The following is a 55,034-nucleotide window of genomic DNA, read 5'->3' on the forward strand; positions in this document are numbered from 1 at the left end:
CACGATCATCCCTACCGCACGCTCCAGCGAAATTCGCAGGGAGCCGACAACTCATGATCAAACCACTTGACGAAGGACATCAGAGCGATATCCGGGATCTAGATGCCGTTCGCTCCCGGATGTCGCGGAGCTTCTTCGGGGCTGCGATTCAACGTTTGGATCGTCATTGCGAGCGAAGCGAAGCAATCCATAGCCACGAAGCAAGACTGGATTGCTTCGTCGCTTCGCTTCTCGCAATGACGGGAATTCCTCTCAAGTCACCTGCTTGACCAGCGCCGGTGCCGTATCCTCGCCCTTGAGTTCTTCCAGGCTGCGATGCCGCGGCTCGATGCCGAAGGCCCAGACGGTGACGATCTGCACCAGCAACAATCCGACCATCAGTGCCATCACGCCGGCGACGCCGTGGGCTTCGAACAGCATCACGACCAGGAACGGCGTCACGATGGTGGCGCCGCGGCCGAGCGTGTTGACGATGCCGGAGGCGCGAAGCCGCACTTCGGTCGGGAACAGTTCGGGGATGTAAACGCCGAACAGCAACGCCACCAGCACGTAGATCGGAACCGTCAGCGCGAAGCCGACCGCGGGCAGCAGCACCGGATCCGAGATCATCGGGTAGATGATGCCGAGCACCACCGCGATCAGCGAGGCCCCGATGATGGTCGGCTTGCGGCCCCAATGATCGGCCGTCATTGCGCCGATCGCGGAGCCGACCGGCGCGCCCAGCGCCATCAGCAGCGAATAGCTGAACGAGGTCGCCACGCTGAGCCCCTGCTTGATGAAGAACACCGGCAGCCAGGTGACGAAACCATAGAGCAGCGTGTTGATGGTGATCAGGCAGATCGAGCCGACGATCATCCGCGACAGCAGCGGCGGTGCGAACAGCGTTCCGATGTCGCGGGATACGGTCACCGTGGAAGCAGCAGCAGGCGCCGGCAGCGGCTGGCCCTGCGCCGCCTCGCGCTCGATCGACTGCATCAGCGCCTCGGCTTCCTCGGTGCGGCCGACCGCTTCCAGCCAGCGCGGCGATTCGGGGAGCGACTTGCGCAGATACCAGACGATCAGAGCGCCGATGCCGCCGAGCACGAACATCGCGCGCCAGCCGAATTCCGGAACGATGAGGGAGGCGATCAAGAGCGCGATCGGCAGCCCGGTGACGACGCACACCGCCATCAGCCCGAGATATTTGCCGCGGATGCGCGCCGGCGCGAACTCGGTCATGGTGGAATAGCCGACGACGTTTTCGGCGCCGAGGCCGACGCCCATCACGAAGCGGCAGGCGATCAGCACCGTCATGGTCGGTGCGAAGGCCGCCGCCAGCGAGGCGAGGCCGAACAGAAGCAAATTGAATTGATAGGTAAAGCGCCGGCCGTAGCGGTCGCCGAGGAAACCGGTGCCGAACGAGCCCAGCATCATGCCGACGAAGGTTATCGAAACGAACACCGCGTTCTGCGACAACGTCGAGAAGCCGGTTTTCAACGTCACGCCGAGCACGGTACCGGCGAGATAAATGTCAAAACCGTCGAAGAACATTCCGATGCCGATCAGGATCAGGATGCGGCGGTGGAATGGGCCGATCGGAAGCCGGTCGAGCCGGCCGCCGGCGTTGACGGATGTTGCCATGTGCGTTTTCCCCTTGATCGTTTGTTCGTTGTAAAAGGCCGCGGGTCTTGTGCTCGCGCCCGCTTCAGCCGGTTGCCGCGGTCTTATTCAATCGGTTTCAATTCAGCCGCCGTTGGGTCGCGGTGTCGCGGTACCAATCGAACGGCTGATCGTGGGTCGCGACCATCACGCTCTTGGTGTTGAAATGATCGTCAAAACTTTCGGTGCCGCATTCGCGGCCGATGCCGGAATCGCCGACGCCGCCCCAGGGTGACGCCGGGTCGAGCCGGTGGTGGTCGTTGACCCAGACGATGCCGGCCTTGACCGATGCCGCGACGCGATGCGCGCGCGCGACGTTGTTGGTGCGGATCGCCGCCGCTAGCCCGAACGGCGAATCATTGGCGAGCCGCAACGCGTCGGCCTCGTCCTTGAACGGCGTCACCGAGGTAAACGGACCGAACACTTCCTCCTGGAAGATCCGCATGTCGGATTTCACATCGGCAAACACCGTCGGCTCGACGAAGAAACCGCCTTCGTGCCCCGGCACCTTGGCGGCTACGCCGCCGGCGATCAGCCGCGCGCCGTCCTCATGGCCGAACTTCGAATACGCCAGCACGCGGTCGCGCTGTCTGGCCGAGATCACCGGACCCAATTGGGTCGCGGGATCGAACGGATCGCCGATCCGGATCGACAGCGTCTTGGCTTGCAGCTTTTCGACGAACTCGTCGTAGATCGAGGCCTGCACGATATGGCGCGAGGCGCAGACGCAGGTCTGGCCGGCGCCGATGAAGGCGCCGAACGCCGCATAATTGACCGCGCGGTCGACATCGAAATCGTCGAACACCATCACCGGCGTCTTGCCGCCGAGCTCCATGGTCTGATGCGCGAACACTTTTGCGGCCGACGCGCCCGCAATGCGGCCGGCTTCGGTGCCGCCGGTCAAGACCAGCTTGTTGATATCAGGGTGCTCGGCCAGCATCTTGCCGGCGCTGGGCCCAAGACCAAGCACGATGTTGAATACACCGGGCGGCAGCCCCGCTTCGGTGAAGATCTGCGCCAGCTTCAACGTCGTCAGCGGCGTGTATTCCGACGGTTTGACCACGGTGACGCATCCGCTCGCGAGCACCGCGGCGAGCGATTTGCACAGGATCATCAAGGGATGATTGAACGGCGTGCAATTGGCGACGATGCCGATCGGGGTGCGCAAGGTGTAGTTCAGATAGGAGCCTTCGACCGGAATCACGGAGTCGCGGCGCGCCAGCGCCAGTCCCGCGAAGTAACGGAAAAAGTCCGGCAGCCGCGACAACTGCGCCCGGGTCTCGTTGAGCGGCCGGCCGTTGTTGAGCGTTTCCAGCCGATACAGCGTCTCCAGATTGGCCTCGAAGGCGTCCGCCAGCCGGTTGACCAGCCGCGCCCGGGCGCGAATGTCCATGCCGCCCCACGCTCTGCCTTCGAAGGCTGTGCGCGCGCTCTTCATCGCGCGGTCGATGTCTTCAGCGGTCGAATTCGGGATCCGTGCGATCACGTCGCCGGTCGCGGGATTGCGGACATCGAGCATCGGGCCCGAACCGGCCTCGATCTCACGGCCATCGACGAAATTGCCGTGGATATCGACCTCGGCCGTGGCGGGTTTGGTGGGGATGTTCATGGGTCTCTTCCTTCGACAATCACGGCGTTGCGTTTCAGCGCCGGCAGCACACGTTTTTCGGTTTGGGCGACATGCGCCTTGATCAGACGGGTCGCGGTGCGCGCGTCGCGCCGCTGCATCGCCTCGATCACGGCGACATGCTCGGCGACGAGTTGCGCCGGGTCGTGCCCCCTGAGATTGGTGATGCTGACGCGCACCAGCCGATCGGCCTGACCGATCAGGTCGCACAGCGAGGCTGCCATGCGGCGGTTGCCCGAGGCATGCGCCAGCGCGGAGTGAAAGCCGCGGTTGTAGGCGATGAAGTCTTCATGGTGGCCGGCAAACCGCCTGAATTGGTCCAGCGCCTTCAGGGTTGCGTCGCTGGCGTTCTCGATCGCCTCGGTGACGCAAGCCGGCTCCAGTGCCTGACGGAATCGCAGGAGGTCGCGGGCATCGGTGAGCGAGATCGGGTTGACGCGGTAACCCTGGCGCGGCTGCACCGTGACCAGATGCTCGCGCTCCAGCCGCAGCAGCGCCTCGCGCACCGGCTGGCGGCTGACCGCGTAGCGCTCGGCGAGCTCCTGCTCCCGCATATCATCACCGGGCATAAAGTGACAAGTCAGGATATCAGAACGCAGGCTTTCATAGACATTATCGCGCAAAAGCATCGAAATTTTTCCCTGGAAGTTGCCATAGCTTTGCAGTCGTGAAATATCACGTCAAGCCACGAAGGCTTGAAAAGATGGAATTTTGATCTATCACTTGGTCGCGGATCTGAGCCGATCCTCAACGCTTGCTTCCCCCTGAATAAAGAGAGACCGCATGGACCGGCAGTTCGCCAACGGCACCGTCAACGCAGCACAGGCAGGCCAAGGACGTCCGCTGCTGCTGTTTCACTCGCTGCTGTCGGACCGGGCGAGTTTCGACGCGATCGTGCCGGAATTGGCCAAATCATTCCGCGTGATCGTGCCGGAATTGCCGGGTTTTGGCCGTTCGCACGCCGTGATGGGCGGCTTTGCCGCGGTCGCCGACCGGATGGCGGAGGCGGTGACGGAGGCGGCCGGCGGCGAGCAGGCGATCGTGCTCGGCAACGGCTATGGCGGCTTCGTCGCGCTGCAAATGGCGATCCGTCATCCCGCGATCGCCGCAAAACTTGTTCTCGCCGATTGCGGCGCTGCGTTTTCGGAAGCGGGCCGCGAGGCTTTTCGCAACATGGCGGCGGCATCGAGCGCTAAGGGCCTCGCCGCGATCACCGACGTCGCGATGCGACGGCTGTTCGCCCCGGAATTCCAGGCTGAGCATCCCGACTTGATGAGCGATCGCCGCGCCGCCTTTTTGAAGACCGATCCGGACGTGTTCCGTGCGGCCTGCGCGGCCTTGGCCGAACTCGACCTGCGGCCCGAACTCAAGGCGGTCAACGTCCCCGCGCTGGTGCTGGTCGGCGAGTTCGACGAGGCGACGCCGCCGCCGATGTCGTACGAATTGGTCGCGGTCCTGCCGCAGGCGCGGCTTTTGATCATCCCGGGCTGCGCGCACGTTCCGCAACTGCAATCGCCAAAAGTCTTTCTTGACGCGATCAGCGATTTTTTGGCGGCTAGCACGATCGGCGCATGAGCCGACCACATCCTGCCATGCGGCAGGTGTCGAAAATCATCGATCGAAATCCACGGCGACGGTATTGCCGCCGCTGATGATGACGCCGACGTGCTCTCCGGGCCGGGGTCGATAGGCGCCGGACAATAGGGCCGAGAACGCCGCAGCGCCGCCGGGCTCCGCCACGATCCGCGCGGCTTGCCAGAGCCTATTTTGCGCCGCACGGATCGCTTCGTCGGCAACCAGGACGGTCTCGTGGACGTGGCGTTGCGCGATCGGCAGCACACGCTCGCCCACGCGCCGCGGCGCAAGCGAGTCCGCCGCCAGGCCTCCGGCTTCGGCATCGACCGGATGTCCGGCCTGCAACGCTTTCGTCAGGGTAGGGGAAGCCATCGGCTCGACGCCGACCACCTTGATCCGGCCAGCATACCAGGCGGCGAGTCCCGCCACCAGACCGCCGCCCCCAACCGAGACCATCAGCGTGTCGATGTCAGGCAATTGCTCTTCAAGCTCGATGCCGATGGTGCCCTGTCCAAGCATGGTCTCGTCCTGATCGAAAGCGTGTACGGGCATCGCGCCGGTTTGGTCTGCCCATGTTTCGCTGGCCGCGAGGGCATCGGCATAGCGATCGCCTTCGATCGCCAGGTCGGCGCCATATTCGCGGATGCGTCGCACTTTTGCCTGGGAGGAAACGCTGGGAACGAAGATCTTGGCCGGCACTTTCAGCACCATCGCGGCATACGCGACGGCGGCCCCATGATTGCCGCCCGATGCAGCAACGACGCCGGCGGGCGGCACCCTGCGGGTCAGTAGATTTGCAAAAGCGCCGCGCGCCTTGAAGGAACCGGAGTGCTGGAACAGCTCGAGCTTGAGCGATATCCGGCCCGGTTGCAGGCCGATGTCGGTGCCGTCGATCGCCATCACCGGCGTGCGCCGGAGATAAGGCCGAATGATCTTTTCGCAGGCGGCGATTTGTCCGGGGTTTACAGCGTCAGCAACGTCGAGCGCGGTCATGCCAAAGTTCCTTCACGCAAAGCCAGGTTGACATCAACCGGGTTGACATAAATTAGTCATTTAGCTAATTAGCAATATGACTTTGTTGGATGACGATGTCGAGTCCGTCCTGCGCGCGCTCGCGAGCGAGCGGCGTCTGCTGATTCTGAAATGGCTGAAGCAGCCCAGGAAGCATTTCAGGGCGCAGGTCGATGGTGATCTGGTCGATGACGGCGTATGCGGCGTGCTGATCGCGGAAAAACTCGGGGTCAGTCAGCCGACCGTCAGCGAACATCTGAAAGTGCTGTCGCAAGCGGGATTGCTGCGCTCCAAGCGGGTCAAGCAATGGACGTTTTACAAACGCGACGAAGCCCGCATTTCAGAGCTCAAACGCGCCATCGTTGCGAAAATCTAGCGTGCGTATCGTCCCCGGCTGCCCACGCCGCCGCTTACGCCCTTGCCATCGCGTGGGGAAACACGACCTCGATCAACGTGCCGGAGCGGCCGCCGGTCTTGATTTGGAATTGGGCGCGGTTGGCTTCGACCAGCGCCTTGGTCAGCGACAGGCTGACGCCGGGTGAGTCGGAGGCCTGGTCCGACGGCGCCGTGGTGCGGAACGGCTCCATCGCGGCGGCGACCTCATTGTCGTTGAGGCCGTGGCCGGTATCGCGCACCCGCAACACCACCTCGCCGAAATCCGACAGCGCGGTCGAGACGATGACCTGGCCGCCGGCATTGGCCAGATGGATCGAGTTGCCGATCAGATTGAGCGTGATCTGGCGCAGCGCGCGGGTGTCGGCGACCACCTGCGGCAGCATATGCGCCAGCGAGGTGCGGATGATGATGCGTTCGCGATTGGCTTGCGGCTGCATCACCGCGACGCATTGTTCGACCAGCTCGTTGAGGTTCTGGTTGGTGAAGGCAAGGTCGAGCTTACCGGTCTCGATCCGCGACAGATCGAGCAGGTCGTTGATGATGGCGATCACGCGCTCGCCGGAGGCGCGGATGTCCTTCATGTATTCGACGTAGCGCTCGTTGCCGAGCGCGCCGAATCTCTCGCCGATCATCACTTCGGCAAAGCCGATGATGGCGTTGAGCGGCGTACGCACCTCGTGGCTGATCCGCGCCAGCATGTCGCTCTTGGCGTTGGCCGCGCGCTCGGCCAGCCGCCGCGCCTCGCGCAGCTCGCTTTCGCCTTTCTTGGCTTGCGAGAGGTCGCGAAACACCGCGAAGAAATTCGGGCCATGGGCCTGGGTGCGGCCCATCGTGATCGAGACCGGGATCAGTCCGCCGCCATCGACGCGCGCCAGGAGATCGCGGCCCTGTTCGAGCAGGCTGGAAATATCGGCGCCCTTGACGCTCTCGAGATAGTCCCGCACCGCGGGTGCGCTTTCCGGCGCGAACAGATCGGCGAGATTGCGTTGCACGAGGTCGGCGCCGTCATGGCCGAACAGCGCTTCGGCGCTGCGGTTGCAGGAGTTGATGTTGCCCTCGGCATCGAACATCAGGATGCCTTCGGCGGTGGTGTCGAGGATTGCGGCGAGTTCCTCGGCATTGGCGTGGCCGACCGGCGAGGGCTCAGACGCAGCAGGTTCGGAAGCAGAAGGTTCGAAAGTCACGGCAGGTTCGGCCATCAAGGGCTCGGCGAGCGCGGCCGCGATATGGGCGCCCTGCGCAGGCTGGGCGGCAAAGATCAGCGCCAGCGCCTGCTCGTCGTCCCATGCGATGGTGTAGAGGTGCGCTTCCGAGGCCTGCGGCGGCAAATCTTGCCCTGACAAATCTTCCCCTGATCCGTCTTGCCCTGAGCTCTGGCTGCCGGAAATCGTCACCGGCGTGCCGGTGTCCGACGTGCTGCTGGCGGTGGAGACGCCGGGCTCGACATAGAGCGCGTCGAGGCCGCCGGCCTCTTCCAACGCATGAAGGCTGGGATAGCCCATCCGTTGCAGGAAGGCCGTATTGGCATAGAGCAGCCGGTCGAGCCGATAGATCAAGACGCCGACCGGCAACAGATCGAGCAGCGCCTTGTCGCGGCGGCTTTCGCCGCGCGCCGGCGGTTCGGGAGGCGCCAGCCAGCCGGGTTGTCGGCTGGCTGTCTCCAGGACGGGTTGTTCAGCGGGTTCTTGTGCGGTCTCTTCGACGGCTTGTTGAGTCTGCTCGGCCGCCGGCTCCGCGACAACGGCTTCCTGGACTTCGGAGGCTGGCTCTGATGACAGCGGCTCGCTCGAAGCGTTGCTTCGTTCGAGCCGTTCGGACAATTGGCGCGCCAGTTCGTTGAACGCGTTGTTTTCCACCGGCGTCAGCACCGGCGATTTGGTATCGCCGATGGGGCGAAATGGCAGAACGTTCTTGGGCGTTTCCATTTCGGATTCCACGTTCGGGTCCACGTTACGATCCACTTGGGTTTCCAATTCTTGGTTGTCCAAATCGTGTGTTGCCAAATCGGTTTGGTGTGAAGTCTCTGAAGCAACCGGCACTGACAATTCAGGCTCGGTGGAAGGCGCGGCACCTTCGTCCGCAAGGCCGGCTTCGCTGGCCGCATCGACCGGCAAGTTCGCGGGCAATTCGGCGGCAGGCTCAGCCGGGACGACAGCGGCTGAAAGCGCCTGCGGTGCCGGTGGCGGAACATTGAACATTTCATGACGGCGCAACGCAGCAAGCCGCGTCAGCCCATCGAGGTCGCGGCAGACGCCAAAGCCGCGATAGCCGGCAAAATTGTGCGCGCGATCGTACAGCGGCAGGCCGGACAGCTCGACCGGCAGCCGGCCGCCGCCATCGACCGGCCAGTTAAGGGTAATGCCGCTCCAGGTGTCGCGGGTGGCGGCCGCCTTGAGCACGCGGCCCTCGGGATCGAGACCAAAAGTCTCGGCGATCTCGCTCCACAACCGGCCAAAACCCGCCGCGGTGTGCGCGCCGATCAGATGAGTGAATTCGTCGGAGCCGAGCGAGAAGCGCCCGTCGGCATCCATCTGCCAGATGAAGCGCAGCGGCGCGCTGCGCGGAGGCGGCGCGGGCTCATCGTGCCACGCTGGTGTTTCGATGGGCGGCGGCGCGAGCAGCGCCGCTGCGGCCGCTTCATCGTGGTTCGGTGTGGCCGCCTCGGCATCGACGGCTGCCGCTTCAGGGGACGGCTCGTCAGCGACTGCTTCGACATAAGGCGAAGGCTCTTGAGCTAAAGGCTCTTGAGGCAAAGGCTCTTGGAGTAACGTTTCTTGGGGCGGAGCTTCATCGTGCTGCGCGGACTCATCGTGATGCGCAGGCTCATCCTGATGGACGGGCTCGTCGCGATCGGGCTCGCGCGCGGGCTCCGGCGCCTGCGGCGGGGTCTCGGCGATCGGCTGTTCCGGTTGCGAGTTGAATTGATCGACCAGCGCAAATTCGGCCGGTGCTTCGCCTGAGTTCGCCGGCGTTTCATAGGCCGGCGTTTCATAGTCTGGCGTCGGAGGCGACACCGGATCTGCCGGCGCGGCTGCAGCGGTCTCCGTCAGCGGCTCGGCGAATTCATCGACCAGCGTAAAGGCGGCCGATGCTTCGTTCGATGGCGCGGGCTTTGCCGGCTCCTGAATCGGCGGCTCCTGAAGGCGCGACGTGCCCGTAGCAATCAGCGCCACCAGCCCGACATCCGCGCCGCTGCCGACGCGCTGCAAGACCAGATGGCCGATGCCGACCGGCAGTTCGACGCGGCCTTGTTTGAGGGCGTCGCTGCGCGCTTCGCCGAGGCCGGCCTCGCTGAGATTGTGAAAACCGAGCAGCGATCGCGCGGCGTCGCTGGCGCCGATCAACATGCCGTCGCGGGCAAACGCCGCGATCGGGGAATCGACGCCTTCGACCAACCGCTGCAAGCGCTCCACCAGCGGCATCGCGCGGCCGACCGGTTCGGCCGCCGCGATAAGGATGCCGTGGCTGCCGTCGGCGAAATCGAGTCGCGCGCAGCCGCAGGTCACGAGCCGGCCGTAGGCCGCGCCGAAGCCGCGCAGCCGTTCCAGCCGGACCGCGCCGTTTGCCGGCAGCCGGTTGGCTAGCAGCGCTACCTGGCGCCGATGCGCGTCCGCCGGTCCGAATAGTTTTTCCGCAAGTGCCGCGCCATTGCCGGCGCCGAACAGTTGCGCGCCGACCGGGTTGGCCCACAGAATCCGTGTGCCGTCGGTCGACCACAGCCAGGCCGGCAGTGCGCTCGTGGCATGCACCGCCAGCCGCGGATCGCCGACGCCTCGCAACTGGAATTCCGAATGGTTCATCGCAATGACATGACCGGCAGGATGAGGCTGTGGTTCGAGGATGGCGGCAGAATTCGGCGGCCAAACAATGACAGCCTTAACGAGGCGTTAGTATCGCGCGCGCGGAGCGGCAGGTCCACGGCTTGACAGCGGCTGACAAGCTCTATGCCCCGATAACCTTAATGTGGCGCCGGCGATGCGCTTTGCCGGTAGCGTGAAGCGGGCCGTGGGGCCTTCGAGAAATTCGTCGCCAAGGATATCAGCGCCAAGGATATCAGCGCCAAGGATATCAACGCCAAGGCGATGTCCTATGCCGAGCAGAACGCGCAGGCCTCGCTCGACGATGCGCAGTCTGCTGCACGCCAAGGATTCGAGCGATGTGATGCGGCTGCACGGGGACGATGTGCCGGCGCTACTGCGCGCGCTGGCCGAGCAGGCCAGCGAATTCGGCCAGATCGTCAGTCGCGCCGCGATCGATGCGGCCAAGCCGAAAAACCAGGGCGTTTTCGAACTCGACAAGAAAAGGCGTTAAAAAAAATAGAAAAACTAAAGTCTGAAAACCGACCCAGAACCGGTCGGGAACCGACCGAATTCATCCCAAAACGGGGTGAATTACCGGCTTTTGGCCCGCAAAACGATGGCTTCTTGGCGGCCTATGTCGGGACGGCGTCATGTTGCCGGCAAAACCGCGTCGGTTCGGGGTCACCAATGCGGCGCTGCACATTAAATTACGTTGCGATGCACAAAATTGACATGATATGAGTGTTAAAGGTGGCAACCCGAAAGGGCCACACCCGCAACGTGATTCCATATCGACGCGCGGCTAGATGGGCTGCCGCGCGCGCGAGGGGGACTCACACACTGTCTCATCCGTGAAGGACGCTTGCCAATGGCCAATTCAGATCCCTTCTCCTCTACCGTCATCCCGTTTGAAGTACCCGAGCAGGTGCGTGCGTTCGCCGAAAAGGGCGTTTCGCAGGCCCGTGACAACTACGCCAAGTTCAAGGACGCCGCCGAATCCCACAACGGCACCATCGAAGCGGTGTTTTCGGCCTACTCCAGCGGCGCCAAGGAATATTCCGCCAAGGTGATGGACATGTTTAAGGCCGGCGCCAGCGCCAACCTCGACTTCGCGCAGGAACTGGTCGGCGTGAAATCGCCTTCCGAGGCGATGACGCTGTGGACCTCGCACGCGCGCAAGCAGTTCGAGACCTTCACCGCGCAGGCCAAGGAGCTCGCCGAGCTTGCCCAGAAGGTCGCGACCGAAACCGCCGAGCCGATCAAGGCCAGCGTCTCCAAGCTGACCGTCAAGCCGGCCGCCTGATCGCGGCAGGTTTTTTGGGTTTCCAGAAGGCCCGGGCCGCAAGCCCGGGCTTTTCGTTTGGTGCGGGCCTTTCGTTCGATGTGCCGGGAAGGTGCCAAAAACGCTCCTTCCGTCGTCCCCGCGCAGGCGGGGACCCATAACCCCGGGCGTTTGTGTTGATCGGGAGCCGTTCAAAGCCTTTTCTTAACGGCTAACGCCCTCCGCGGGGCCATCCACACGCCCCAAAACGTCACCCAATATCGACGCTTTCCCGCCTTGCCAAAGCCGGGCGTTGCACCTAGTTTCCGCCCCGTTCGGCCCCCCCTTTTCGGGGCCTGCCCAAGCGATGCAGTTGTAGCTCAGTTGGTTAGAGCGCCTGTCTGTGGAACAGGAGGTCGGTGGTTCGAGCCCACCCAACTGTACCAACAAAATCAATCACTCGGCGAAAGCGGCGGGGCGGCACGGTTTGGTCCGGGCGCAAATAAGCGCGCGGTCTCGCAAAGCGTGCGTCGGTGAGAAAGCGTGCGTCGGTGAGTGCGTGGATGCGGGCCGGAGCGGGGCAGTGGATTGCACTGGCCTGGTAAATCAAGCGCACCGGCGGTGCCCTATGCCTGATCTTTGCGGGCTTTCGGCTTCTTCTCGGGCTGCGTATTCTGCACTGCCTGCCTCAGCATCTCGCGTAGCTGCTCTTTGGTCTTGGGCGGCTCGCGAGTCTTCTGCCATGTTGCCATGCACGGTATATGGGGACGACGGGACGGGAATTAAACCCCGTGACGTCCCTCATCTTGCCTTCGCGTCAAAGTTGCTGAACACTCACCATGGCTACTCGATCTCGATTATTTTCGGAAGACCCACCAAGCTGCGTCATGATGACCATTGGCAGAGTTAGTGGGATGGCTAGCGCGTCGCTCTGAGGCCGCCGGATGAAGAAGATCATACCTGAATGGATCTGGGAGGAAGAGAACCGAAAAGTCGCGGCGTTTCTGGGGGGCTGCGGTCGCCACGGCCGTGTGGACCGTCGTTATTTATTACAATGGGCGGACGCCGGCCGACGTTCGTCCAGCGAGCCAGGTCAAAACCTCAGGGGCGCCAGGCGAGAGTTACCGAGTGTGCAAAGGGGAATACCATGGAGAAGTGCATGCCGGTCAGCGTTTTCGTCGGCTGCTCCGAAATCGAGAACTTCGCTAAACTCACCTGCGGTGAGCACTATCGCCTCGTACCCATCAATGCTTTTGCTGGCGGCAAATGTGGCTACGAGTGGACGCAGGTAACCTGCCAGGGTAGTTAGTCGGCAGCGGGCTCTGTTTCGGCGCGCCTGTCAGTAGACGGTATCTGAAAAGCCTACACCAAGTTCAAAGCCAGCGCCTGCGGCCGAACCCGCCGCTTACCAATCTCAGGATCAGCAGAAGCACGACGGCTCCGACGAAGGCGTTGATGATCAGGGCAACCATGCCCACGCCGAGGTGGATACCGAGTTGGGGCAACAGCCAGTCGCCGATGAACGCACCGACGAGACCGACGAGCAAATCACCGATCAGGCCGAAGCCACCGCCCTCCATGACCCTGCCTGCCAACCAGCCGGCAACGACTCCGACGACGATGATGACGAGCAGGCCCTGATTGGATAAGTGCATGGTGTTTGCTTTCCGCTGGGATTATCGCGGGGCTAATGCTGGCCTGTGGCAAAAGTTCCGTTGCGTGGCGTGGGGAGGAATGTCGAGCGGGTGAAACCCCGGTCATGAGCTGAGCAGCAGCGAGTTTGCCTACTTCATTAACTTTTCCAAAGTGAGCAAAACAGAACAGCGGCCGAACTTTGAAAGGCTGCATGCTGGGCCCATCACCGGACGACCACGGTATCTAACGGTGACTGAGAGTTAGGTAACGCTCCCGCCTCCATTATCGGAGAGCAACGTGCTGCAACGAAGCCAAGCCAAACCCACGCTACAGAGTCGCCTGTTGATTCAAGCCACGCGCCTCACGGTGGAAGCAAATGCACTACCGCAGGGCCCATTGCGAGATGCGGCAATCCGCAAAGCGCGCCAGGCTGAGACCGGCGCTCATATAAATGAGTGGCTGTCGTCACCCGGACTCCAGACACCGCGATAATGCCAGAGTACCGCGCTTACATCATCGGCTCAGACGGGCATTTCCGTGATGCCATTGCGATGAACTGCGATAGTGACGAAGCAGCCAGCCGGCGCGCAGACAATCTGGCGAAAGCAGAGGCGGTCGAAATCGAGCTTTGGCAGGAAGCCCGAAAGGTAGCTACATTCAAGCGTCAATGCGATACGGTCACTCACGAAATCCACGACGGACGGATGATTTCGAAGCCGGCCGCGTAATGCGGGACACCTCACTCTCATAACTTATACATCAGGCTAACTTGCATTTCGTCTGAACGATTTTGCCACTGCCACGTCATACATAAGGACGGGAGTGGCATGATGCCTGACAAAAATGAACGCGTTGAACTCGAAATCAAGATTATCAGATACCGCGCGCTCTCGCAGCAAGCTCCCGATGCGGTGACAACGCAACGCATCAACGGTCTGATTTCAGAGCTTGAAAAGAAGCTCCGCGAGATCGACGAGTAAGGCCGCCTCAGTTGGCTGCCCCTGCGGTCAAACCCGCCCATGTAATGAGAGCGCTACAAGCACTCCGAAAACGACAGAAAACACGATCGACCATCTCGCTAGAAACGCGTTGAACCGGGCCGCCGGTGGATTGCGCTTTCGACAATGTGACATGCCAGCCTCCATCGTTCGCAAGAAAGCAATGTCAGTCCTGGCTTCCGGTTCCTGATCGATTTGCACAAAGAAACGGCCCCAGCGCCGGGAGCGCTGAGGCCGCTTGAGGGTTTGTCTTTGGGGGAAAGACACCGGTCAACACCGCTGCCCTGAAATCGTTCCCATCAAGCGACTCCCACAGCCACCCGTTACTTACCAGTGGGACGTTTTGCCGAAGGCTTGGCATACACAGGGACGTGGCCAATCTCACGACCCTGGTCGTCGATGATGGCAATGCGGCGTTCAGGATCTTCTTCGGGTTTATCGAGTGAAACGCCTATCGCGATCACCGATCCCCTGATGAGGGCAGCGAAATCATCTTCGCAAACAAAGCCTACTGAATCAAACAGCCTGTGACCGTTCGCAACGTCGAAAAAGTACCTGGGCATTGGTGACCTTCCGTTGGCCAAGTTTCCTCGGATGACAATGTTCCGAACAGGCTTCGCGGGATCCGACGCAAGTGGTGGGCGCTGATGGTCGCATCGAGTGAGCTCGCACCGGTCAAGCTCAGATGTGTCACGAGATCGAGCCCTCTCGCTTTGCCGCGCCTTCATCCCACGAAATGATAGATGGCATTGAGGCCCACGAGGCCGGTGATGATGAGATAAAGCGCGATCACGTAATTCAAAAGGCTCGGTAACACCAGGATCAGAAAACCTGCGATGAGGGCAATCATCGGCGAGATGTGCTCGGTGGTGACGATCATCAGGAATTTTCCTCTCGCGATTTCCGCCATCTGTGAACGAAACCGCGGGCTGTCGGTTCCATGCCGCTCAAGCGTCGTCTGCTCCGTGCATCCGGCAAAGCCCTTGCTCGGGGTAAAGTGCGACGGCAAACACGAGTATCTCTCAAACAAAAACCGCCCCGATGAGGGGCGGCTTTGGTCGAATTCGAACGATGACATCCTATCGATATTTTAGTCCTTCGATGTATCGCCCTGGCTCACGCCGTCGCCGCGTTACTCCGCGGAAAGCGCCGTGCTGCCACCGAACTTGGACGCGTCGTTGTAGCTGGGCGTTTCGCTGTAGCTGCTGGGCGCATTGAAGCGGACCTGGGCCTGGGCCGGTTCATACGCATAAGAGTTGACGAAGCGCGAGGCCACATGATGATGGCGGGTCCGATAGTGATGCAGCGTTGCGGCGTCAGCCGAAGCGCCGAAAGCGAACAGCAGCCCTGCAACGGTGACTGCTCCGAGGATTTTGGATTTGGTCATGACTGTCTTCTCCGTGAATCGACTGAGGTGAGAACCGGGGTTTCTCACCTTCGAGGTCGTTGACTCCCGGCGCGTATGTCCGTGGGTCTTGTGACGGATAGACTCAGGATTTGACCCGCGATATTCCCGTCAGAAATCGCCTGCGGCGTTTTGACACGCGCCCGGATGCGTGAGCTTGCCGGGGCGCGACCGCGGCTTCATATCAAGGGGATACGGCGTCACGGCCGGGTTCCAGGCGGTGAACCCAAGCTGAAAACCATCTTCATGCGAGGTTCATTCGGTCGCGGTCATGATGATCGTGTTCAGGACAACGAGGACCAGCGAAGATGAGCAAGCTGCTATTTATTCGCCGTTCGCTTGCCTTGCGGCACGCTGCGATCGTGGCGATGCGCGAGGCGCGGGCGATGCCGGTCGGGCTCGAACGAAATGCTGCCCGCCGGCGTGCGCGCGGGTTGAAGGAATTGGCGCGAACGGAAGCGTGGCTGGAGGGGCAATCGCCTCTGGCGGATCAAGCATCCCGTCAAAACTCTCGCCAGCGCCAGCCGGCCGTGCATAGCGCCGGCGTCCGCGGCAGCTAGTGACAAGTCATTTGCGTCTGCCGCAGCAGTTCCAGCGGGCTCCAGGGTTTTGAAATGAATTGGGTGCCGTCGGGCAGGCGGCTGACGCGCGGGTTGGCCGAGATCACGACGATGCGCAACGCAGGATATCGTTCATGCGCGATCTGCGCGAGTTCGATGCCGTCCATGTTGCCGGCAAGGCTGACGTCGGTCAAAAGCGTGGTCAGGCAACCGCCGACATGCTCCAGCACCATCTCGGCGGCTTCGCCGCTTTCACACTGAATGACATCCATGTCGCTCCCTTCGAGCAGCGTGACGATGGTCTCGCGCTGAAGCGCATCGTCCTCCACCACCAGGGCAATGCGCTTATAGACTTGGGCTTGTTCCATCGGAACTCTCCTCGGTGAGCAGGTGAGCGAGTTTGCTGAGATGAAGCGAAATAATCGCGCGCAGGCGTGCGCGAGCAGGCCTCGCGCCGAGCGATCTCAGGCCTCGCGCCGAGCGATCTCAAGCCTCGCGCGGAGCTAACTGCAATTCCAACAGCGCCATCGTCTCAAGTGCGGCGATGTTGCGTTCGCCTTCCTTGGCGCTGCGCAGGATGGTCTGTGCGATCGCCTGAACATGCGCGGAACTGACGGGATGCGGCAGCTTGCCGACCGCGTTGGCAAGCGCGGTATCCATCAAGGCAACGATGTCAGGCTGAAAGGAAGCATTGGCGAAGTCGTCCATCCGGCACCTCTCGTCGGTATGTACCCTGCGCCAACGGAGATAAAACCTCGATGTTCCTGCCACGGGTGCTGGTTGTTTGGGCAGCCGCGGTTCCCTCGGGAACAAACCCGAGGCTGCGCGCCAATGTGACGCCGCGCACATCCACGGCGCTCGCCGGTTCGTATCCTTCATCCTGTCAGGCGGATATCGCGAAGTCATTCATTCAGCCATCAACCTCCGCCTCGTGGTGGCGACCAGATAAGGAACGACAGATGAAGAAGACAGCTTTGATGATTGCGGCGGTCACCGCGCTCGCGGCGACGGCGGCAACCGCTCCAGCGGAAGCGCGTGGCTTTGGCGTGGCGGCGGGTATCGCCGCCGCGGTCGCGGCCGGTGTGGCCGCCGACACCTATTACAATTCAGGCTACGGCTATTATGGCGGGCCGGTGTATTACCACACGCCCTATTACGGCTACCATCGCTACACGTATCGGCGCTACTACTACTGATCGCGCTTGCGACGGTGTGAGCCATCTATCGCGAAGCAATCCAGACCTCGTTGTGGCACTGGATTGCTTTGCTCGCGCTGCTGAGTCCGCTGCCGCGGTTTTGCCTTGTTTGAGGGCAGACGCACGCGCCGCCGGACTCGTTTTGTTCACGTCATCAGCGGCGGATATCGGCGGGCTGTGATGGAAAAAGCCCGCAACGCCGATACAAGGATAGGTTGAGCGAAGAAAAATTGAGTCGCGCTGTGCCTTAAATCGCGGGATCGCGGCCTCAAACAGCGCTCAGATTCGAATTTTTGAGTCTGCTGCGGCGCACCGTGTGACTCAAAAGCCCGCTCCCCCGATAAATTGCGGGCTTCGTCAAGATTTTCGGTAAATTTTTCTTTCACGAATCACCGTGCTGATTCATTTTCGGCTTCTGGGGTCAATCTGGAGGCCAACGTATGAACGTTATTGTTTTCGCGTCGCGTAAAGGAGGCTCGGGGAAAAGTACCTTGGCCGCTCATCTCGCCGCGCATGTCCATAAGTCAACCAAGCCATGTCTGCTCATCGACGCCGATCCGCAAGGGTCACTGACGCTGTGGCACAAGCTGCGCGGCACCAATGAGCCGGCCATCAAGACCGCGGTCAATTCCGTCAGCGGAATTGTCGCCGCCGCCAAGCGCGACGGCATCGAGTGGGTGTTCATCGACACGCCGCCGAATGTGTCGGCCGTCGTGGAAGACGCCATCAAGAATGCCACGATGGTGATTATTCCGGCGCGGCCGGGGGTGTTCGACGTCAACGCCGTGCAGGACACGATTCAGACCTGCCGCGGCGCGCGCAAGCCCTATGCGGTCGTGATCAACGGCGCACCCGCGCAACGGGACGGCGTCGAAAGCCGCATCGTCACCATCGCGCGCGAATCGCTCGCCAAATTCCGTGCTCCGGTGTGGGGCGGCCAGATCACCAACCGGGCCGATCTCCTGATGGCGCTCGGCAAGGGTGAGGGCGCCCGCGAATACTACGCGGAAGGACGTGCCGCAGCCGAGATCGGCAAGCTGTGGGCCGCGATCGAACGTTCGATCAAGGCAATCCGCGGCCAGGCTTCGGCGACCGGCGCGATGCACAAGCAGGCGGCCTGATCCAGGCCGTCGGCAAGGCGGGAAGTCAGAAGGCTCAACGGAATAAAGACTGACAAGAACGCGCGGGCTCCGCGCGTTTTTCGTTGTGCGGGACGCGAACAGCGAACTCGTAGGGTGGGCAAAGGCGCGCTTGCGCCGTGCCCACCATCTTGTTCGTCATCGCGAAACGTGGGCACGGCCAAGAGGCCTTTGCCCACCCTACCAGTCTACGTCTTCTTCTTAGTTCACCATCAATACATAAAACAGCACGACCGGCGACAGGGTCAGGATCACCGACCAGATGCCGAGCGCCCAGAGAATATCCTGGATGCTGAAACCCTGTCTGTCAGGGTGTGAATGATTGTTCTTGCCGTTCACGACGCCCCCGCGTTTTGTGTTGCGGGGATATCGATACCACTCGAATTTTAAAAACCCGGCCGCGATTTTGCTTGCATTTGAACACAGGTGCTACCGCAGGTTAACGACGATCGGGTTGGACGCCCGGGCCATAGCGTTTTCGAGCGAAGTGGCAGCAGGTTCGCGTGAAGAAAACGCGTCAAAACAAGAATCTCTTCACGCGCTCATCAGCAGATGAAAGGCCACTACCGGCGACAGCCCGAGCACCGCGGCCCACAGTGCGAACGACGACAGCATCAGGAAATCCTGCATGCGTTGCACGCGTTCGCAGGCCGGATATCTCGGATTGGATGTGGCTTGAGCAGTCATTGTTTCCCCCGTTTTTTTGTTATGGGAAGACAATAAGCCTCAAATTTTAAGGATCGCGCCGTCGCATCGCGCGGATTTTATGCACCGCGGTGACGGCGCATTAACCACGCGCGCATCAGCGGTCGGCGCGGCTGACCACGTCCATCAGCTCGGCGATCTTGCGGCGCTGGTCGGCCTTGTCGCCTGAGTTGATCGCATGCTCGACGCAATGGGCAACGTGATCGCGCAGGATTTCCTCCTCGACCCGGCGCAGCGCCGCTCTTGCCGCGGCGATCTGGGTCACCACGTCGATGCAATAGCGGTCGTCTTCGACCATCCCGGCGAGGCCGCGGATCTGGCCTTCAATTCGTTTCAGCCGTTTCAGGCAGGAGGTCTTGATATCGGTGCGCATCTGCCTCATATACCCCCCTAGGGTATCAAATTCAAGAGCCCGGGAGAACGACTTTGGCGCAGACGGAACATTCTCACGGCCACGGCGATCATCACGGCCACGACCATGGCGCTGAAGCGCATGCCTGCTGCGGCGGCCACGACAAGCCCGCCGAGATCGCGCCGGCGATCGATCCGGTCTGCGGCATGAAGGTCAATCCGGCCACCGCCAAGCATCGCTTCGCCTACCAAGGCCAGGAATATTTGTTCTGCGGCGGCCGCTGCCGCGAGCGCTTCGAGGCCGAGCCGGAAAAATACTTAAAGCCACGCGAGGCCGAGCCGCCGGCGCCGGCCGGCACCATCTACACCTGTCCGATGCATCCGGAGGTGCGCCAAGAAGGCCCCGGCAGCTGTCCGATTTGCGGCATGGCGCTGGAGCCGGAACAGGTTTCGCTCGACGATGCGCCCGACCCCGAACTGATCGACATGACGCGGCGGTTCTGGATCGCGCTGGCGCTGACCGTTCCGGTCTTCGTGATCGAGATGGGCCGTCATCTCGGCCTGATGCATCTGGTGCCGTCGGTGTGGGCGAACTGGATCTCGCTCGTGCTGGCGACGCCGGTGGTGCTGTGGGCCGGCGCGCCGTTCTTCGCGCGCGGCTGGCGCTCGCTAGTTACGCGCAATCTCAACATGTTCACGCTGATCGCGATGGGCACCGGTGTTGCCTGGCTCTACAGCCTGGTGGGCACGCTGGCGCCGCAGCTGTTTCCGCCGGCGTTCCGCGACATGCATGGCGCCGTCGAGGTGTATTTCGAGGCAGCCGCCGTCATCACGGTTCTGGTTCTGCTGGGCCAGGTGCTGGAATTGCGGGCGCGCGCGCAGACCTCGGGCGCGATCCGGGCGCTGCTCGGGCTTGCGCCAAAAACCGCCCGGCGCGTCACCGCGCAGGGCGACGAGGATGTCGCGATCGATGCGATCGCGGTCGGCGATGTCTTGCGGGTGCGTCCGGGTGAAAAGATTCCGGTCGATGGCGTGGTCACCGAAGGGCAGTCGTTCGTCGACGAATCCATGGTCACCGGCGAATCGATGCCGGTCGCGAAGGCGGTTGGCGCCAGACTGATCGGCGGCACCGTCAATCAAGCCGGCGGCCTGCTGCTGCGTGCGGAAAAAATCGGCCGCGACACCATGCTGGCGCGGATCGTCGACATGGTGGCGCGGGCGCAGCGCTCGCGGGCGCCGATCCAGCGTCTCGCCGACCGCGTGGCGGGCTGGTTCGTGCCGGCGGTGATCGCGGCCGCGATCGCTGCGTTCGCGGCCTGGATGGCGTTTGGGCCAGAGCCGCGTTTTACATTCGCGCTGGTCGCAGCGGTGACGGTTTTGATCATCGCCTGTCCCTGCGCGCTCGGCCTCGCCACGCCGATGTCGATCATGGTCGGGATCGGCCGCGGCGCGCATTCCGGCATCCTGATCCGCGATGCGCAGGCGCTGGAGCGGCTCGAGCGCATCGACACGCTGGTGATCGACAAGACGGGAACGCTGACCGAAGGCAAACCAAAGGTCGTCGGCATCGTTGCTGCCGAGGGCGTCGAGGAAAACCAGTTGTTGCGGCTCGCCGCCAGCGTCGAGCGCGGCAGCGAGCATCCACTGGCGCGGGCGATCCTCGACGCCGCCAACGCGCGCCAGCTCGATCTCGGTGCGGTCGGCGATTTCGTATCATCTCCCGGCAAGGGGGCGACCGGCACCGTCGATGGCAAGTCCATCGCGCTTGGCAACGCGGCGCTGATGGCTGAACGGAATGTCGCGACCAGCGCGCTCGACGATGCCGCGGAGGCGGCGCGGCAGCAGGGCTCGACCGCGATCGTGGTCGCGATCGACGGCCGCGCCGCTGGCGTGATCGCGATCGCCGATCCGATCAAGCCATCGGCACAGGCAGCGCTGGCGGCGCTACGTAGCTATGGCCTGCGTATCGTGATGCTGACCGGCGACACCATGACGACCGCGCGCGCGGTGGCCAGGATTTTGGGCATCGATGAGATCGAGGCGGGCGTGCTGCCGGAGCGCAAGAGCGAGGTGGTGCAGCGGCTGGGCCGCGAAGGCCGCCGCGTCGCCATGGTCGGCGACGGCGTCAACGACGCACCGGCGCTGGCCGCGGCCGATGTCGGCATCGCGATGGGCAGCGGCACCGATGTCGCCATCGAGAGCGCCGGCGTGACGCTGTTGACCGGCGACCTCGCGGGCCTGGTCCGGGCGCGGCGTCTGTCGGTCGCGACCATGCGCAATATCCGTCAGAACCTCGCCTTTGCGTTCCTGTACAATGCAGCCGGGGTGCCGATCGCCGCCGGCGTGCTGTATCCGGTGTTCGGCATCCTGCTGTCGCCGATGGTCGGCGCCGCCGCGATGGCGCTGTCCTCGGTCAGCGTGATCGGCAACGCGCTGCGGTTGGCGCGGACGAGATTGGATTAGATATTGACCTCACTTGAGAGCTGGGCTGTAGGGTGGGCAAAGCGCAGCGTACCCACCATCTTCATCGTTTGAGAATGGTGGGCACGGCGCAAGCGCGCCCTTGCCCACCCTACGAGGCTCGGACTTTCAACCGTCATTGCGAGGAGCGCAGCGACGAAGCAATCCAGTCTTGCTTGTTGCTCTGGATTGCTTCGCAGAGCCTGTCATCGGGCCGGCCAGAGGCCGGACCCGTTGGCTCGCAATGACGAACTTAGGCCCTTCGCAACAACGTCGGCGCCGCCGCCCGCCGCTCCATCTCCGCGTCCAGCCGCGCTGCTAGTTCCACACTCACGTCCACCATCGGCAGGCGCACTTCGGCGCTGTCGATCAGGCCGCTGCGCCACAGCCAGTATTTTGCCGGCGCAGGGCTTGGCTCGGCGAACAACAATCTCGTCAGATCGGAGACGGCCTCCCAGCGCGCCAGGGCCGCCGCGCGATCGCCTTCGCGCAACAGCCTGCGGATCGCTGCAAAACTCTCGGTCTCGATATGCGCCGCGAGCAGGATGGCGCCGTCGGCGCCGTCGGTCAGCGCGTCGTAATATTGCGCGTCCTCGCCGGTCAGCACGCGAAAATTCGGCGGGCGACGGCGCAACAGCTCGATCGATTGTTCGCGGTCGGCGCCGCAATCCTTCAGGCCCACGATGTTCGGATGTTCGGCGAGGCGCAGCAGCGTCTCGTTGGTGAGGTTGACCGAGGTCCGGTAGGGGATGTTGTAGAGCACGATCGGCCACGAGGCATGATCGGCCAGTTCGCTGAAATGCTGCACGAGGCCGCGCTGCGACGGCCGCACGTAGTACGGACTTGCGATCAGGTAGCCGTCGATCGGCCAGTCTGCCGTTTCATCCAGCATATCCGCCATCTTCGCGGTGCCGGCGCCCGATAGCCCGAGGCAGATCGGCATCGTGCGTCGGCACTCGGCGATCGCTGTCCGCGTCAACGTGACGATGCGCTCGAGCTCGGCCATTTCAAGCGTCATGCCTTCGCCGGATGTCGCAGCCAGGATAAATCCGTCGACCGGGCCGCGGGCGTAGTGTTCGACCAGCCGGCGCAGCGAGGCCTCATCAATCTGGCCATCGCGAAACGGTGTGACCAGCGGCAGCCAAAGGCCCTGCAACTTTTCGCGCAGGCCGGTACTGGCGCGATCGGTATCTGATCTATCGGTAGCTGATCTGTCGGTTTCTAATCTATTCATGGTCCATCTCCTTCGGGGTTGCCGGAGACGGGACACTAAAAAACCCCGTCCAGACGGCGGGGTTTTGGGATCGGCAGGGTGCGAGCAGCTGGTCGCGCGCGTCGATCTTACGTCCCCGGGAGGGGGACTTTTTTCGACAGCGCGATCGTGCACGGATTCGTGATCATTGTTGGATGATGCGTGAGCGGGCCACGCTTGTCAACGCGGGGGCGGGGTGCACCGACGATGCGTCGCTGCAACGCGTCAAGAAAGGACAATAAGACGAAGCAACCGGCGGGTGTAGGGCCGGGAACCCGCGTCGCCGCCGCAGCCGGCGCACATGAAGGAGCGCGTGATGCCCCTTGGCAATGAGGGACTTGGTAACGCGATGAAGGACTTAGCTAAGAAACTTAGCAGCGGAGCGTGCGGCGATGATTCCGGCTTTCGCTGCCAGACGCGCGGCTTGCGCACAAAAAAAAGCCGGGTCCAAAGGAGCCCGGCTTAAGGTTTTGGCCACGTGAGGCCGACACAATCACCTTCCAAGAGGGATTACTGAGCGTCCGCGCCACTGGAGGAGGGGGACAAATGCGCGACGCGAATGCTCAGCGTATCAACACTATGATCCCCGTTGGTGCCCTGCGTAAACCGTCCGGGTCGCATGTCAGTCATGCGGAGTCCGAGGGTTATCGAATGATCATCACGACGGCCAACGCTGCGCCTTGCTGACCACGAAATCGCGGAACACCTGCACGCGCGCAACCGTCTTCAACTCTTCGGGATAAACGAAATAGGTGTCGAGCTGGATCGAGTGGGACTCGCCGAACAGTTGCACCAGGCGGTTATTTTCCTCGACCAGATAATCCGGCAGCGCGGCGATGCCGAGACCCTGCTGGCAGGCCCGCACCAGCCCCAAGATGTTGTTGACCTTGAAAAAGGGTTCGCGTGGACCGGAGCCGTTGCGGCCGGCTTCAACCAGCCAGCTACGATTCTGCAAATGCGGCGGCACCTGCGAATCGGCGAGCATGATGATGCGATGCGAGTCGAGATCGTCGAGCGTGCGCGGCGTACCGAAGCGCTTGATGTATTCCGGCGAGCAATAGGCATGGAAGCCGATCGAGAACAGCTTGCGCTGGATCAGGTCCGGCTGGGTCGGCTTGCGGGTACGGATCGCGACGTCGGCCTCGCGCATCGACAGATCGAGATCCTCGTCGGTCACGATCAGCGAAATCCTGATGTCCGGATACAGCGCGGTGAATTCATCGAGCCGCGGGATCAGCCAGTTGATGCCGAGCGCCGGCGGCGTGGTGATCTTGAGGTCGCCGCTCGGCCGCTCGCGGCTGTCGGTCAATTTGGCGCGCGCCGCCTGCAACTGCATGAACACGTCATGCGCGGTGCGAAACAACAGGTCGCCCTGTTCGGTGAGGATGAGGCCGCGGGCATGGCGGTGGAACAGCGACACCGAGAGCTCCTGCTCCAGCGCGCTGACCTGCCTGGAGACCGCCGACTGCGACAGACCAAGCTGCTCGCCCGCATGCGTGAAGCTCCCCGCTTCCGCCGCCGCGTGGAATACTTTGAGCTTGTCCCAATCCATGTCGGTAAATCCGTCGCGTGTTCGAGCCATGAATTATTCTGCCGCGATCCGATCGCTCGCGCGAAGTGCGAGAAAGCGTTCGGCTTCGAGGGCTGCCATGCAGCCAAGGCCGGCGGCCGTGACCGCCTGCCGGTAGGTTTCGTCGGCGACGTCGCCGGCGGCGAACACGCCGGGCACCGAGGTCGCCGTCGAATTCGGCGCCACCTCGACATAGCCCGATGATTTCAGCTTGATCTGGTCGGCCACGAGGTCGGTCGCCGGTGCGTGGCCGATCGCGATGAAGACGCCGTCCGCCGGCAGTTCGGTCAGCGTGCCGGTTTTGACGCTCTTCAACCGGACATGGGTGACCTTGCCTGGATTCTCGGCACCGGTGATTTCGTCGAGCGCGCTATCCCAGACCACCTTGATCTTGGGATGCTTGAACAGGCGCTCTTGCAGGATGCGCTCGGCGCGGAAATGATCGCGGCGATGCACCACGGTCACCTGCGAGGCGAAGTTGGTGAGGAACAGCGCCTCCTCGACCGCGGTGTTGCCGCCGCCGACCACCACGACCTCCTTGCCGCGATAGAAAAATCCGTCGCAGGTGGCGCAGGCCGAGACGCCAAAGCCCTTGAATTTCTCCTCCGAGGGAATGCCGAGCCAGCGCGCCTGCGCGCCGGTGGCGAGGATCACCGTTTCCGCCAGATAGACGTCGCCGCTGTCACAGGTCAGGCGGAATGGCCGCTGCCCGAGCTCGAGCTTGACGACGAGATCGGTGACGATCTTGGTGCCGACATGCGCCGCCTGCTTCTCCATCTGCTCCATCAGCCAGGGGCCCTGGATGACGTCGGCGAAGCCCGGATAGTTCTCGACGTCGGTGGTGATGGTGAGTTGGCCGCCGGGCTGGATGCCCTGGATCAGGACGGGTTCGAGCATCGCCCGTGCCGCGTAGATCGCCGCGGTGTATCCGGCCGGCCCGGAACCGATAATGACGACCTTGGCATGGATGGAAGCAGGCATGGGCAGGTCCCTTTCTTAAGGGAGATTGGTCAGGACTTGATCGGAAAAGCACCGGGGATGGGCTCGCGGCGGCGCTAAAAGTGTCAAATCCAAGTCTAGGGTATCTGGGGAGCTATGCAAGAATTGCAATCCAAATCAGCGGATTTTCCACCTCGATGCGAGAAATATCGCACTGCACGCGCAATAAAATTGCGCAAGTGCGGTCGGCTGCGCTAAGAGAGTTGCCAATCATTGCCGCCAACACCGTTAGCCCAGGATCCGCAAAGCCCGTGTCGAAGAACCTAGATGAGATCGACCTCAAAATCCTCAACGAAATCCAGGCCGATGGCCGAATCACCAATGTGGAACTGGCCAAACGGGTCGGGATTTCCCCACCGCCCTGCCTGCGCCGGGTCCGGGCACTGGAGGAGGCCGGCTATATCCTGGGCTATCGCGGGCTATTGGACCCGCGCAAGCTTGGCTTCGACGTCACGGTGTTTGCCTCCGTGCATCTGTCGAGCCAGGCCGACGCCGATTTGCGCGCGTTCGAGGAATTCGTGCGCGCCGAGCCGCTGGTCCGCGAATGCTGGATGCTGTCGGGCGAGGTGGATTTCATCCTGAAATGCGTGGCGCCCGACATGGCGACGTTCCAGGAATTCGTCACCCATCTGACCGCGGCGCCGCACGTCCGCAATGTCAGGACATCGCTGGTGCTGCACAACTCGAAATATGAAGCCGCGGTGCCTCTGGATTTGAAGGTGGCGGGGTAGGCAGGAGTTCAGCGCGTAGGGTGGGCAAAGGCGCACTTGCGCCGTGCCCACCACACTATAATTCACCGCTTATTCTGTCGCAGCGTTTTGGTGGGCACGCGGAGCCTGTCATCGGGCGCGCATTCGCGCGACCGGTGGCTTTGCCCACCCTACGGTTTGTCGCCGTCAGCCCTTCTTCCCGCGCAACACCGCATCGAGGCTGTACGGGCCGCCGCCGGCGCAGGCCAGATAGAGGCAGGCGAAGCAGAACATGATCGCGTTCTCGCCGCCGTTCAACAGCGGGATGAAGTTGCGCGGCGCGTGTTCCATGAAATAGGCGATCGCCATTTCACCGCACAGCAGAAACGCCGCAACCCGGGAGAACAGGCCGAGGATGAGAAGTCCGCCGAGAATGAGTTCGATCGAGCCCGCGCACCAGAACAGTGAAAACGGCTCGACCTTGGCGAACATCGGCACCGGCGGAAACTTGAACAGCTTGGCGACGCCGAACTGAAACAGCAGCAGGCCGGTGATGACCCGGAACAGGCTGTGAACCTGCGGTTCGAAGCGGGCAAAAGTTGCGTTGATCTTTTCCATGGTGCTGCCCCTCAACCGCGCTTCATCGCGGCGTCGACACTCCAGGGACCTGCGCCTGCCGTCGACAGATAGAGACAAGTGAAGCAGAACATGATCGCCAGCGTGCCGCCGTTGATCAGCGGGTAGAAGGCTTTTGGCGCGTGCGCCATGAAATAGGCGAAGGCCATTTCACCGGAGATGATGAAAGCGACCAGGCGGGTCTGAAAACCGACAATCAGCAGCGCGCCCCCGATCAGCTCGATGATGCCGGCCGCGCCGATCAGGGAAAACGGACTAAGATTGGCGAAGCTCGCGACCACCGGAAAACCAAGCAGCTTGGCCGTGCCGTGCTGAATGATCATCAACCCCATAATAAGGCGCAGCACGCTCAAGGCACGCGGCGTCCATGCCGCCAGTGTTTCGTTCATGAGAAGTCCCCCAGAAGTTTTGACGCGCCTATAGGTATCTCGTCGCGGCGCTCAGGAAAAGCAATTCAAGCGCCGAGGCGGCGCCGGGATGATCGGATTCGGTAGTTAGTTATTTTTTATAATTATTATAATTTGTTACTTACCGACGGACTGGGCGGACGCCAACTCACAATGTCGTCAGCGCGGCGTGCCCCGCACCACGCCGCCGCCGGCCATGGCGCGCGACAAAGGCGCGCAATAAAAAAAGCCGCGCAAGGCGCGCGGCTTTTTCGAGCAGGTCACCCGCAAGTAACTAGCGAAATTCGACCTTGGTGATCTCGTAGGCCTTGGAGCCGCCGGGCGCCATGACTTCGACGGACGTGCCCTTGCTCTTGCCGATCAGGGCGCGCGCCAGCGGCGAGGTGATGGAGATGCGGCCTTTCTTCGCGTCGGCTTCGGGCTCGCCGACGATCTGCCACACCGCTTTCTTCTCGGTGTCTTCGTCGACCAGCGTGACGGTGGCGCCGAACATCACTGTTTCGCCCGAGAGCTTCGAGATGTCGATAATATCGGCGCGCGCCAGCTTGTCCTCGAGCTCGGCGATGCGGCCTTCGTTATGCGACTGCTCTTCCTTGGCTGCGTGATATTCCGCGTTCTCGGAAAGGTCGCCATGCGAGCGCGCTTCCGCGATATGCTCGATGATGCGCGGACGATCCTCCGATTGGCGCTTCTTCAATTCGACCCCAAGAGCAGCATAACCGCCCGCGGTCATCGGAACCTTTTCGACCATCTCTTTTGTCCTTTAACCTTATGCGGACCAATCCGCGGCACGCACAAACGCCGAAACGCAATCCCCCTGTGGCCGGTAAGTTCCAGTCATGAGGGATTACCAGCCGATCAATTGCCGGACACAAAGCCGGCCAACGATTAGCTTTCGGAAAAATAACTCTGCAGGGTGCGGACCTCAAGGTCCCCGCCCAGATAGGCGCGGATGCCCTGCGCGGCCGCCACGGCACCCGAAAGAGTGGTGTAATATGGCACTTTATGCAAGAGGGCAGCTCGTCGTAATGAGCGGCTATCGGCCAGCGCCTGCGGCCCCTCGGTGGTATTGAACACCAGCTGGATATCGCCGTTCATGATGGCGTCGACGATATGCGGCCGGCCCTCCAGCACCTTGTTGACTTTCTCGGTCGGTACGCCCTGGTCGGTCAGGAAACGCTGCGTGCCGGACGTCGCCATCACCTTGAAGCCAAGCGAGAATAACAGCCGCACCGCCTCGAGGATCCGGGTCTTGTCGATTTCGCGCACCGACACAAACACCGTGCCCTTGCGCGGCACCCGGGTGCCGCCGCCGAGCTGGCTCTTGGCAAAGGCGACCTCGAACGAGCGGTCGATGCCCATGACTTCGCCGGTCGAACGCATCTCCGGTCCGAGCACGGTATCGACGCCCGGGAAGCGGGCAAACGGGAACACCGATTCCTTGACGCCGACATGGCCGAGCTGGCGCTTCTTCAAATTGAAGTCGGCGAGCTTTTCCCCGGCCATGATCCGGGCTGCGATCTTCGCCACCGGCATGCCCATCACCTTGGCCACGAACGGCACCGTGCGCGAGGCCCGCGGATTGACTTCGAGCACGTAAATCTCGCCGTTCTTGATGGCGTATTGCACGTTCATCAGTCCGACCACGTCGAGGCCGAGCGCCAGCTCGCGGGTCTGCCGCTCGAGTTCGGCGATCATCGCGGCATCCAGCGAATGCGGCGGCAGCGAGCAGGCGGAATCGCCGGAGTGAATGCCGGCCTCCTCGATGTGCTCCATGATGCCGACGATGAAGGTGTCCTTGCCGTCGCACAGGCAATCGACGTCGATCTCGATGGCGTCCGACAGATAGCGATCGAACAGCAGCGGATTGGTGCCGAGCACGGTGTTGATCTGCCCGGTCTTGTCGTTCGGATAGCGCGCCTTGACATCGCCCGGCACCAGCTCCGGCAGCGTGCCGAGCAAATAATCGCCGAGCTGGCTTTCCTCGCGGATGATCTGCATCGCGCGGCCGCCGAGCACATAGGACGGACGCACCACCAGCGGCAGGCCGAGATCGGCGGCCACCAGCCGCGCCTGCTCGACCGAATAGGCGATGCCGTTCTTCGGCTGCTTCAACCGCAATTTGTCCAGCACGCGCTTGAAGCGGTCGCGGTCTTCGGCCAGATCGATCGCGTCGGGCGACGTGCCGAGGATCGGCACGTTGGCCGCCTCCAGCGTATGCGCGAGCTTGAGTGGGGTCTGGCCGCCGAACTGCACGATGACGCCGTGCAGGGTGCCGTTCTGCCGTTCGGTCGCAATGATCTCGAGCACGTCTTCTGCGGTCAGCGGTTCGAAATACAATCGGTCGGCGGTGTCGTAATCGGTCGACACCGTTTCCGGATTGCAGTTGATCATGATGGTTTCGTAGCCGGCGTCGTGCAGCGCGAAGCAGGCGTGGCAGCAGCAATAGTCGAATTCGATGCCCTGGCCTATCCGGTTGGGTCCGCCGCCGAGAATGATGACCTTGTTCTTGTCGGACGGCGCGCTTTCATCGGCGAGGCGGCCGGCGAACGGGGATTCATAGGTCGAATACATGTAGGCGGTGGGGGAGGCGAATTCCGCGGCACAGGTATCGATGCGCTTGAACACCGGGCGAACGCCGAGCGCATGACGCTTGGCCGTGATCTCGGCTTCGGTGGCATGGGAGAGCACGGCGAGCCGGGCGTCGGAAAATCCCATCGCCTTCAGGCTGCGCATGCCGAAGGCATTGCCGGGCAGGCCGTTGGCCTTGATCTTGGTTTCGGTTTCGACGATGCCGCGCATTTCGGCGAGAAACCACGGATCGATCTTGCAGGAGGTGAATATCTCCTCGTTGCTCCAGCCGAGCCGCATCGCCTGCGCCACTTGCAGGATCCGGTTCGGCGTCGGCGTGCCAAGGGCGGCGCGAATGGCGTTCTTGTCGTCGTCGCGGCCAAGGCCGTCGATCTCGATTTCGTCGAGCCCGGTCAGCCCGGTCTCGAGGCCGCGCAGCGCCTTTTGCAGGCTTTCCTGGAAGGTGCGGCCGATCGCCATCACTTCGCCGACCGATTTCATCGAGGTGGTCAGCGTGGTGGAGGCGCCGGGAAACTTCTCGAACGCAAAGCGCGGAATTTTCGTCACCACGTAGTCGATGGTCGGCTCGAACGACGCGGGCGTGGCGCCGCCGGTGATGTCGTTGGCGATCTCGTCCAGAGTGTAGCCGACCGCGAGCTTGGCGGCGACCTTTGCAATGGGAAAGCCGGTGGCCTTGGAAGCCAGCGCCGACGAGCGTGACACCCGCGGGTTCATCTCGATCACGACCATGCGCCCGTCGGCCGGATTGACGCCGAACTGCACGTTGGAGCCGCCGGTCTCGACCCCGATCTCGCGCAGCACCGCCAGCGAGGCGTCGCGCATGATCTGGTATTCTTTGTCGGTCAGGGTCAGCGCTGGCGCGACCGTGATGGAATCGCCGGTATGGACGCCCATCGGATCGAGATTCTCGATCGAGCAGATGATGATGCAATTGTCTTTTTTGTCGCGCACCACCTCCATCTCGAACTCTTTCCATCCCAGAACCGATTCCTCGATCAGGACTTCGTCGGTGGGCGAGGCGTCGATGCCGCGCTCGACGATCTCGATGAATTCGGCCTTGGTATAGGCGATGCCGCCGCCGGTGCCGCCCATGGTGAAGGAGGGGCGGATGATCGCGGGCAGGCCGATCTCGTCGAGCGCGCGCAGCGCGTCGGGCAGGTTCTTGGTCTGGATCGAGCGTGGCGTTTCCAGGCCGATCCGGGTCATGGCCTCGCGGAAACGGCCGCGATCCTCGGCCTTGTCGATGGCATCGGCGGTGGCACCGATCATCTCGACGTCGAACTTTGACAGCGTTCCCTGTTTGCGCAGCGACAGCGCGCAGTTCAGCGCGGTCTGCCCGCCCATGGTCGGCAATAATGCAAAACCGCCGGGAACGACGTAACGTTCCTTCTCGATGATCTTGGCGACGATCTCGGGCGTGATCGGCTCGATATAGGTCGCATCCGCCAGTTCCGGGTCGGTCATGATGGTCGCGGGATTGGAATTGACCAGAACGATCCGGTAGCCCTCATCCTTCAGCGTCTTGACCGCCTGGGTGCCCGAATAATCGAATTCGCAGGCCTGCCCGATCACGATGGGACCGGCGCCGATGATCAGGATGGTGGAGATGTCGGTTCTTTTGGGCATCAAGTCTCAACGGTTGGAAAATGGGCACAAAAAAAGGGCGCGCATGCCGCGCGTCCCTTGAGCCGAAGCGGGAGGTTACCCTCGCGCGCGGGTGGTCTTTAGACCAGATTCCCTAGGCGGGGAAGAACTTTAAAGGCTCCGTCAACCGGCAATTTTACGCAGTTTTGAGCTGCCGCTGCCAGCCGCGAAGCAGAACGCCCGCAAGCGCCGCCGCCACGCCGCATCCCCCGACCCAGCCGAGGTCGTCAGGCGACAGTCCGGTGAGGACCAGGCCACCCAGCGCGCCGCCGATGGCAAAACCGAGATACATCGCCGAGGCATTCAGCGACAGCGCGATCATCGGCGCCTGCGGCTCGAGATGCACCAGATTGGCCACCTGGCCCGGGTAGAACATCCAGCCGCCGATACCCTGGAAAAAGATCAGGCTGAGGAATACCGGCCGTGCATGTTCGGGCGACAGATATTTCAGCGCCACCGATTGCAGCATCAGCGCCATCATCGCCACGACCAGGCCAAGCGTCGCGGTTGGGGCCGGGCCGATGCGGTCGGCCAGCGTCCCGCCGAGCATGTTGCCGATCGCCGCGGCGATACCGAAGACCAGCAAGGCCAGACTGATTTCGGTGGGGCCAAACCCCAGACCGTGCAGCGGAACGGCCAGATAGGTGAAGACGGTGAAGCCGCCGATGCCCCACAGCGCGGTGACTGAAAGCGCATGCAGCACCGCGCTGCGCCGGGCGACCGCGAGCCGCTGAGCCATGGTGGCGGTGGCGCGCGGCAGGCCCCGCGGCAACCCGAACAACAGCCCGGCCAGTGCTATGGCACCAAGCCCGGCGACCAGGATAAAGGTCGCTCGCCAGCCGTAATGACTGCCGATCCAGGTCCCGAGCGGCACGCCCAGCACGGTCGCAACCGTCAGGCCTGACGTCACCAAAGCGATGGCGCGGCCACGGCGTTCGGGGGAGGCGATCGCAACCGCGACGGCCAGTGCGGTCGGCATGCACAGGCCGGCACCCACCGCCATCAGCATCCTGGAAGCCAACAGCATCGCGAAACTGGCGGCCACCACCGCCAGCAGGTTGCCGGCGATGAAGCAGCCCAGCGCCAGGGTCAGCACGGTGCGGCGGTCGAGGTTGTTGAACGTCACCGCCAGGATCGGAGAGCCGATCGCGTAGGTCAGGGCATAGGCGGTGACGAGCTGTCCGGTGGCCGCCAGCGAGATCTGCAAGTCGGCTGCGATGACTGGCAATAATCCAGCGATAACAAAAGCTTCGGTGCCGATCGCAAAGGCCGCCACGGCCAACCACAAAATGCTCATTCGCTTTCGCTCCAAAGTTCAATAATTATCGAACTACTGCTGCGGCGGCGAACGAATGTCAATCGGTTCAATAATTATTGAACATTGCACCTTCGACTCAAGATCGGGTATCACTGCGCCATGAGCCGCAATATCCACCATCCGACCCGGGAACAGATCGACCTGCCAATGGTGCTGGATTGCCTGAGCGATCCGACCCGGCTGTCGATCGTCTATACGCTGGCGATGTGCGAGGGCGCCGCGCCCGAATTATGCTGCGGCGACTTCAACGCGCTGAGCGGCAAGTCCAATCTCGCCTATCATTTCGGGAAACTGCGCGAGTCCGGAGTGATGCAGACCCGGATGGTCGGAACCAACCGGTGGATGAAACTGCGGCGCGAGGATCTCGATGCGCGCTTTCCCGGGTTGTTGGATGCGGTGATCAAATCCGCCGGTCGCGACGCCGAGCGCTTGCAGCTTTCCGATGTGGCAACGACCGACGCCGACTGAGTTTGTCCCGGTCCGTCTACGCTTTCGCTTTGCTGTGGCTATGCCGGACACGCTTTGCCCCGCCGGTCTTCGGCGTGGCTGCACCACGCGTAGCCCGTCAGGGCGAAGCGTGGAGGCCCGGCCTGGATTTGAACCAGGATAAAGAGCGATGCACTGCTCTCGCGTCGACGCTTTCCGCCACCGGGCCGCGTCCATCATTACCCAACGCACGGCCGTGGGCCATGGCTACCACCGATTAACCCTAACGGCCGGGCGTTCAGAACGCGTGCCGGGCGACGAACGTCATGCGCCAGGGATTGTGACCGATATTCAAATGCGCCCGTGACGCGGTAAATCCGGCCGATGCGAGCTTGGCGGTCATGTCGGCCTCGCTGTAGCGCTGCAGGCCGACCTTGGCGCGCAATTGCCGGTAATCCGACAGCGCGGTCGTGATCAGCCCACTCAGCGCGTCCTTCAGGAAGCCGTTGGCCGCGGCCAAGCGCATCAGCGCGATCACGTCCCGGGGCATGCCGACTTCGGGACGCAGGATATCGCCCACCACCAGCCGGCCGGAGGGTTTGAGCAACCGCTGGATGGTCGCCAACGCCGCGTCGAATTCGGCCGATGTCATGTATTGGGCGACCGAGTTCATGATCACGAGATCGATCGACTTCTCCTGCATTTTGCGCACATCTTCCAGCGAGCGCACCCTGATCTTGGTATTGGGCGCAAAACGCGCGATCAGCCGGCCGCGCACGCCGGGCGCGGGCTCCGCCAGCAATAGCTGGCCACAGGCCTCGGCGACGCGTGCCGCCGACAGCGCTTCGCCACAGGCATAATCCAGCACCACCGCGTCCGGCGAGGAGATGTAGCCGATGATATCCCTGGCGATCAGCTCGAAATGCAGGTCGCGGTGCCGCTTGCTGACATAAATCGTATGCGTGGAATCGTAATAATCGATCCAGTCGTCCATCGTCGCTAGTGTCCGGTAAAGCGGGGTTCCGGTTCGGGAACCGGCGGGATGATCGTGCGTTAGATGGTCCGGCGCGCCGTGTCCATCGCCGCCAATTTCCGGGTACTAACAGGAAGGTTGATCGTGAGCAAAGCCAAGTCCGATAAAGTGTCCCCTGATCTCGATACGCCGACCGATCTGTCGCCCGAGGCCGTGGTGAAGATCTCGGCCGCGGTCAACCCGTTGATTGCGGACGCTTTCGCGCTTTACCTGAAGACCAAGAATTTTCACTGGCACGTCAGCGGCCGGCATTTCCGCGACTACCATCTGATGCTCGATGAGCAGGGCGAAGCGATCTTCGGCACCATCGACGAACTGGCCGAGCGCGTCCGCAAGATCGGCGGCACCACCCTGCGCTCGATCGGGCAGGTCGGCCAACTGCAGACCATCGCAGACAACGACGAGGACTATGTGCCGCCGCGCGAGATGTTGCGGGAATTGATGGAAGACAACAAGAAGACCGTGGTCAACATGCGCAAGGCGCACGAGATCGCCGACAAATACAATGATTCCGCGACCACCAGCATTCTGGAAAATTTCATCGACGCCGCCGAACGCCGGACCTGGTTCCTGTTCGAAGCCAGCCGCCAGGAAGGCGGCAACGAGGCGTAGGCTCTCGCGCCTCGCAACCGCTCCACCGTCATTCTGACGAGCCTGTGAAGCTATCTCGGACGTCATCCTGAGGTGCGCGCCATCTTTGGCGCGCCTCGAAGGATGGTGTTCAGCGCAGTCCGTGCGGCCATCCTTCGAGACGCGGCCAAGAGGCCGCTCCTCACGGGCGAACGCATCGCGTTCGTCCCGGGGATGACGGCAGGGCATAGGTGGGCACGGCGAAAAGGCGCCTTTGCCTGCCCGCGTTCCGTCCTAAATCCGAAACTTCAACACCTCTTCCTTGAACTTCAGCCCATGCCCCGGCCGTTCCGGCGCCGTGATCATGCCGTTCTTGATGTCGGGCGGATCGACCCAGAGGTCGTCGATCAGGCCCATGTTCTCGCACCAGATCCCGTTCGGGATCGACGCCAGCAAATGCACGTTCAATTCGGGAAACAGATGCGGCGCGATCGTGATGCCCCAGGTGTCGGCCAAGGTCGCGATCTTGCGTAGATCGGTCATGCCGCCGCGCATCGGATCGGGTTGCAGGATCGGCAGGCACGGGTTGAGAAAGAACGGCCGCAGATCATAGCGCGTAAAATGGGTCTCGCCGCCGACCACGCGCATGTCGAGCGCGGCGGCGATGCGTTGATAGCCGGCGAAATCATCGGCCGGCACCGGCTCCTCGAGCCAGTAGATATTGTATTTCTCGAATTTGCGTCCCATCTCGATCGCGATATCGGCGCTCCAGCCCATGTTGACGTCGATCATGATGTCGATGTCGGGCCCGACCGCCTCGCGCATCCGCCGCACGTTGTCGAGATCCTGCGCCGGCGTGTGCACATGCGCGACCTGCATCTTGATCGCCTTGTAGCCTTGCTGGACGAAATGCAGCGCCTTCTCGATCATGCCGTCGCCGCCGGCGCCGCGAAAACAGCCCGAACCGTAGATCGGGATTTCCGAACGATAATGGCCCCACAGCCGGTGCAGCGGCAGGCCGGCGCGCTTGCCCACCGCATCCCACAGCGCGATGTCGAGCGCCGACATCGCCATCGCGGCGATGCCGCCGCGGCCATAGGTCATGGTCGCGGTCCACAGGTCGCGCCAGATCGCCTCGATCGCGGTGGCGTCCTTGCCCTTGACCCGCGGGATGATGCACTCCTCGAGGCAGGCCGCGATCGATTTGAGGCCGGGGCGGAACGGAAACAGGTAGCCCATCCCGGTGATGCCGCCCGCGGTCTCGACGTCGCAGATCAGGATGTCGCGGGTATCCCCGAGCGGATGGCCCTTGAGCCAGGGATCGTCGGCCCAGGGCATGCGCAGCATCGTCACGCGCACATCGCGGATGGTCATGTCAGGGGTTTGTTCGGAATTCATCGGGCGTTTCCTGTTGTTGGTCCGGATCATTTTGGCCTGATCTCGGGACAACAAACTCAAGCACGATGGCCGGCGCTGATCCAGCGCCGCCGCTCATGGCTCCAATGCGAACGGCTCACGCCTGCGTTTAGATTTCCTTGGGGCGTTCTTTGGGAATCTCGAACACCAGACAGGTGGTGGTGGCATGCGCCAGCAGCCGGCCCTTGGCGTCGGTGATGCGCGCCTCCGCGGTCGCGGTGCGGCGGCCGACATGCAGCGTGCGGCCTTCGGTGCGGACCTTGCCTGAATCCTTGCTCATGCCTCGGATGAAACTGAGCTTGAATTCGAGCGTGGTGTAGCCGGTCCCCGCCGGCAGCATCGAATGCACTGCAAGGCCCATCGCCGAATCGAGCAAGGTCGCGGCATAGCCGCCGTGCACCGAGCCGATCGGATTATAGTGACGGAAGCCCGGGACACTGTGAATCACCACGACGCCCGGTTCTGCCGTGCAATCGAACGGCTCGACGGTCTGCATGATCGGTGGCTCCGGCAGCTTGCCGGAGAAGATCGCGCGGACAAAATCGAGCCCCGCCATCGATGCCATGATGGCGGTGGGCGTGACGCCGTATTCGTTGGTGCGGGCGGGGCTGTCGGACATGAAGCAAATTCCTGCGGCGTATGACGACGGGGACCATACGAAGCGCGACATAACTGTGCCAGCGCTTTGCGGCCGCAACGGCTCCACCGTCATCCTGAGGTGCGAGCTCTTGCGAGCCTCGAAGGATGGCCGCGAGCACGGTGCTGAACACCATCCTTCGAGGCGCGCAAGAAAGAGCGCGCACCTCACGGGTGAACGCAATTGCGTTCATCCCGGGGATGACGTTTCCGTTTTCGTTAGCCTCAAGCCCGTTTGTTCGCCCGCATCAAATCCGAAAACCGCTTGAACAGATAATGCGAGTCGCGCGGGCCGGGGGACGCCTCGGGGTGGTACTGCACCGAGAACACCGGTTTGCCGTCGAGCTGGATGCCGCAATTGGAGCCGTCGAACAGCGAGATGTGGGTCTGCGTCGCGCCTTTCGGCAAGGTCGCCTGGTCCACCGCAAAGCCGTGGTTCATCGAGGTGATCTCCACCTTGCCGGTGGTCTCGTCCTTGACCGGATGATTGGCGCCGTGATGGCCCTGATGCATCTTCATGGTCTTGGCGCCGACCGCCAGCCCCAGCATCTGATGTCCGAGGCAGATGCCGAACGTCGGCGTGCCCGACGAGATCACTTTCTGGATCACCGGCACCGCGTATTTGCCGGTCTCGGCGGGATCGCCGGGGCCGTTCGACAGGAACACGCCGTCCGGCTTCATCGCCAGGATCTCTTCGGCCGAGGTGGTCGCGGGCACCACCGTGACCTTACAGCCCTCGCCGGCGAGCAGCCGCAGGATGTTGCGCTTGATGCCGTAATCGATCGCGACCACGTTGAACTCCGGCGCGGTCTGGCGGCCAAAGCCCTTTTCCCAGGCCCACGGCGTTTCGTCCCAGGTGAAGCGCTGGGTCGAGGTGACCATCGGCACCAGATCCATGCCCTCCAGACCCGGCCATTCGCGGGCTTCTTCCTTCAGGCCGTGCAGGTCGAACTCGCCGTCCTTGGCGTGGGCGATCACCGCATTGGGCATGCCCTTGCCGCGGATCAGCGCGGTCAGGGCCCTTGTGTCGATGCCGGACAGGCCGATGATGCCGCGCGCTTTCAGCCAGGCATCGAGATGCTTGGTGGCGCGATAATTCGAGGGATCGGTGATCGCGGTGCGCAGGATCACGCCGCGCGCGCCCGGCGTCGCCGCCATGTTCACCGTCTCGATGTCTTCATCGTTGGTGCCGACATTCCCGATGTGCGGAAACGTGAAGGTGATGAGCTGCCCGGCATAAGAGGGGTCGGTGAGAATCTCCTCATACCCGGTCATCGCGGTGTTGAAGCAGACCTCGCCGACCGCCTGGCCTTCGGCGCCGAGGCCAAAGCCTTCCAGCACGGTACCGTCGGCAAGCACGAGGAGCGCGGTCGGTTTGTGATCCGGCCAGGCTGAAGCGTTTTCAGGGGGTGTCATGAACGCATTACATAGTCGTCACCTCCCGCGCCGTCAAAGCCGAAAGCCGCGGATTCACATGCGAAATGCGCAAATTTGGCGGCCCGGAAGCGGGCCTGCCGGCCGCGGAACTGTTGTTTCACCGCCGCGAACGGCCTAGATCAGGGTCAGAAGCGGCCTTAAGGCCGTAAAGAGGACGAAAACGATGCTGCGCGACGACATCAACAATGCGGTCAAGGACGCCATGCGGGCCAAGGCGGAGCGCAAGCTCTCGACCCTGCGCATGGTCAATTCGACCATCAAGAACGCCGATATCGCCGCGCGCGGGGAAGGCAAGCCGCCGCTGTCCGACGCCGATCTGCTCGCCGTGTTGCAGAAAATGATCAAGCAGCGCCAGGAGTCGGTGGAGCTCTACGACAAGGGCGGCCGCGCCGAACTCGCCGCGCAGGAGCGCGATGAGATCGCGATCATCTCCGCCTATCTGCCGAAGCAGATGTCGGACGATGACGTGAAGGCCGCGATATCCGCCGCGATCTCGGCGACCGGCGCCGCCGGCATGAAAGACATGGGCAAGGTGATCGCCGAGCTGAAGACAAAATACACCGGCCAGATGGATTTCGGCAAAGCCAGCGGCCTGGTGAAGGCAGCGCTGACTTCCTAGTAGGGCCCGATTGTCATTGCCGGGCTTGACCCGGCGATCCATCTCTCTTCGCAAGACTCTCTTTGAAGATGGATACGCGGGTCAAGCCCGCGTATGACGGGTGTGCCCAACTTCTAAGGCGTCCCGATCCCCAGCCGCTTCAGCGCTTCCAGCATCCGCAGCGGCGGTGGCATCTCTATTGCGAGCGGTGTGCCGGTCTCCAATAGGCTCTTGAGGCTGGAGAGCATCGCGGGCCAGCCCGCGCGGCCGCCGGAGAGAATGTCGTCGCTGATGGGCCGGTCATGCAATTCAGTCATGGTGAGCCGGACCGCGTTGCCGGCCGGTTCGATCTCGTAAGTCACCAGCGTGGGGCCCAGCTTTTCGACCAGCCCCGGCCAGTTGACGTTGAAGGTGACGGTGAGCTTGCGCGGCGGATCGCATTCGAATACTTCGCCGCCGATGTGCAGCGAGCCGTCGGGCGCGCGGACGATGAACGCGCCGCCGATCTTCAAGTCGATCTCAACCGCATTGCCAAAAAAATATTGCCGGCTGAGTTCGGCCGTGGTCAGCGCCTCCCATACCCGTTCGGGCGTCGCGGCGATGTAGATGGTGTAGACCGTCGTCGGCTTGAAATTATCGAGTTTCATCGTCATCAGCTTTCGAATTTCAGTGCGGCGTAGGGAATCTCAAGCGGCTTGCCCGTTTCCAGCAGGCTCTTGAGGCCGGACAGGATGGCTGGCCATCCCTTGGAGACGCCGTCGAAGAATTTGCCGCCTTCGGCAAAGCCCTCCTGCGTCACCGTCAACTTGACCAGCTTGCCATAAGGCTCGATCACGAACGTTGCCAGCGCGGGAGGCTCGCCTTTGTATGTGTCCGACAGATTGACGAAGGTGTAGGCGAGCCGGCGCGGCGGGTCGTATTCGACCACCTTGCCGGCATCGGAGACGGAGCTATCATCCCGCACCATCTCAAAGGACGAACCGATCTTCCAGTCCGACCTGAGCCGGACACCGAACCAGTATCGCTCCGTGAAGTCGCCGTCGGTCAACGCCTCCCACAATTTCTCCGGTGTGGTCTCGATATAGGTGACATAGACGAATTCGGGCTTACGCATAGGCAGCCTCCCGGGTCACCGCGCACGGCGGATCGATCTCCAGCGCATGGCCGGTTTCCAGAAAACTCTTCAGGCTCGCCAGCACCATCGGCCAGCCATCGGAAATATCGCGCCGTGTCTCGCCGCCCTCGTCGAGATGGTCATGGGTGACGATCAGCTTGATGACCTTGCCGCGCGGTTCCAGATCGAACGTGACTCGCGAGATTCGCTCGTGTTTTGTCTCCGGCGACAACGGAATCCAGGTGTAAACCAGCCGCGTGCAGGGCTCGGACACCAGCACATTGCCCTCTAGGCTGATGGCGCCGTGCCGGGTGAAGATATAGGGCGATCCGGCTTCCCAATCCGAGGAGATTCGGAGGCCGAACCAGTAGCGCTCGGTGAAGTCGCCGACGGTCAACGCCTCCCACAACTTCTCCGGCGTGGTCTCGATGTAAGTGACATAGACGAATTCCGGTTTACTCATCACGTTTCTCCAATTGCCGTTTCAACTCGCTGAGCGCCGTGAGCTTGCCGCGCTCGAATTTCCTGATCCACCGTTCGCCGATCTGATGGATCGGCACAGGGTTGAGGTAGTGCAGCTTCTCGCGGCCTTTGCGGAACGTGGTGACGAGATTGGCGGCCTCGAGGATCGCAAGGTGTTTGGTGACGGCTTGGCGCGTCATCGCGAGGCCGCCGCACAATTCGTTCAACGTCTGTCCGTTGCTGGCGTGAAGCCGATCCAGCAGCGACCGTCGTGACGCATCGGCCAGCGCCTTGAAGACTTCATCCAGGTCCATGCACAGCATAATAAGCAACCAAATGGTTGCATGTCAACAGCGTGTTTTTGTAAACCGGTTTCGCGTGCTATCGTCACGCGCAACCAACGCAAGATTGGTTGGGGTGAAAGACTTGGGGTGGGAAACTATGAAAAGCCGGACTTTATTCGTCGCGTATAGTGCGATCGTTGTTGTCACCTGCTGCGGCGGCGCCAATGCGCAGCAAGCCAACACACAGCAGGCCGCCACGCAGCAGCAAGTGATCGGGGCGCCGCCCGAAGCCTCCAATATGAAACTGGTCGGCAGCAATGATTTGCAGGCGCGCAGCGCCTACCAGCCGACCATCCATCACCAGGGCGACCGCTGGATCGCCTATATCGGTCATCACGGCGGCACCGACGCGGTTCCCGATCCAGTCAATCCGATGACCGGGAAGGCCGAACCGAACGGGACCTCGATCGTCGACGTCACCGATCCCGCGCATCCGAAATATCTCCATCACATTCCGGGCCAGGAAGGAAAATACGAATCCGGCGGCGCGCAGATGGTGCGGGTCTGCGACGGCAAGAGCTTGCCGAAGGGCGATGCCGACGCGGTCTACATGCTGCGCGCGGTCGGCAGCCAGGGGCATGAGATATGGAACGTGGCCGATCCGGCCAATCCGGTTCTCGTCACCAAGATCGGCGAAGGCCTGAAGGACACCCACAAGAATTTCTGGGAATGCGATACCGGCATTGCCTATCTGGTGTCCGGCGCGCCGGATTGGCGCACCCGGCGCATGGCGCAGGTCTACGACCTCAGCGATCCCGCGCATCCCGTCAAGATCAGGGATTTTGGTCTGGTCGGCCAGGAGCCGGGCTCGACCGGCGCGGTGCCGACCGAGATGCACGGCATGATCTCGACCGGGCCGCAGGGCAACCGGATCTATTTCGGCTACGGCACCGACAAGGGCGGCATCATGCAGATCGTCGACCGCGACAAGCTGCTCAACGGACCAAAGGAGCCGACGCCGGACAATCTGCGCTTCCCGGAAATCTCGCGGATGCCGATGTCGGCGTTCAACGGCGCGCATACGACATTCCCGATGAAGGACATGCCGATCGCCGAATTCGCCAAGGACAAGGACGGCAAGACCCGCGACATCGTGATGATCGTCGATGAGGCGATCCTCAATGAATGCGGCGAACCGCGGCAGATGGTGTGGTTCGCCGACGTCACCACCGAGACCCGGCCGATGATGATCTCGAGCTTCACGGTGCCGGAAGCCGGCGGCCAGTTCTGCGAGCGCGGCGGACGGTTCGGCTCGCACTCCTCGAACGAAAGCATGGCGCCGGTCTATTACAAGAAGATGGCGTTCATCGCCTTCTTCAACGCCGGCGTCCGCGCGCTCGACATCCGCGACCCCTATCACCCCAAGGAAGTCGGCTATTTCATCCCCTCGATCACGGCTGCGACCGACAAGCGCTGCGTCCCCGCCGAAGGCCAGGACCGCTGCAAGGTCGCGATCCAGACCAACAATGTCGAAACCGACGAGCGCGGCTACATCTACATCGTCGATCGCGCCAATACCGGCCTGCATATCCTGGAACTGACCGGCGCCGCGCGCCGCGCGGCGGGATTGCCGTGATGGCGGGTGAACCGACATGCGCGGGCTGTTGATCGCATCATTGCTTGCGATCGGCACGCTGTCCGGCGTTGCCGCGGCTTTGGTTGCGCATGCGGACGGGCCCACGCCACGCGCCGGCACCTGGCGCGAAATCGCCTGGCCGTTCCCGCGCGACGGCTGGCCGGCGGGCCGCGCGTTCCGGTGCGACGCCGCCGCCTGCGGCGAGGCGGTCGAACTCTACGTGCGGCCGAAGATCGGCTTTTGCAATTGCGACAGCGGCGTCGCCGATGACGACGAGGTCGACCGAGTCGCCGATCTCGATCTGATCAGCCAACGTTTTTCGCCGCTGGAAGCCGGCAAGGCGGTGATTGTCGCCGAGATGGCCGGACGCGCGCGCAGCTATGATCTCACAATGGTCGATGGCTCGACCCACGCGGCGATCGGTTTTGCCCTGTCGCGGCGCTGCGATCTGCTGGTCGCGGTCGCGCAAGGCAAGGGCGAAGCGGCTAATGTGCAGCGCGTCGCGACGGAGTTTCTCGGCTCGGACAATATGACGCGCTGGATAACGGTTGCGTTGAACGGCGGTTGATTTTCCCTTCTCCCCTTGTGGGAGAAGGTGCCGAAGCGAAGCGGAGGCGGATGAGGGGTCGCAACATAACGAGAGGCTGCGACCCCTCACCCGTCCGCGATGCTTCGCATCGCGTCCACCCTCTCCCACAAGGGGAGAGGGGAAGAGCGCGGCTTCCACCGGCACCGCGATCGTGCATAATCAGCAGCCTATTCTATCGACCAGCGAGCACCCCATCATGTCCCTTCAAGTCTATCTCGCCTTTCTCGCCGCCTGCATCGCGCTGGCGCTGTTGCCGGGTCCGATGGTGACCCTGGTGATCGCCAACGGCTTGCGGCATGGCACCCGCGCCGCGCTGATCAACATCGCCGGCGCGCAACTTGGACTCGCGATCGTGATCGGCGTGGTGGCGATCGGCCTGACCTCGCTGATGGCGACCATGGGCTACTGGTTCGACTGGGTGCGGTTCGCCGGTGCGGCCTATCTGGTCTGGCTCGGCGTCAAGCTCATTCGCTTTCCGGTCGAAGGCATCAGCGCCGACCAGCCGCCACCGCCGCCGCGCGGCGGCTTCTTCCTGCAGGGGCTATTGGTGCTGCTGTCGAACCCCAAGGTGCTGGTGTTCTTTGGCGCCTTCATTCCGCAGTTCATGGACATGAGCAAGGATCATGTCTCGCAGGTCTCGCTGCTCGGCATCACCTTCATGGTCACTGCGGGCATCACGGACGCGATGTACGCGCTGCTGTCCGGCCGCGCCCGCGCGATCTTCTCGGCGCGCCGCACGCGGTTGCTGTCGCGCGTCTCCGGCGGCTTCATGATCGGCGGCGGCATCTGGCTGGCGCTGACGCGGGCGAGGTGAGTGAACGCCGGACGGCCGAGGCGGCCGTTCGACGAGCAAAAATGATCCGACCTATTGATGCATGATAGGTGCCGAAAGCACGACCCGGACGCCCGGAGCGTTATCTTCGAAATCGAGGTGCCCGGAAAGCTGGCCGACGAGCGCCGTCATCATCCGGGTTCCAAATCCCTGGCGTGCCGAAGTCCGCCCGCGCCCTTTGTCCGCAACCACCAGCCTTAGCCTGGCCTGGTTCTCGGTGAGTGTTATCTCGATCGGCCCGGGCTCTCCCGAATAGGCGTACTTATTGACGTTGATGACCAGCTCGGTCACGACCAGCCCAAGCGGTATCACCCTGTCGATCGGCAGCATGACGGGTCCGAGATGCAGGGCGAAATGCTCCTTCCACTCGTTGCCCATCGACCCGATGAGGTTGCCGCACAGATCTTCAATGTAGCGCCCGGCATTGGTGACCCCGATTTCATCGCCGCGATAAAGACTGCGATGAAGCAATGAAACCGCGCTGATGCGGCGGCGCGCTTCTTCCACCGCGTTGCCGAAAGCGACATCGCCTGACTCGCGCGCCTGAAAGGAAAGAAAACTCGAGACGATCTGCAGGCTGTTCTGAACCCGATGATTGACTTCGCCGACCAGGAACTGTTTTTGCTCGAGCAACAGATCCTTCTCGGCGATCGTCTCGATCAGTTGTCGGTTGAGTTCGCGCAGACGCCGGTTTTGGCGAAACTCGAGCAGTTCCTGACGAAAACGCCCCGCCGCCTCGATCTCAGCCAAAGTCCAGCGTCGAGAATGGCCGTGCACCGTCTCTTGCCAGGCCTCGAAAGAAGAGCGTGGCGTCAGCGTTTCGCCCGGTTTCAGTTCGACCGCCTTGTGGGGATTGCCCGCCCACTTCACGATCTGAACTTCTTCGGCGCGAAACCAGACCAGCAGCCAGCGCTCCTCGACGGACAGCAGGACCGTAAGCACGCCGGCGGTGACCCCCTGGAAGTCCTCGGCCGGCGGATACGACACGACCAGCCGGTTGGTCGAAAACACCGACTCCACGCTTTTGGCAATCAACCACTCGGTCAGTTTTCGAACGTCTTGTTCCGGCGGACAAGTGCCCGTCAACAGCAGTTCCGTGCCGCGAAGCACGGCAAAACCGTCGCAGGGGATCAGGCGAGACAGGTCCTCGACATGATTGGCGATCTCTTCTTCGAGAGATCCGTGGCGCGACAGCAATGTGATCGTATCGTCCTGGGAGCCACGAAGCCGCAATCTCTCGCGGTATGCTTCGGCTTCCTCCCTCGTCTTGATTTGACGGGCGAGATTGCTCGCAAGCGTGCGGCATGTGGCGCGGATGTCGTAAGAGATCGCCAGCGGCGTTTCATTGTGGCACGCGATCAACCCCCAGAGGATTCCGTCTTTCACGATGGAAACCGAGGCTGAAGCGCCCACCCCCATGTTTTTGAGATATTGCAGATGGATTGGCGAGACGCTGCGAAGGATGCTGTCGCTCATATCAAGGGCGACAGGGCCAATCCACGGTGGCCGCAACGGCGCGGCTTCATAATTCACATCCGGAATAACGCGAAGCAGATTGCGGATGTAAAGGGCGCGGGCCTGCTGGGGAATATCCGAGCCGGGGAAATGATGATTGAGAAATGAGTGCTGGTCGTCGCGCCGGGCTTCGGCCAGCACCGCACCAGCCCCGTTATCCAGAAAGCGATACACCATCACCCTGTCGTACCGGGTCAACTCCCGGAACTGCACGGCGGCGACGTCGCACAAATTCTTCAGTGTCGTCGCCTGGTCCAAGGCGCTCGACGCAATCTCGATCCGGCCAAGCAGCTTGGTCGATGATCGCACTGCCGCGACCTTCGGTTCGATTTCGACAATCAAATAGTCGTCGATGACGTGCGCCGTCACGTCGAGGAGTGCTGCGCCCGGCGCACTTATCGTATCAATAAAGGCTCGTTTTTGAGCCGTTTCCGATACCAGCGCGGTTCTTTGTGCGACCTCCTCTCCGAGAAAATCAGCAAGCGGACGATCGATCCATTGCTCCAGTTGGAACACACGCTCGACGTCTCCGGCGCCGTGGCGCACGATCAGCGTTGTTTTCTCGGCCACCAGCATAATGCCGTGAGGTTGAATCGATCCGGGAATATGGATGGGTTCCCGGTCGCAGCCTGAAATGTCGATCGTCAAATCCGTCAATTTTTTCTTTCATCGCGCAGGCACGCAGCCGCAAAGGAAAAGGCTTTTATCGCCCCCGAAACGCATTCGTTCATGGTTGTTTGACGGAGCGCTGTTTCACGCTCGAGTACCCTCAGGAACATGCGCCAGTTCACGCCGGCGTCGTGGCCGTAGGGGTCCAGAAAATGAAGGTCATCGGTCGATAAGCCCTGGCTTTTAAGCGCCTGCAAAATCTTCCGGCCGCCCAAGGTCGACCCCTCGAGGACGTAAAATGCGCCCAGCGCTTCGGCCCTCGTTTCGATCGTTGGGAATACCGGATTGAGCAAGTGCTCTCCGTGCCAGGGCAACTCGATCTTGCCCGGGAATCGACGGGCGCGAACACGAGAGCAAAATGCCAGGTCAGGCATGTCCCAAAGATGCGGCCTCAACGCCGCTTCAGTTTCGCGGGTGAGAGCAAAGTAACCAGCAATCAGAGGGCTGCGCGTCCCCACCGCTGAAAGGCGATTCTGGATCTGAAGGCTGCTTTCCAAACCATGATGATGGTCTGCCGTTCGAGCCCGCAAGAGGTCGATCGTGGATCGTGGTTCGGTCGCGGGGGAGGCCGAAACGCTCCTGGCAACCTCGCGTTCGCTGTCCAAATTGACACCATTTACTAAGGTGATCCACCTGCGCAACATTCTTCGCCAGAACATGAGCGTTATCTGGACAGGTTGCGTATGGGTTTTGAGCCTGGGCCCCGGTTGCGCGCGTGAAGGTGTCTTTGGTCTGCAAGCAGCAGGCGCGTCGCATTGGGCAGCAGGACGTTACTCCTCAATGTAGCATTGTGACAGCGCTATTAATCGCGCGATGTCCCGTGCCGAAGCGCTACCTCAATCGACCGACCAAGCCCGCACCGGATGTTACTTATTGGCGTACCTTCAGGACTTGGTGCCTAAATCATTCCCTCCGCCCTCAACGCCTGCGCGATCACGCCAAGCACCCGCGCCAGCCGCTCGGCCCATTGTTGCTGGCCGCTTTGATCGCCGATCAAATCCTGGCGAATCTCGATGCCGGAGTTCATCAGGCCGCGGGCTTCGCCGTGCACGGGGATGGTGTAGTCGGTCTCGTCGCTGACCGCGTAGGGCTCGTTGTCGCCGACCACGAGATCGGCCTCGGCGCGCAGATGTTTCAGCAGGCGCGGCGGCAATTTCGTATCGCGATGATAGAGCGTGCCGATATGCCAGGGCCGCGCGATGCCGGCATAGACCGGCGTAAAGCTATGCAGCGACACCAGCACCGTCGGCATGCCGGCGGCGAGGCGGGCGTCGATCACCTCGTCGATACGACGGTGATAGGGATCGAAGATCTGACGGCGCCGTGCCTCCGCCTCATCGCGTGCAAGGCCTTCATTGCCGGGGACCGTGGTCGCTTCGCTGACGATCGGGATCGAGCTTGGCGCCGTCGGCGGCCGGTTGCAGTCGATCACCAGCCGCGAGTAGCGCTGCGCCACCAGATGCGCATCGAGATGTCCAGACAGCGCCTCGGCAACGCCGGCGATGCCGATGTCCCAGGCGATGTGCCGTGTCAGTTCGCTTTCCGGCAGCCCGAGATCGCCGAGCACCCGCGGAATCAAGCGGCCGTAATGGTCAGAAGTGAGCAGAAACGGCGAACGTCCCGTGGCATTTAGTTCGTGGACCGGCGGAACCTCTGTGCTGCCGAGGAGTAGGGATGGGCCGCCTGGGTTGTTCAAAGCTGTGTCCTCAATTGCTGCCTATCGAAGCAGCACGCCGAGTTAGATTTAAGCATGTTTCGGTGTAGATTAATGTGCCTGAAATCACGATGATTAGTTCGAAGATGCCGCTCCTGACGATCCACCACAAGACCGAATATCGCTACGACCGCCCGGTGGCGTTCGGCGAACACCGCATCATGCTGCGACCGCGCGACGGTCACGATCTGCGCGTGCTGTCGGGCGATCTCAAGATCGTGCCGCAGCCGGCGTCGCTGCGCTGGATCCACGACGTGTTCGGCAACAGTGTCGCGATCGCGACCTTCGACGTGCGGGCCAAGACGCTGACCTTCGACAGCACCGCGACGGTGGAACACAATCCGGCCGAGGAGTTCGCGTTGACGGCGGACGATACGGCGTATTTCTATCCGTTTCTGTATAACGATGAGGAATTTCCCGACCTGGTCCAGTTCATCACGCCGCAATATGGCGATCCCGATGGCGAGCTCTCGGCCTGGGCCCGCGGCTTCCTCGACGAGCAGGGGATGACCCCGACGTACAACATCCTCAGCGGCATGACCCATGGCATCCGCGAGGCTTTTACCTATCGCAAGCGCCATGAGCACGGCACCCAGCATCCGCTCGATACCTTGCAGACCAAATCAGGCACCTGCCGCGACTACGCGTTGTTCATGATCGAGGCCTTGCGGCGGCTCGGCATCGCCGCGCGTTTTGTGTCGGGATATCTGTTCATCCCCGGCGATCGCGCCCATGGTTATGTCGGCGGCGGCTCGACCCATGCCTGGGTTCAGGTCTATCTGCCGAGCGCCGGCTGGATCGAGTTCGACCCGACTAATGGCATCATCGGCACCCGCGATCTGGTTCGCGTCGCGGTGGCGCGCGATCCGCGCCAGGCGATCCCGCTGCATGGGACGTATGTGGGCCCGGCCGATGCGTTCGTCGGCATGAATGTCAGCATCAATGTGGTCTCGGCCAGCGAGCGAACGGGAGCCTGATCATGGAAATCAAGGTAGGCTTCGAGATCAGCTACGCCGCCGTGCAGCCGACGCCGATGGTGACGATCCTCAACATCCATCCGTCGCGCTTTGCCGATATCGTCGGCACCGAAAGCCTGATCGCCGAGCCGAACGTGCCGATCGGGTTTTACCGCGACAGCTTTGGCAATGTCTGCGGCCGCCTGGTGGCGCCCGCGGGCGGCGTCACTTTCCGCGGCAGCGCGCTGGTGCGCGACTCTGGGCTGGCCGATGTGGTGGTGCCGACCGCGCAGCAGGTGCCGATCGACCAATTGCCCGATGAAGTCCTGCTCTATCTGATGCCGAGCCGCTATTGCGAGACCGACAAGCTCACCGACATCGCCTGGTCGTTGTTCGGCACGACGCCGCCCGGATGGGCCCGCGCGCAGGCCATTGTCGAGTTCGTGCACAACCATGTCACCTTCGGTTATCAGCACGCCCATCACATGAAGTCGGCGCACGACGTCTATGAGCAGCGCGCCGGCGTCTGCCGCGACTTCGCGCACCTGGCGGTGACGTTCTGCCGCTGCATGAACATCCCGGCGCGCTATTGCACCGGCTATCTCGGCGATATCGGCGTGCCCAAGGATCCCGCGCCGATGGATTTTTCCGGCTGGTTTCAGGTCTATCTCTCGGGCCAGTGGCACACCCTCGATGCCCGCCACAACCACCCGCGGATCGGCCGCATCCTGATGGCCACCGGCCGCGACGCCGCCGACGTCGCGCTGACCACCAGTTTTGGCCGGATGGACCTGGTGAAATTCGTGGTCGTGACCGATGAGGTCGTGCCGGCTTGACGTAGTCGTCATTGCGAGCGAAGCGAAGCAATCCAGAGCTGCGCAGTTTGCGCTTGTTGTTCCTGGATTGCTTCGCTTCGCTCGCAATGACGGTATAAATCTTCCCATGACCTCCGATCGCCTCTTCGTCTACGGCACCTTGATGCGCGACTTCGATCATCCGATGGCGCAGTTATTGTCGCGCAGCGCCGATTTTATCGGTGAGGCGCGCTGCGCCGGCCGGCTTTATCTGGTCAAACACTATCCCGGGCTGGTGCTGTCCGAGGAGCCTGGCGAATTCGTGTTCGGCGAACTGTACCGGCTGACGCAGCCGGAAGCCCTGCTGCGCGAGTTCGACATGTACGAGGCCTGCGGCGAAGGTTTTGCCGAGCCGACCGAGTATGTCCGGCGGATGCTGACGGTGACGCTGCAAGATGGCGCTGCCAGCGAGGCCCCAACCCGCGAAGCCTGGACCTACATCTACAACTGGCCCGTCGCCCATCTGCCCCGGATCGCCTCGGGGCGGTTCATGGAGAAGTGACAGCTCCGTGTCCCGGACGCGGTGCAGCGCGCCTTCGCGCTGCTCCGCAGAGCCGGGACCCATGCTGCCGCTTGCCGATGGGCCCCGGATCAGCAGCGCATCACTTCGTGCTGCGCAGCATCCGGGGCACGCCGCGGCGATTTCGCGGTTCCTCGCCCTGTGAATAGCGGCGAGAAACCCTTTAATCTTCGTATTTTAACCGGCGCACCCTATATCGATGGTCGGTTGGCACATGCCTCCGATCCGGCAACACATCCCCCATGCGCTTTACGCCTGAATTCCTCGAGGAACTGCGTGCCCGGCTTCCGGTTTCGGAAGTCGTGGGCCGGCGCGTGAAGTTGAAGAAGGCGGGGCGCGAATATAAGGGACTGTCGCCGTTCCAGCAGGAAAAGACCCCCTCGTTCACGGTCAACGACCAGAAGCAGTTTTATCACGACTTCTCCACCGGCAAGCACGGCAACATCTTTGACTTCGTGATGGAGACCGAAGGCTGCTCGTTCCCCGAAGCGGTCGAGCGGCTGGCCGGCCAAGCGGGGATGGCGCTGCCCGCGGTGACGCCGGATGCCGCGCGGCAGGAGCAGCGCCGCCGCACGCTGTATGACGTGATGGAACTCGCCGCAAAGTTCTTCGCCGACAATTTGGCCTCGCGCCATGGCGCCAAGGCGCGCGGCTATCTCGGTGACCGCGCGATTTCGCCGGCGACGCAGCTCCAGTTCCGCATCGGCTATGCGGTGGGCGAACGCTTTGCGCTGAAGGAATATCTCGGCGCGCAGGGCATTCCGGTCGAGGACATGGTCGAGACCGGCCTGTTGATCGGCGGCGAAGACATCCCGGTGCCGTATGACCGTTTCCGCGACCGTGTGATGTTTCCGATCACCGATTTTCGCGGCCGCGTCATCGCCTTCGGCGGCCGCGCGCTGGAAAAGGACGTTCCCGCCAAATACCTCAATTCGCCGGAAACGCCGTTGTTTCACAAGGGCGACAACCTCTACAATCTGGCGACCGCGCGGCAGGCCACCCATAACGGCGCGCCGCTGGTCGTGGTCGAAGGCTATGTCGACGTCATCGCGATGGTGACAACAGGCTTTGCCGGCAGCGTCGCGCCGCTCGGAACAGCCTTGACCGAAAACCAGCTCGCGCTGCTGTGGAAGATGTCGGACGAGCCGATACTCTGTTTCGACGGCGACAAGGCTGGCCAGAAGGCGATGTGGCGCGCCGCGGATCTCGCGATGCCGCATCTCAAGCCCGGCAAAAGTCTGCGTTTCGCGCTGCTGCCGGAGGGCCAGGACCCCGACGATCTCGCGCGCTCCGGGGGACGAGCCGCGATCGAGGAAGTGATCTCGGCGGCGCGGGGCTTGGCCGACGTGATCTGGTCGCGCGAGATCGAGGGCGGTTCTTACGCGACGCCGGAGCGGCGCGCGGCGCTGGAATCGCGGATCGGCGAGCTTACCAATGGCATCCGGGACGAGATCGTGCGGCGCTATTATCGCCAGGATCTTGCCGAGCGCCTGCAACGCACCTTTGCGCCGGAAGGCGGCCGCGGCGGCTATGTCAGAGGCAACTACCGCGGCGGCCAAAGCGGCTTCGGCGGCAGCGAATCAGGCCGGCGCTTTGCGCCGCGCAGCGCCGGTTCCGGCGGTCGGTTCGACAAGCGGGGCGGACCGGGCGGCGGATCGACCCTGGCGCGCGGTCCCTATCAGGCGGCGAGCCCTCAATTGGCGACCAGCCAGATCATGCGCGGCCAGCGCAGCGCGGTGTCCCGCCGCGAGGCGCTGATCCTGCGCTCCCTGCTTAACCACCCCTGGTTATTGCACGACCATCTGGAGGAGGTCGCAGCGCTCGAACTGGCCCATCCGGAAGCCCACAAATTGCGCGCCGGAATTATCGCGGCCTTTGCCAATTATTCGCATACCGACGATCCGGCCTCGGAAGCCGAAAGATTGCTCGCCGCGATCGAAAAATCAGGATATTCCAAGCAAATTCAAATGGTTGACATAGCGCTCACCACCAAGGATGTGTGGGCCGCGCAATCCGGCGCCGCTAACGAGGACGTTCTTTCCACCTGGCGGCAGCTGGTTGCCTTGCATCACAAGGCGCACGCCTTACTTAGGGAAAAGAAGGATGCCGAACTGGCCCTGGGCGACGACGCCAGCGAGGCCAATATGGTATGGCTGCGGGACGTCCAGGCAAGATTGGCCGAAATGGACGGCACCGAGGCGCTGATCGAGGGTTTCGGCGAATCGAGTGGCCGGTTCCAGAAAAGCGTCTGATAAAAATTATGCGGACGGCCGGGGCCCGGGCTGCGAAATGACTCGCCAAACCCATGGTTTGGCTGCAAAAACAGGGTTAATCGACGCTTAACACGGTTAATCGACGCTTAAGAGCCTGCGGGCTATGAGGTCGTAACCGGTTGGTGCAATGTGAGGGTGGCGAGAAGTCTGCGCCGCCCTTTGCGCGTCACACGTGACGTTTTGGACATGACGCGGGTGCTGTGAAGCATCCAGCGAAAGCGCGTTTAGGAGCTAATGAATGGCCACCAAGGCAAAGACGCTGCAGGTCAAGGACAAGGAAAAAGACGACAAGGCAGCCGATGCGCCCGAGAAGGATTCGCCCGACGCGCCGTCGCCGTTGCTCGACCTGTCCGATGCCGCCGTCAAGAAGATGATCAAGCAGGCCAAGAAGCGCGGCTTCGTGACCTTCGATCAGCTCAATGAAGTCCTGCCCTCCGACACCACGTCGCCGGAGCAGATCGAGGACATCATGTCGATGCTGTCCGACATGGGCATCAACGTGTCCGAGGCCGAGGAGGCCGACACCGAGGAAGAAACCAAGGAAGACGCCGAGGACGAGACCGACAACGAACTGGTCGAGGTCACGCAGAAGGCTGTCACCGAAGTCAAGAAGTCCGAGCCCGGCGAGCGCACCGACGATCCCGTCCGCATGTATCTGCGCGAGATGGGCACGGTCGAGCTGTTGTCGCGCGAAGGCGAAATCGCCATTGCCAAACGCATCGAGGCCGGCCGCGAGGCGATGATCGCAGGGCTGTGCGAAAGCCCGCTGACCTTCCAGGCCATCATCATCTGGCGCGACGAACTCAACGAAGGCAAGATATTCCTCCGCGACATCATCGATCTCGAAGCCACCTATGCCGGCCCCGACGCCAAGAACAACATGAACCCGGCGCTGCTGCCCGCCCCCGTCGGTGCCGACGGCCAGCCGATGCCTGCCGAAGCCTCCAATGGCCATGGTAGTGGCAATGGTGCTGCGGCTGCGCCCGCGCATATCGCGCCGCCCGCCGCTCCCCCGGCGCCGACCCCGTTCCGCGCCGCGCCCGCCGCCGCCCCCGAAGGCGAGAGCGTCTCGACCGAGGGCGCCGCCGACGGCGACATGGACGACGACGAGTTCGAAAACCAGATGTCGCTCGCCGCGATCGAGGCCGAGCTGAAGCCGAAGGTGGTCGAAACTTTCGACAAGATCGCCGACAACTACAAGAAGCTGCGCCGCCTGCAGGAGCAGGACATCGCCAACCAACTGCAGAGCGAGACGCTGTCGCCCTCGCAGGAGCGCAAATACAAGAAGCTAAAGGACGAAATCATCGTCGAGGTGAAGTCGCTGCGGCTCAATCAGGCCCGTATCGATTCGCTGGTCGAGCAGCTCTACGACATCAACAAGAAGCTGGTGTCGTTCGAGGGCCGCCTGCTGCGCCTCGGCGACAGCCACGGCGTCGCGCGCGAGGATTTCCTGCGCAACTATCAAGGCTCGGAACTCGATCCGCGCTGGCTCAACCGTGTCTCGAAACTCTCCGCCAAAGGCTGGAAGAATTTCGTCCATCACGAAAAGGACCGCATCAAGGAACTGCGCGGCGAGATTCAGCAGCTCGCAGCATTGACCGGGCTCGAGATCGGCGAATTCCGCAAGATCGTGCACGGCGTGCAGAAGGGTGAGCGCGAGGCGCGCCAGGCCAAGAAGGAAATGGTCGAGGCCAACCTTCGTCTGGTGATCTCGATCGCCAAGAAATACACCAACCGCGGCCTGCAATTCCTCGATCTGATCCAGGAAGGCAACATCGGCCTGATGAAGGCGGTCGATAAGTTCGAATACCGCCGCGGCTACAAGTTCTCGACCTATGCGACCTGGTGGATCCGGCAGGCGATCACGCGTTCGATCGCCGACCAGGCCCGCACCATCCGCATTCCCGTGCACATGATCGAGACCATCAACAAGATCGTGCGCACCTCGCGCCAGATGCTCAACGAGATCGGCCGCGAACCCACCCCTGAAGAGCTCGCCGAAAAGCTCGGCATGCCCTTGGAGAAGGTCCGCAAGGTTCTCAAGATCGCCAAAGAGCCGCTGTCGCTCGAAACCCCTGTGGGCGACGAGGAAGACTCGCATCTGGGCGATTTCATCGAAGACAAGAACGCGATCCTGCCCATCGATGCCGCGATCCAGAGCAATCTCCGCGAAACCACCACGCGTGTTCTGGCCTCGCTGACCCCGCGCGAAGAACGCGTGCTCCGCATGCGCTTCGGCATCGGCATGAACACCGACCATACTTTGGAAGAGGTTGGTCAGCAGTTCAGCGTTACGCGTGAACGCATCCGGCAGATCGAAGCGAAGGCGCTGCGGAAGCTGAAGCATCCGTCGAGGTCGCGGAAGCTGCGGAGCTTCCTGGATAACTGAGCAATTAAAAGCCCCGCGTTAGCGGGGTTTTTTCTTTACCCAACTCTCGTTGGTCGGATTTCTCACAAAGAGAGAGTTGCCAGAGTTTTTTTCGATGGTGAATCTATCGGACAGGCGCTCCATCACCGAGACGATTTCTGCGATTTCAGATCCCCGCGAGACTGCGGTGGTTCTCGCGGCACGCGCTGTCTTGCGTGCACTGCCTCTGATCGTAGACGAGTATGATATCAAGAAGTCGAAGGGAGCC

The 55,034-nt window shown here is 62.4% G+C and carries 57 protein-coding genes and 2 tRNA genes (1 of these 59 running past the window's edge); 24 read left to right on the forward strand and 35 right to left on the reverse strand.

Translation table 11 applies throughout. The features are described from left to right. Positions 1-252 precede the first annotated feature (252 nt). From GSQ88_RS01710 to GSQ88_RS01720, 3 genes are all read right to left on the reverse strand, one after another. Complete coding sequence (locus tag GSQ88_RS01710) at positions 253-1,620, reverse strand: MFS transporter (protein ID WP_159005603.1); 1,368 nt, start codon at positions 1,618-1,620, stop codon at positions 253-255. A 97-nt stretch (positions 1,621-1,717) separates the two neighbouring features. After that, positions 1,718-3,247, reverse strand: coding sequence for an aldehyde dehydrogenase (locus GSQ88_RS01715; protein ID WP_159005605.1), 1,530 nt, complete (start codon positions 3,245-3,247; stop codon positions 1,718-1,720). Next, positions 3,244-3,894: a GntR family transcriptional regulator gene (locus GSQ88_RS01720; protein ID WP_159005607.1), complete on the reverse strand. Its 651-nt coding sequence runs from the start codon at positions 3,892-3,894 to the stop codon at positions 3,244-3,246. Before GSQ88_RS01720 ends, GSQ88_RS01715 begins: the two co-directional genes overlap by 4 nt. 154 nt (positions 3,895-4,048) lie before the next feature. On the opposite strand from GSQ88_RS01720, the gene GSQ88_RS01725 reads away from it, so the two are divergent. Further along, positions 4,049-4,840: an alpha/beta fold hydrolase gene (locus GSQ88_RS01725; RefSeq protein ID WP_159005609.1), complete on the forward strand. Its 792-nt coding sequence runs from the start codon at positions 4,049-4,051 to the stop codon at positions 4,838-4,840. Positions 4,841-4,876: 36 nt separating this feature from the next. On the opposite strand, the gene GSQ88_RS01730 is transcribed toward GSQ88_RS01725, so the two are convergent. Then, positions 4,877-5,833 (reverse strand): threonine/serine dehydratase, encoded by a 957-nt coding sequence (locus GSQ88_RS01730; protein WP_159005611.1) that lies wholly within the window; start codon positions 5,831-5,833, stop codon positions 4,877-4,879. Between the two features lie 76 nt (positions 5,834-5,909). Between GSQ88_RS01730 and GSQ88_RS01735 the strand changes: the two genes are divergently transcribed. Continuing rightward, positions 5,910-6,227: an ArsR/SmtB family transcription factor gene (locus GSQ88_RS01735; protein WP_159005613.1), complete on the forward strand. Its 318-nt coding sequence runs from the start codon at positions 5,910-5,912 to the stop codon at positions 6,225-6,227. A gap of 34 nt (positions 6,228-6,261) precedes the next feature. On the opposite strand, the gene GSQ88_RS01740 is transcribed toward GSQ88_RS01735, so the two are convergent. After that, positions 6,262-10,047 carry a PAS domain-containing sensor histidine kinase gene (locus GSQ88_RS01740; protein ID WP_159005614.1) on the reverse strand — a complete coding sequence of 1,262 codons (3,786 nt, stop codon included), beginning with the start codon at positions 10,045-10,047 and terminating at the stop codon, positions 6,262-6,264. A 322-nt stretch (positions 10,048-10,369) separates the two neighbouring features. Between GSQ88_RS01740 and GSQ88_RS01745 the strand changes: the two genes are divergently transcribed. From GSQ88_RS01745 to GSQ88_RS01755, 3 genes are all read left to right on the forward strand, one after another. After that, a complete protein-coding gene (locus GSQ88_RS01745; protein WP_210253726.1) occupies positions 10,370-10,558 on the forward strand; it encodes a hypothetical protein in 189 nt (62 codons plus the stop codon). Positions 10,559-10,915: 357 nt separating this feature from the next. Further along, positions 10,916-11,350: a phasin gene (locus GSQ88_RS01750; RefSeq protein WP_159005616.1), complete on the forward strand. Its 435-nt coding sequence runs from the start codon at positions 10,916-10,918 to the stop codon at positions 11,348-11,350. Between the two features lie 327 nt (positions 11,351-11,677). Beyond that, positions 11,678-11,754: transfer RNA gene (locus tag GSQ88_RS01755), tRNA-His, on the forward strand. A gap of 927 nt (positions 11,755-12,681) precedes the next feature. On the opposite strand, the gene GSQ88_RS01760 is transcribed toward GSQ88_RS01755, so the two are convergent. Then, a complete protein-coding gene (locus tag GSQ88_RS01760; protein ID WP_159005617.1) occupies positions 12,682-12,963 on the reverse strand; it encodes a GlsB/YeaQ/YmgE family stress response membrane protein in 282 nt (93 codons plus the stop codon). Between the two features lie 471 nt (positions 12,964-13,434). Here GSQ88_RS01760 and GSQ88_RS01765 point away from each other — a divergent pair, with 471 nt between their 5' ends. Continuing rightward, a complete protein-coding gene (locus tag GSQ88_RS01765; RefSeq protein ID WP_159005619.1) occupies positions 13,435-13,671 on the forward strand; it encodes a hypothetical protein in 237 nt (78 codons plus the stop codon). A 99-nt stretch (positions 13,672-13,770) separates the two neighbouring features. After that, positions 13,771-13,923, forward strand: a complete 153-nt coding sequence (locus tag GSQ88_RS01770) for a hypothetical protein (RefSeq protein WP_159005620.1) — start codon at positions 13,771-13,773, stop codon at positions 13,921-13,923. A gap of 341 nt (positions 13,924-14,264) precedes the next feature. Here the strand turns inward: GSQ88_RS01770 and GSQ88_RS01775 are convergent, their stop codons facing one another. The 3 genes from GSQ88_RS01775 to GSQ88_RS01785 form a co-directional block, all read right to left on the reverse strand. Further along, on the reverse strand, positions 14,265-14,504 hold the full coding sequence (locus GSQ88_RS01775) for a DUF6894 family protein (RefSeq protein ID WP_159005621.1): 240 nt from the start codon (positions 14,502-14,504) through the stop codon (positions 14,265-14,267). A gap of 161 nt (positions 14,505-14,665) precedes the next feature. Continuing rightward, positions 14,666-14,821: a DUF3096 domain-containing protein gene (locus tag GSQ88_RS01780; RefSeq protein ID WP_159005623.1), complete on the reverse strand. Its 156-nt coding sequence runs from the start codon at positions 14,819-14,821 to the stop codon at positions 14,666-14,668. Positions 14,822-15,073: 252 nt separating this feature from the next. Beyond that, positions 15,074-15,328, reverse strand: coding sequence for a hypothetical protein (locus GSQ88_RS01785; protein ID WP_159005625.1), 255 nt, complete (start codon positions 15,326-15,328; stop codon positions 15,074-15,076). Between the two features lie 326 nt (positions 15,329-15,654). Between GSQ88_RS01785 and GSQ88_RS35125 the strand changes: the two genes are divergently transcribed. Then, positions 15,655-15,906, forward strand: a complete 252-nt coding sequence (locus GSQ88_RS35125; protein WP_210253727.1) for a hypothetical protein — start codon at positions 15,655-15,657, stop codon at positions 15,904-15,906. On the opposite strand, the gene GSQ88_RS01790 is transcribed toward GSQ88_RS35125, so the two are convergent. Both GSQ88_RS01790 and GSQ88_RS01795 read right to left on the reverse strand, forming a co-directional pair. Further along, a complete protein-coding gene (locus tag GSQ88_RS01790; protein WP_159005627.1) occupies positions 15,903-16,274 on the reverse strand; it encodes a response regulator in 372 nt (123 codons plus the stop codon). The genes GSQ88_RS35125 and GSQ88_RS01790 overlap by 4 nt on opposite strands. 118 nt (positions 16,275-16,392) lie before the next feature. Beyond that, complete coding sequence (locus GSQ88_RS01795) at positions 16,393-16,614, reverse strand: hypothetical protein (RefSeq protein WP_159005628.1); 222 nt, start codon at positions 16,612-16,614, stop codon at positions 16,393-16,395. Between the two features lie 251 nt (positions 16,615-16,865). On the opposite strand from GSQ88_RS01795, the gene GSQ88_RS01800 reads away from it, so the two are divergent. Continuing rightward, positions 16,866-17,102 carry a hypothetical protein gene (locus GSQ88_RS01800; RefSeq protein ID WP_159005630.1) on the forward strand — a complete coding sequence of 79 codons (237 nt, stop codon included), beginning with the start codon at positions 16,866-16,868 and terminating at the stop codon, positions 17,100-17,102. Positions 17,103-17,248: 146 nt separating this feature from the next. Here GSQ88_RS01800 and GSQ88_RS35130 read toward each other — a convergent pair whose 3' ends face one another. Beyond that, a complete protein-coding gene (locus GSQ88_RS35130; RefSeq protein ID WP_210253728.1) occupies positions 17,249-17,488 on the reverse strand; it encodes a hypothetical protein in 240 nt (79 codons plus the stop codon). A 54-nt stretch (positions 17,489-17,542) separates the two neighbouring features. On the opposite strand from GSQ88_RS35130, the gene GSQ88_RS01805 reads away from it, so the two are divergent. After that, positions 17,543-18,223: an AAA family ATPase gene (locus tag GSQ88_RS01805; protein ID WP_159005632.1), complete on the forward strand. Its 681-nt coding sequence runs from the start codon at positions 17,543-17,545 to the stop codon at positions 18,221-18,223. Between the two features lie 219 nt (positions 18,224-18,442). On the opposite strand, the gene GSQ88_RS34870 is transcribed toward GSQ88_RS01805, so the two are convergent. From GSQ88_RS34870 to GSQ88_RS01815, 3 genes are all read right to left on the reverse strand, one after another. After that, positions 18,443-18,580, reverse strand: a complete 138-nt coding sequence (locus GSQ88_RS34870; protein WP_174247894.1) for a hypothetical protein — start codon at positions 18,578-18,580, stop codon at positions 18,443-18,445. Between the two features lie 195 nt (positions 18,581-18,775). Beyond that, entirely contained in the window at positions 18,776-18,928 is a 153-nt protein-coding gene (locus tag GSQ88_RS01810) for a hypothetical protein (protein ID WP_159005634.1), read from the reverse strand. Positions 18,929-19,043: 115 nt separating this feature from the next. Further along, a complete protein-coding gene (locus tag GSQ88_RS01815; RefSeq protein ID WP_159005715.1) occupies positions 19,044-19,319 on the reverse strand; it encodes a metal-sensitive transcriptional regulator in 276 nt (91 codons plus the stop codon). A 53-nt stretch (positions 19,320-19,372) separates the two neighbouring features. Here GSQ88_RS01815 and GSQ88_RS01820 point away from each other — a divergent pair, with 53 nt between their 5' ends. Then, positions 19,373-21,760, forward strand: a complete 2,388-nt coding sequence (locus tag GSQ88_RS01820; protein ID WP_159005636.1) for a heavy metal translocating P-type ATPase — start codon at positions 19,373-19,375, stop codon at positions 21,758-21,760. A 250-nt stretch (positions 21,761-22,010) separates the two neighbouring features. Here the strand turns inward: GSQ88_RS01820 and dapA are convergent, their stop codons facing one another. The 3 genes from dapA to trxB all read right to left on the reverse strand — a co-directional run bounded on the left by dapA (position 22,011) and on the right by trxB (position 25,560). After that, a complete protein-coding gene (gene dapA / locus GSQ88_RS01825) occupies positions 22,011-22,991 on the reverse strand; it encodes a 4-hydroxy-tetrahydrodipicolinate synthase (protein WP_159005638.1) in 981 nt (326 codons plus the stop codon). Between the two features lie 676 nt (positions 22,992-23,667). After that, positions 23,668-24,591 carry a LysR family transcriptional regulator gene (locus GSQ88_RS01830; RefSeq protein WP_174247895.1) on the reverse strand — a complete coding sequence of 308 codons (924 nt, stop codon included), beginning with the start codon at positions 24,589-24,591 and terminating at the stop codon, positions 23,668-23,670. 3 nt (positions 24,592-24,594) lie between these two features. Then, entirely contained in the window at positions 24,595-25,560 is a 966-nt protein-coding gene (gene trxB, locus GSQ88_RS01835) for a thioredoxin-disulfide reductase (RefSeq protein ID WP_159005640.1), read from the reverse strand. A 269-nt stretch (positions 25,561-25,829) separates the two neighbouring features. On the opposite strand from trxB, the gene GSQ88_RS01840 reads away from it, so the two are divergent. After that, positions 25,830-26,309 carry an Lrp/AsnC family transcriptional regulator gene (locus GSQ88_RS01840; protein ID WP_159005641.1) on the forward strand — a complete coding sequence of 160 codons (480 nt, stop codon included), beginning with the start codon at positions 25,830-25,832 and terminating at the stop codon, positions 26,307-26,309. A 165-nt stretch (positions 26,310-26,474) separates the two neighbouring features. Here the strand turns inward: GSQ88_RS01840 and GSQ88_RS01845 are convergent, their stop codons facing one another. The 5 genes from GSQ88_RS01845 to GSQ88_RS01865 form a co-directional block, all read right to left on the reverse strand. Then, positions 26,475-26,885 carry a DoxX family protein gene (locus GSQ88_RS01845; RefSeq protein WP_502706676.1) on the reverse strand — a complete coding sequence of 137 codons (411 nt, stop codon included), beginning with the start codon at positions 26,883-26,885 and terminating at the stop codon, positions 26,475-26,477. Positions 26,886-26,896: 11 nt separating this feature from the next. Then, positions 26,897-27,292 (reverse strand): DoxX family protein, encoded by a 396-nt coding sequence (locus GSQ88_RS01850; RefSeq protein WP_159005643.1) that lies wholly within the window; start codon positions 27,290-27,292, stop codon positions 26,897-26,899. A 292-nt stretch (positions 27,293-27,584) separates the two neighbouring features. Then, positions 27,585-28,061 (reverse strand): transcription elongation factor GreA, encoded by a 477-nt coding sequence (greA, locus tag GSQ88_RS01855; protein ID WP_159005645.1) that lies wholly within the window; start codon positions 28,059-28,061, stop codon positions 27,585-27,587. A 137-nt stretch (positions 28,062-28,198) separates the two neighbouring features. Continuing rightward, positions 28,199-31,528 (reverse strand): carbamoyl-phosphate synthase large subunit, encoded by a 3,330-nt coding sequence (gene carB, locus GSQ88_RS01860; RefSeq protein ID WP_159005647.1) that lies wholly within the window; start codon positions 31,526-31,528, stop codon positions 28,199-28,201. Between the two features lie 154 nt (positions 31,529-31,682). Then, positions 31,683-32,843: an MFS transporter gene (locus GSQ88_RS01865; protein ID WP_159005648.1), complete on the reverse strand. Its 1,161-nt coding sequence runs from the start codon at positions 32,841-32,843 to the stop codon at positions 31,683-31,685. Positions 32,844-32,963: 120 nt separating this feature from the next. Between GSQ88_RS01865 and GSQ88_RS01870 the strand changes: the two genes are divergently transcribed. Further along, positions 32,964-33,332, forward strand: a complete 369-nt coding sequence (locus tag GSQ88_RS01870; RefSeq protein WP_159005650.1) for an ArsR/SmtB family transcription factor — start codon at positions 32,964-32,966, stop codon at positions 33,330-33,332. A 110-nt stretch (positions 33,333-33,442) separates the two neighbouring features. Here GSQ88_RS01870 and GSQ88_RS01875 read toward each other — a convergent pair. Both GSQ88_RS01875 and GSQ88_RS01880 read right to left on the reverse strand, forming a co-directional pair. Next, positions 33,443-33,519, reverse strand: a tRNA-Ala gene (locus GSQ88_RS01875). Positions 33,520-33,588: 69 nt separating this feature from the next. Beyond that, positions 33,589-34,284, reverse strand: a complete 696-nt coding sequence (locus GSQ88_RS01880) for a class I SAM-dependent methyltransferase (protein ID WP_159005652.1) — start codon at positions 34,282-34,284, stop codon at positions 33,589-33,591. A gap of 123 nt (positions 34,285-34,407) precedes the next feature. On the opposite strand from GSQ88_RS01880, the gene GSQ88_RS01885 reads away from it, so the two are divergent. Then, positions 34,408-34,935 (forward strand): Dps family protein, encoded by a 528-nt coding sequence (locus GSQ88_RS01885; RefSeq protein WP_159005654.1) that lies wholly within the window; start codon positions 34,408-34,410, stop codon positions 34,933-34,935. A 252-nt stretch (positions 34,936-35,187) separates the two neighbouring features. Here the strand turns inward: GSQ88_RS01885 and GSQ88_RS01890 are convergent, their stop codons facing one another. The 3 genes from GSQ88_RS01890 to carA all read right to left on the reverse strand — a co-directional run bounded on the left by GSQ88_RS01890 (position 35,188) and on the right by carA (position 38,361). Then, complete coding sequence (locus GSQ88_RS01890) at positions 35,188-36,291, reverse strand: mandelate racemase/muconate lactonizing enzyme family protein (protein ID WP_159005656.1); 1,104 nt, start codon at positions 36,289-36,291, stop codon at positions 35,188-35,190. A 127-nt stretch (positions 36,292-36,418) separates the two neighbouring features. After that, complete coding sequence (locus GSQ88_RS01895; RefSeq protein WP_159005658.1) at positions 36,419-36,928, reverse strand: PaaI family thioesterase; 510 nt, start codon at positions 36,926-36,928, stop codon at positions 36,419-36,421. Positions 36,929-37,170: 242 nt separating this feature from the next. Then, positions 37,171-38,361: a glutamine-hydrolyzing carbamoyl-phosphate synthase small subunit gene (carA, locus tag GSQ88_RS01900; protein ID WP_159005659.1), complete on the reverse strand. Its 1,191-nt coding sequence runs from the start codon at positions 38,359-38,361 to the stop codon at positions 37,171-37,173. A gap of 184 nt (positions 38,362-38,545) precedes the next feature. Here carA and GSQ88_RS01905 point away from each other — a divergent pair, with 184 nt between their 5' ends. Then, positions 38,546-39,001: a GatB/YqeY domain-containing protein gene (locus GSQ88_RS01905; protein WP_159005661.1), complete on the forward strand. Its 456-nt coding sequence runs from the start codon at positions 38,546-38,548 to the stop codon at positions 38,999-39,001. Positions 39,002-39,114: 113 nt separating this feature from the next. On the opposite strand, the gene GSQ88_RS01910 is transcribed toward GSQ88_RS01905, so the two are convergent. The 4 genes from GSQ88_RS01910 to GSQ88_RS01925 are packed head-to-tail and all read right to left on the reverse strand — an operon-like array spanning position 39,115 to position 40,864. Then, the gene (locus tag GSQ88_RS01910; protein WP_159005721.1) at positions 39,115-39,627 is read right to left on the reverse strand and encodes an SRPBCC family protein; all 513 of its coding nucleotides are present in this window, start codon (positions 39,625-39,627) and stop codon (positions 39,115-39,117) included. A gap of 5 nt (positions 39,628-39,632) precedes the next feature. Continuing rightward, the gene (locus GSQ88_RS01915) at positions 39,633-40,094 is read right to left on the reverse strand and encodes an SRPBCC family protein (protein WP_159005663.1); all 462 of its coding nucleotides are present in this window, start codon (positions 40,092-40,094) and stop codon (positions 39,633-39,635) included. Beyond that, positions 40,087-40,557 (reverse strand): SRPBCC family protein, encoded by a 471-nt coding sequence (locus tag GSQ88_RS01920; protein WP_159005664.1) that lies wholly within the window; start codon positions 40,555-40,557, stop codon positions 40,087-40,089. The genes GSQ88_RS01915 and GSQ88_RS01920 overlap by 8 nt, the downstream gene beginning before the upstream one ends. Next, positions 40,550-40,864: an ArsR/SmtB family transcription factor gene (locus GSQ88_RS01925; RefSeq protein WP_159005723.1), complete on the reverse strand. Its 315-nt coding sequence runs from the start codon at positions 40,862-40,864 to the stop codon at positions 40,550-40,552. Before GSQ88_RS01925 ends, GSQ88_RS01920 begins: the two co-directional genes overlap by 8 nt. Positions 40,865-40,997: 133 nt before the next feature. Between GSQ88_RS01925 and GSQ88_RS01930 the strand changes: the two genes are divergently transcribed. From GSQ88_RS01930 to GSQ88_RS01940, 3 genes are all read left to right on the forward strand, one after another. Next, positions 40,998-42,476 (forward strand): LVIVD repeat-containing protein, encoded by a 1,479-nt coding sequence (locus GSQ88_RS01930; protein ID WP_246735022.1) that lies wholly within the window; start codon positions 40,998-41,000, stop codon positions 42,474-42,476. A gap of 16 nt (positions 42,477-42,492) precedes the next feature. Further along, complete coding sequence (locus GSQ88_RS01935) at positions 42,493-43,044, forward strand: hypothetical protein (RefSeq protein ID WP_159005666.1); 552 nt, start codon at positions 42,493-42,495, stop codon at positions 43,042-43,044. Positions 43,045-43,261: 217 nt separating this feature from the next. Further along, a complete protein-coding gene (locus tag GSQ88_RS01940) occupies positions 43,262-43,879 on the forward strand; it encodes a LysE family translocator (RefSeq protein WP_159005668.1) in 618 nt (205 codons plus the stop codon). A 51-nt stretch (positions 43,880-43,930) separates the two neighbouring features. Here the strand turns inward: GSQ88_RS01940 and GSQ88_RS01945 are convergent, their stop codons facing one another. The 3 genes from GSQ88_RS01945 to GSQ88_RS01955 all read right to left on the reverse strand — a co-directional run bounded on the left by GSQ88_RS01945 (position 43,931) and on the right by GSQ88_RS01955 (position 47,777). Then, positions 43,931-46,069, reverse strand: coding sequence for a histidine kinase dimerization/phosphoacceptor domain -containing protein (locus GSQ88_RS01945; protein WP_246735023.1), 2,139 nt, complete (start codon positions 46,067-46,069; stop codon positions 43,931-43,933). Then, complete coding sequence (locus GSQ88_RS01950; RefSeq protein ID WP_159005670.1) at positions 46,066-46,740, reverse strand: biliverdin-producing heme oxygenase; 675 nt, start codon at positions 46,738-46,740, stop codon at positions 46,066-46,068. Before GSQ88_RS01950 ends, GSQ88_RS01945 begins: the two co-directional genes overlap by 4 nt. Positions 46,741-46,979: 239 nt before the next feature. After that, positions 46,980-47,777: an N-formylglutamate amidohydrolase gene (locus tag GSQ88_RS01955; protein WP_159005672.1), complete on the reverse strand. Its 798-nt coding sequence runs from the start codon at positions 47,775-47,777 to the stop codon at positions 46,980-46,982. 104 nt (positions 47,778-47,881) lie between these two features. Between GSQ88_RS01955 and GSQ88_RS01960 the strand changes: the two genes are divergently transcribed. From GSQ88_RS01960 to GSQ88_RS01985, 6 genes are all read left to right on the forward strand, one after another. After that, on the forward strand, positions 47,882-48,772 hold the full coding sequence (locus GSQ88_RS01960) for a transglutaminase family protein (RefSeq protein ID WP_159005727.1): 891 nt from the start codon (positions 47,882-47,884) through the stop codon (positions 48,770-48,772). A gap of 2 nt (positions 48,773-48,774) precedes the next feature. Next, positions 48,775-49,587 carry a transglutaminase-like domain-containing protein gene (locus GSQ88_RS01965; protein ID WP_159005674.1) on the forward strand — a complete coding sequence of 271 codons (813 nt, stop codon included), beginning with the start codon at positions 48,775-48,777 and terminating at the stop codon, positions 49,585-49,587. A gap of 106 nt (positions 49,588-49,693) precedes the next feature. After that, entirely contained in the window at positions 49,694-50,107 is a 414-nt protein-coding gene (locus GSQ88_RS01970) for a gamma-glutamylcyclotransferase family protein (RefSeq protein ID WP_159005676.1), read from the forward strand. A gap of 260 nt (positions 50,108-50,367) precedes the next feature. Continuing rightward, the gene (gene dnaG, locus GSQ88_RS01975; RefSeq protein WP_159005678.1) at positions 50,368-52,377 is read left to right on the forward strand and encodes a DNA primase; all 2,010 of its coding nucleotides are present in this window, start codon (positions 50,368-50,370) and stop codon (positions 52,375-52,377) included. A 259-nt stretch (positions 52,378-52,636) separates the two neighbouring features. Continuing rightward, a complete protein-coding gene (rpoD, locus tag GSQ88_RS01980; protein ID WP_159005680.1) occupies positions 52,637-54,787 on the forward strand; it encodes an RNA polymerase sigma factor RpoD in 2,151 nt (716 codons plus the stop codon). Between the two features lie 76 nt (positions 54,788-54,863). Further along, on the forward strand, positions 54,864-55,034 hold the start of the coding sequence (locus GSQ88_RS01985; RefSeq protein WP_159005681.1) for a hypothetical protein. The gene runs 1,548 nt beyond the window's last position; the window shows 171 of its 1,719 coding nt (coding positions 1-171); it begins with the start codon at positions 54,864-54,866; its stop codon lies beyond the right edge, outside the window.

It is taken from the genome of Bradyrhizobium sp. S69 (assembly GCF_009766005.1).
Classification (GTDB): domain Bacteria; phylum Pseudomonadota; class Alphaproteobacteria; order Rhizobiales; family Xanthobacteraceae; genus Bradyrhizobium.

Excerpts from the sequence above, each read along its gene's own strand:
- GSQ88_RS01710 (WP_159005603.1), bottom strand. The coding sequence starts at position 1,620 with ATGGCAACATCCGTCAACGCCGGCGGCCGGCTCGACCGGCTTCCGATC.
- GSQ88_RS01715 (WP_159005605.1), bottom strand. The coding sequence starts at position 3,247 with ATGAACATCCCCACCAAACCCGCCACGGCCGAGGTCGATATCCACGGC.
- GSQ88_RS01720 (WP_159005607.1), bottom strand. The coding sequence starts at position 3,894 with ATGCTTTTGCGCGATAATGTCTATGAAAGCCTGCGTTCTGATATCCTG.
- GSQ88_RS01725 (WP_159005609.1), top strand. The coding sequence starts at position 4,049 with ATGGACCGGCAGTTCGCCAACGGCACCGTCAACGCAGCACAGGCAGGC.
- GSQ88_RS01730 (WP_159005611.1), bottom strand. The coding sequence starts at position 5,833 with ATGACCGCGCTCGACGTTGCTGACGCTGTAAACCCCGGACAAATCGCC.
- GSQ88_RS01735 (WP_159005613.1), top strand. The coding sequence starts at position 5,910 with ATGACTTTGTTGGATGACGATGTCGAGTCCGTCCTGCGCGCGCTCGCG.
- GSQ88_RS01740 (WP_159005614.1), bottom strand. The coding sequence starts at position 10,047 with ATGAACCATTCGGAATTCCAGTTGCGAGGCGTCGGCGATCCGCGGCTG.
- GSQ88_RS01745 (WP_210253726.1), top strand. The coding sequence starts at position 10,370 with ATGCGCAGTCTGCTGCACGCCAAGGATTCGAGCGATGTGATGCGGCTG.
- GSQ88_RS01750 (WP_159005616.1), top strand. The coding sequence starts at position 10,916 with ATGGCCAATTCAGATCCCTTCTCCTCTACCGTCATCCCGTTTGAAGTA.
- GSQ88_RS01760 (WP_159005617.1), bottom strand. The coding sequence starts at position 12,963 with ATGCACTTATCCAATCAGGGCCTGCTCGTCATCATCGTCGTCGGAGTC.
- GSQ88_RS01765 (WP_159005619.1), top strand. The coding sequence starts at position 13,435 with ATGCCAGAGTACCGCGCTTACATCATCGGCTCAGACGGGCATTTCCGT.
- GSQ88_RS01770 (WP_159005620.1), top strand. The coding sequence starts at position 13,771 with ATGATGCCTGACAAAAATGAACGCGTTGAACTCGAAATCAAGATTATC.
- GSQ88_RS01775 (WP_159005621.1), bottom strand. The coding sequence starts at position 14,504 with ATGCCCAGGTACTTTTTCGACGTTGCGAACGGTCACAGGCTGTTTGAT.
- GSQ88_RS01780 (WP_159005623.1), bottom strand. The coding sequence starts at position 14,821 with ATGATCGTCACCACCGAGCACATCTCGCCGATGATTGCCCTCATCGCA.
- GSQ88_RS01785 (WP_159005625.1), bottom strand. The coding sequence starts at position 15,328 with ATGACCAAATCCAAAATCCTCGGAGCAGTCACCGTTGCAGGGCTGCTG.
- GSQ88_RS35125 (WP_210253727.1), top strand. The coding sequence starts at position 15,655 with ATGAGCAAGCTGCTATTTATTCGCCGTTCGCTTGCCTTGCGGCACGCT.
- GSQ88_RS01790 (WP_159005627.1), bottom strand. The coding sequence starts at position 16,274 with ATGGAACAAGCCCAAGTCTATAAGCGCATTGCCCTGGTGGTGGAGGAC.
- GSQ88_RS01795 (WP_159005628.1), bottom strand. The coding sequence starts at position 16,614 with ATGGACGACTTCGCCAATGCTTCCTTTCAGCCTGACATCGTTGCCTTG.
- GSQ88_RS01800 (WP_159005630.1), top strand. The coding sequence starts at position 16,866 with ATGAAGAAGACAGCTTTGATGATTGCGGCGGTCACCGCGCTCGCGGCG.
- GSQ88_RS01805 (WP_159005632.1), top strand. The coding sequence starts at position 17,543 with ATGAACGTTATTGTTTTCGCGTCGCGTAAAGGAGGCTCGGGGAAAAGT.
- GSQ88_RS01810 (WP_159005634.1), bottom strand. The coding sequence starts at position 18,928 with ATGACTGCTCAAGCCACATCCAATCCGAGATATCCGGCCTGCGAACGC.
- GSQ88_RS01815 (WP_159005715.1), bottom strand. The coding sequence starts at position 19,319 with ATGCGCACCGATATCAAGACCTCCTGCCTGAAACGGCTGAAACGAATT.
- dapA (WP_159005638.1), bottom strand. The coding sequence starts at position 22,991 with ATGAATAGATTAGAAACCGACAGATCAGCTACCGATAGATCAGATACC.
- GSQ88_RS01830 (WP_174247895.1), bottom strand. The coding sequence starts at position 24,591 with ATGGCTCGAACACGCGACGGATTTACCGACATGGATTGGGACAAGCTC.
- trxB (WP_159005640.1), bottom strand. The coding sequence starts at position 25,560 with ATGCCTGCTTCCATCCATGCCAAGGTCGTCATTATCGGTTCCGGGCCG.
- GSQ88_RS01845 (WP_502706676.1), bottom strand. The coding sequence starts at position 26,885 with ATGGAAAAGATCAACGCAACTTTTGCCCGCTTCGAACCGCAGGTTCAC.
- GSQ88_RS01850 (WP_159005643.1), bottom strand. The coding sequence starts at position 27,292 with ATGAACGAAACACTGGCGGCATGGACGCCGCGTGCCTTGAGCGTGCTG.
- greA (WP_159005645.1), bottom strand. The coding sequence starts at position 28,061 with ATGGTCGAAAAGGTTCCGATGACCGCGGGCGGTTATGCTGCTCTTGGG.
- carB (WP_159005647.1), bottom strand. The coding sequence starts at position 31,528 with ATGCCCAAAAGAACCGACATCTCCACCATCCTGATCATCGGCGCCGGT.
- GSQ88_RS01865 (WP_159005648.1), bottom strand. The coding sequence starts at position 32,843 with ATGAGCATTTTGTGGTTGGCCGTGGCGGCCTTTGCGATCGGCACCGAA.
- GSQ88_RS01870 (WP_159005650.1), top strand. The coding sequence starts at position 32,964 with ATGAGCCGCAATATCCACCATCCGACCCGGGAACAGATCGACCTGCCA.
- GSQ88_RS01880 (WP_159005652.1), bottom strand. The coding sequence starts at position 34,284 with ATGGACGACTGGATCGATTATTACGATTCCACGCATACGATTTATGTC.
- GSQ88_RS01890 (WP_159005656.1), bottom strand. The coding sequence starts at position 36,291 with ATGAATTCCGAACAAACCCCTGACATGACCATCCGCGATGTGCGCGTG.
- GSQ88_RS01895 (WP_159005658.1), bottom strand. The coding sequence starts at position 36,928 with ATGTCCGACAGCCCCGCCCGCACCAACGAATACGGCGTCACGCCCACC.
- carA (WP_159005659.1), bottom strand. The coding sequence starts at position 38,361 with ATGACACCCCCTGAAAACGCTTCAGCCTGGCCGGATCACAAACCGACC.
- GSQ88_RS01905 (WP_159005661.1), top strand. The coding sequence starts at position 38,546 with ATGCTGCGCGACGACATCAACAATGCGGTCAAGGACGCCATGCGGGCC.
- GSQ88_RS01910 (WP_159005721.1), bottom strand. The coding sequence starts at position 39,627 with ATGAAACTCGATAATTTCAAGCCGACGACGGTCTACACCATCTACATC.
- GSQ88_RS01915 (WP_159005663.1), bottom strand. The coding sequence starts at position 40,094 with ATGCGTAAGCCCGAATTCGTCTATGTCACCTATATCGAGACCACACCG.
- GSQ88_RS01920 (WP_159005664.1), bottom strand. The coding sequence starts at position 40,557 with ATGAGTAAACCGGAATTCGTCTATGTCACTTACATCGAGACCACGCCG.
- GSQ88_RS01930 (WP_246735022.1), top strand. The coding sequence starts at position 40,998 with ATGAAAAGCCGGACTTTATTCGTCGCGTATAGTGCGATCGTTGTTGTC.
- GSQ88_RS01935 (WP_159005666.1), top strand. The coding sequence starts at position 42,493 with ATGCGCGGGCTGTTGATCGCATCATTGCTTGCGATCGGCACGCTGTCC.
- GSQ88_RS01940 (WP_159005668.1), top strand. The coding sequence starts at position 43,262 with ATGTCCCTTCAAGTCTATCTCGCCTTTCTCGCCGCCTGCATCGCGCTG.
- GSQ88_RS01950 (WP_159005670.1), bottom strand. The coding sequence starts at position 46,740 with ATGTTCTGGCGAAGAATGTTGCGCAGGTGGATCACCTTAGTAAATGGT.
- GSQ88_RS01960 (WP_159005727.1), top strand. The coding sequence starts at position 47,882 with ATGCCGCTCCTGACGATCCACCACAAGACCGAATATCGCTACGACCGC.
- GSQ88_RS01965 (WP_159005674.1), top strand. The coding sequence starts at position 48,775 with ATGGAAATCAAGGTAGGCTTCGAGATCAGCTACGCCGCCGTGCAGCCG.
- GSQ88_RS01970 (WP_159005676.1), top strand. The coding sequence starts at position 49,694 with ATGACCTCCGATCGCCTCTTCGTCTACGGCACCTTGATGCGCGACTTC.
- dnaG (WP_159005678.1), top strand. The coding sequence starts at position 50,368 with ATGCGCTTTACGCCTGAATTCCTCGAGGAACTGCGTGCCCGGCTTCCG.
- rpoD (WP_159005680.1), top strand. The coding sequence starts at position 52,637 with ATGGCCACCAAGGCAAAGACGCTGCAGGTCAAGGACAAGGAAAAAGAC.